Genomic DNA, 57,471 nt, shown 5'->3' with positions numbered 1-57,471 from the left:
ATGCGGGCCGATCGCCGCGGCCACCAGCGGCGCCACGATCGCGCCGACCGCCACGAAGACCCGTACGACCGCGTGGAGGTGTTCGGTGGTGCGGGCCCGCCGGTAGTCCTCGGTCTCCTGGTCGAGCAGCGCGTGCCCGGTGTTGGCGGCGACACCCGCGCCGACACCGGCGAAGGCCAGGATCAGCAGCACGGTGGTGACGTCCGGGACGAGTCCCGCGGCCAGCAGCGTGAGCCCGGTGAAGGCGATCGCGAGCGCGAGCAGCCTGCGCCGTGACAGTGACGGGAGCAGCGAGGGGGCGGTGCGGATGCCGGCGACGACGCCGCCGGTCAGGGCCAGCACGAGCAGTCCGTACAGCACCGGGCCGCCGCCGAGGTCGATGGCGTCCAGCACGGAGACGGCGACGGCGGCGGAGATCGCCCCGGCGACGGCCGCGCAGGCCGGCACCAGGAGCGGGATCGCGCCGGTGCGGCCCTTGTCGCCGCCGGTGCCCGTCTTCGGGCGGCGCAGTCCTTCGAGCGGCGACCGCGCGCGTGGGGTGCGGGTGTCGGGCAGTTCGAGGAAGGTGACCACCGAAAGGGAGGCCGCGAACAGTCCGGCGGCCACGTACGAGGCGAGCGCCGCCTGGTGCAGGTGGAACCAGTCGATCCCGGCGCCCAGCATGTTGCTGACGAGGGAGACGACGACCAGGGTCAGGGCCGCGAGCGGCAGCGCCACGAACGCGGTACGCAGGGACAGCCGCCGCAGCGCGTCCATGTGGTCCGGCAGCGGGCGCACGGTGGCGCCCTCCGGCGGCGGGACGGGCAGCAGCGCGGGCGCCGCGCTCTCCCGGCAGACCGTCCAGAACCGCTCGGCGACCCCGGACACGAACACGATGACCAGGAGCACGGCGAGCGCGTTGTCCGGGGTCCAGTCGATGAACAGCGGCGCGACGATGAGGAGCGCGGCCCGCAGGCCGTCGGCTCCGAGCATGGTCCAGCGCCGGTCGAGGGGCCCGTCGGAGGAGGTGAGCGCCGTCAGCGGCCCGAGGAGCACGGCTCCGAAGAGCAGGGTCGCAAGGACACGCGCTCCGAAGACGGCCGCCACGGCGAGGGCGGCACCACGGGCGCCGCCGCCGAAGGAGCCCTCGAAGATCGCCGCCTGGAGGGCGAGGACGACCAGGACAAGCAGGGACAGTGTGTCCGCGACACCTCCCACGAGGTGTGCGCTCCACAACCGCTTCAGCTGCGGTTGCCGCAGCAGGGCGCGGACGGCACGCTCGCGCGAATCCGCGACCAGGGCTTCGTCGGGGGCCCAGTTGTGGGCCGTTGGCTGCTCGGCTCGCGTCATCCTGCCAGCCTATCCGGACCCACTGACTCCCCGAAGGGGTGCCCGAACAAACGGACGCCCCCACACCAACTGGTGTAGGGGCTTCCGCTCTCTGATATGCGTCCCGTTCCGGTGGAAGCCACCGGAATCGCGGAATTTTCGGAAGGCTGTGAGGGTCGGGAGCCCACCGGATCCGGCCTTGTACGGGCCCTCTACGGCGCCCTTTACGACCTTGTGCAGCCTTGCCCGACCAGGTGGCTCAGTCTTCGGAGGTCGCCGTCTTCTTCGCTGCGGTCTTCTTGGCCGGCGCCTTCTTGGCCGCCGTCTTCGAAGCCGTCGTCTTCTTGGCGGCGGTCTTCTTGGCGGGTGCCTTCTTGGCCGCCGTCTTCTTCGCGGTCTTCTTGGCCGGGCCCTTGGCACGCTTCTCGGCGAGCAGTTCGTAGCCGCGCTCGGGCGTGATGTCCTCGACGCTGTCGTCGGAACGCAGGGTCGAGTTCGTCTCGCCGTCGGTCACGTACGGCCCGAAACGGCCGTCCTTGACCACGACCGGCTTCCCGCTGACCGGGTCCTCGCCCAGCTCCTTCAGCGGCGGCTTGCCGGCCGCGCGGCCCCGCTGCTTGGGCTGGGAGTAGATCTCCAGCGCCTCTTCCAGCGTGATGGTGAACAGCTGGTCCTCGGAGGTGAGCGACCTCGAGTCCGTGCCCTTCTTCAGGTACGGCCCGTAGCGCCCGTTCTGCGCGGTGATCTCGACACCCTCGGCGTCCGCGCCGACGACACGCGGCAGCGACATCAGCTGGAGGGCCTCCGCCAGGGTCACCGTGTCCACGGACATCGCCTTGAAGAGCGAGGCGGTACGCGGCTTGACGGCGTTCTTGCCCGTCTTCGGGGTGCCCTCGGGGAGCACCTCGGTGACGTACGGGCCGTAGCGGCCGTCCCTGGCGATGATCTGGTGACCCGTCTGCGGGTCGGCGCCGAGCTCGAAGTCACCGCTCGGCTTGGCGAGCAGTTCCTCGGCGAGTTCGACCGTCAGCTCGTCCGGGGCCAGGTCCTCTTGCACGTCGGCGCGCTGATGGTTCTCGGAGTCCTTCTCGCCGCGCTCGACGTACGGACCGTAACGGCCCACGCGCAGCACGATGTCGTTGCCGACAGGGAAGGAGGACACCTCGCGAGCGTCGATGGCGCCCAGGTCGGTGACGAGTTCCTTGAGGCCGCTCAGGTGGTCGCCGTCGCCGTTGCCGGCCTCGGCGGCGCCGGTCGCCTCGCCCTCACCGAAGTAGAAGCGCCGCAGCCACGGCACGGCCTGCGCCTCACCGCGCGCGATGCGGTCGAGGTCGTCCTCCATCTTGGCGGTGAAGTCGTAGTCGACGAGCCGCCCGAAGTGCTTCTCCAGAAGGTTGACCACGGCGAACGACAAGAAGGAGGGCACCAGGGCCGTCCCCTTCTTGAAGACGTAACCGCGGTCGAGGATCGTGCCGATGATCGACGCGTACGTCGACGGGCGGCCGATCTCGCGCTCTTCGAGCTCCTTGACCAGCGATGCCTCGGTGTAGCGGGCCGGCGGCTTGGTGGCGTGGCCGTCGACCGTGATCTCCTCGGCGGACAGCGGGTCGCCCTCGCCGACCTGGGGGAGGCGGCGCTCGCGGTCGTCGAGCTCGGCGTTCGGGTCGTCCGCGCCCTCGACGTACGCCTTCAGGAAGCCGTGGAAGGTGATCGTCTTGCCGGACGCGCTGAACTCGGCGTCCCGGCCGTCGGCGGACGCGCCCGCGATCTTCACGGTGACGGAGTTGCCGACCGCGTCCTTCATCTGGGAGGCGACTGTCCGCTTCCAGATCAGCTCGTACAGCCTGAACTGGTCGCCGGTCAGACCGGTCTCGGCGGGGGTGCGGAAGCGCTCACCCGAAGGGCGGATCGCCTCGTGCGCCTCCTGCGCGTTCTTGACCTTTCCGGCGTACGTACGCGGCTGCGCCGGCAGGTAGTCGGCGCCGTACAGCTGGGTGACCTGTGCGCGGGCGGCGTTGATGGCCGTGTCCGACAGCGTCGTGGAGTCCGTACGCATATAGGTGATGAAGCCGTTCTCATACAGCTTCTGCGCCACCTGCATGGTCGCCTTCGCGCCGAAGCCGAGCTTGCGCGAGGCCTCCTGCTGAAGCGTCGTCGTACGGAACGGCGCGTACGGCGAGCGGCGGTAGGGCTTGGACTCTACGGAACGGACGGCGAAGTTCGTGTCCTGGAGGGCGGCGGCGAGCGCACGGGCGTTCGTCTCGTCCAGGTGGAGCGTGTTCGCACCCTTGATCTGGCCGAGCGAGTCGAAGTCACGGCCCTGGGCGACACGCTTGCCGTCGACCGAGGTCAGACGGGCCACGAGGTTGGACGGGTCGCTCGCGTCACCGGAACGGCCGGTGCCGAAGGTGCCGGTCAGGTCCCAGTACTCGGCGGAACGGAACGCGATGCGCTCGCGCTCCCGCTCGACGACGAGCCGGGTCGCCACGGACTGTACGCGGCCCGCCGACAGTCGCGGCATGACCTTCTTCCACAGGACCGGCGAGACCTCGTAGCCGTAGAGGCGGTCGAGGATGCGGCGGGTCTCCTGGGCGTCGACCATGCGCTTGTTCAGCTCGCGCGGGTTGGCGACGGCGCTGCGGATCGCGTCCTTGGTGATCTCGTGGAAGACCATCCGGTGGACGGGAACCTTGGGCTTCAGGACCTCCAGGAGGTGCCACGCGATGGCCTCGCCCTCGCGGTCCTCATCGGTGGCGAGGAAGAGCTCGTCGGAGTCCTTCAGCAGGTCCTTGAGCTTCTTGACCTGGGCCTTCTTATCGGCGTTGACCACATAGATCGGCTGAAAGTCGTGTTCGACGTCCACACCGAGCCGACGGACCTCACCGGTGTACTTCTCCGGCACCTCGGCGGCACCGTTGGGGAGGTCGCGGATGTGCCCGACGCTCGCTTCGACGACATAGCCGGGGCCGAGATAGCCCTTGATCGTCTTCGCCTTGGCAGGCGACTCGACGATGACGAGTCGGCGGCCGCCGTGTGCGGTGTCGCTGGTCGGGGACAACTTCGCTCTTCTCTCCGGTCGACGCGGAATCTCCCCGGGGACTTGCTTCCCGGGGGATCGGGTCATGCTGACGCTGCGGAGTGTGACGGTACATCCCGCCCCCGTGTCAAACGGGAAAAGCCCGCAACGGCCACTCGAACGGTAACCCGACTACCGCCATTCCTGCCGCCCGGAGTGTCGACCTGCTCTTCGCGGCCTATCCGGAGGGTAACTTCCCAGTTACCCGGACCGCGGTCCCCCGCGCGGTCTCACACGCGCGTGAAGCACCACACGCCGAGCGCCAGCGCCCCGCTTCCGGCGACGCTCGCGAGGGTCGCCGATGCGACGCGGTTCACACCGAGGGCGACCGGCTCGCCCTGCCGCACCCGGACCACCGTCCAGGCCAGGATTCCGCCTCCGAACAGGGCGAACACCAGCCCCGCGAAGATCGCCGGCCCGCTTTCCATGGCTCTGTCCTTTCGTCCCGCATACTCAGGATCGGGACGCTGACACGCCCCGGCGGCCGACGTACGAACCCACGGTGAACGCCGGGCAACCGGCACCCCATGGGGCCCCCACGCCCCACCCGCCGCCGCAGTCCGCCCTCCCGTGCGCCACCCACCGCCGCGACCTCCCGTGCTCCCGACTGTGGCGAATCCGTCGTTCCGGTCCCCTCGGCACCGGACCACAGGCGTGCAGACGGGGACAGAACTGGCGGTGGAAGCGGTGGCGGGGCCGTGGTGGAGGTGGAAGCGGCTGTGGAGGCGGATGTACGGAGGGAGACGGATACGGAGGGAGGCGGATACGGAGGGAGGCGGATACGGACAAGAACATGGGCCATGGGGAGGGGTGCGTCCGCCGCTTCTTCGGATGTTGGCCGGTTTCCCCTCCCGGCGGGAGAACCCGATCCGGTGACCACCGGGGCGAGAACGGGAGCACCTAAAACCCACCCCGCGGCCTGAGCGGGCACCGGAGCTGCGGTGCCTTACCCATGCCTTCCGCCGCTGTCGAGGGGAGGCATGGACGGGGGAGATCGCGGAGCGCGACCGGAGGAGCGGAGGGCGTCGGCGCACGGGCCGGGACCGGAGCCATGGCCGGAGCCAGGCCCGGGAGCCGGATGCGTGCCTCCGCCCGTGCGGTCGCGAAGTGCGCGGCAACAGCGCCGGCCGCCTCAAACCCTCAGCCCTGGCCCAACCAGTCCCAGCTTGAACCCAGCCGGATCCCGGCCGAAATCCAACTCGGTCCCAGCTCGAACCCAACCCGATCCCGGCTCAATCCCGGCTCAATCCCAGAACCCGTCCCCTCCCACCGCGTCACCGGCTACTCGACCGGCTCCAGGAAGCCCTGCTCGACCAGGAGGCGGATCTGCGCGGGTGTCCGGTCTCGCAGCAACACCGGGTCCTCTCCGACCAGTTGGGCGATGGCGTCGAGGATCCGCCCCGCGCTCAGCGTGCCGTCGCACACACCGGCGAAACCCGCGCCGACCGTGTCCACCTTGGTGGCCCGGCGCATGCCCCGGTGCTGACGCAGCACCACATGCTCCGGGTCCTCGGCGCCGGGCAGGCCGACCTGCTCCTGAACGACCTCCGCCACGAGTCTGAAGTGACCGGCGAGCAGACCCGCGTCGTCGTGCCGTCTCAGGTAGTCGACCCGGTCGAAGTGCTCCCGTACGGCATCGCCGAGCGGCTGCTCGACGGAGTGCGGCCATTCCTCGACGGTGATCGAGGGCTCGGCCGCCGTCGTTCTGCGCAGTGTGATCCATCCGAAGCCGACGGCCTTCACCTTGCGGGCCTCGAACTCGTCGAGCCACGCGTCGTAGCGCGCCTGGTAGTCGGCCGGGTCGGCACGGTGGTCACCCGAGTCGCGCAGCCACAGCTCCGCGTACTGCGTGACGTCCTGCACCTCGCGCTGCACGATCCACGCGTCGCAGCCGCGCGGCACCCAGGAACGCAGCCGGTCCTGCCAGTCCTCGCCCTCCACGTGCTGCCAGTTGGCCAGGAACTGGGCGTAACCCCCTTCGTTCAGCCGGTCCCCCGCCTCCTGAACGAGCGTGCGGCACAGATCGTCCCCGCCCATTCCACCGTCCCGGTACGTCAACCGGGCGCCCGGCGAGATCACGAAGGGCGGGTTCGAGACGATCAGGTCGTACCTCTCGTCGGCGCGGACCGGCTCGAAGAGGGAGCCCTGGCGCAGGTCGACGGCCGGGGCACCGGAGAGCGCGAGGGTGAGCGCGGTGACGTGCAGGGCGCGGGGGTTCAGGTCGGTCGCCGTCACGCGCGTGGCGTGCTGCGCGACGTGCAGGGCCTGGATTCCGGAGCCGGTGCCGAGATCGAGCGCGGAATCGACGGGCTTGCGCACGGTGATGCCGGCGAGAGTCGTGGAGGCGCCTCCCACTCCGAGGACGACCCCTTCCTCCCGGCTGCCGATGCCGCCCGCACCGCCGACGGCGCACCCGAGGTCGGACACGATGAACCAGTCCTCGTCGTCGGGTCCGCCGTAGGGCCGGATGTCGACGCTCGCCGCGACCTCGTCCCCGCCCGTCCGGGTCAGCCAGCCGCTCTCCAGGGCGTCCTCGACGGGCAGCACGTCCGCCACGCGCGCGTACGGCACGGGCTGTTGCAGCAGGAACAGCCGTACGAGCGTCTCCAGCGGTGTGTCCCCGCGCGTCGCCCGGAGGGCGGGCACGATCTCGCTGCGCGCCAGAGCGGCGTACGCGGGGGCGCCGAGCAGGTCGAGGAGACCGTCCGCGGTGAAGGAGGCGTCGAGGAGGGCGCTCCGCAGCCGGGCGGCGATGTCGGCACGATCGGACGAGGGCAACGGTGACAGGCTGGTGTGACTCACGCCTCCCATTGTGTCCGCTATCGCCCACCGGCACCCACACCTGTGGACAGAGCCTCACCTGTGGACAGCCGGTGCGGCACGCGCTGCACATGCCGGAAGCCGGTCGCGTGTGCCAGCGGCACGTCCTGCACATGCCGAAAGGCGGTCTCGGGTGCCGGTGGCCCACCCTGCACACGCCGAAAGCCGGTCCTTCGTGCCGGCGGCACACCCGGCACAGGCCGAGAGCCCGGCGCGTGTGTGCCGGGCTCTCCTCAGGTCCTGCGGGCGGTCTCAGCCGTTGGCCGCCGCCGGGGACCCGGACGCCGACTTGCAGCTCGCCTGCTGCGCCATCGCCTTGCCCACGTCGCCCTCCTCCAGCTGCTTCAGGGCGTCGCTCCCGCTCTGGCTCAGTTTGCCGAGCTGGGTCGCGATGCCCTTGAGGCCCTCGGCGAACTTGGCCTGGTCCTTGGTGTCGAGCTTGGCGACCTGCGTCTTCAGGTCGGCATACGACGCGGAGATGGTGTTGAGCTCCTTGACCGCGTTCGTCTGCTTGGTCTTGCCGCCCTCGACGTCCGGCGGTCCCGCGTTGCCGACGGCGGTGCCGATCGCCTTGTACGCGTCGGACATGTCCTGGAAGGCCTGTGCATCGGTCTTCTGGACGGCGTCCGGCGTGCTGTTGTCCGAGGTCTGCTTCTGGATCGCCGCGTTCGCGTCCTCGATCTTCTGCGCCTGCGGCTTCACCGCGTCGCAGACCTGCTTGGCCCAGGAGTTCAGCTTGTCGTTGCCGCTGCCGCCGCTGCTGCCGCATCCCGACAGGGCGAGCACCAGTACCGCACCGCCGGACAGTGCGGCCGCGAGCTTCTTGTTCACCGGTTTGGTCCCTTCCATGGCTCTCGGCCCCGGAACATACACGCCATGCGGACGACACCCACATGGCGAATGTCCACTACGACATCTATTGAAGCCATTTGCACCAAGAGAGAGAAGGCTCACGAAGACGACGTGAACACACACAGGGCGGGCGCACGGCACGTCAACACGCGCCATGCGCCCGCCCGTTGGCCCACTCCCCGATCAGACCCGGAATCCCGTGCCTGATCGGGCGCGGAACCTGTGAGTTACGAAACCACCGCCGGATCGGCCGACTTGGCGACCCCTTCGTCGTCGTCCCTCTCGTCACCCATGACGATCCCGCGCCGCTTGGAGATGTACACGGAGCCGACGATCACGATGAGCGCGAGGATGGCGATGAACACCCGTACACCGACGCTCTTGTCGTTGCCGTACGAGAATTTGACGATGGCCGGAGCGATCAGCAGCGACACCAGGTTCATGACCTTCAGAAGCGGGTTGATCGCGGGGCCCGCGGTGTCCTTGAACGGGTCACCGACCGTGTCACCGATCACCGTCGCCTCGTGGGCCTCACTGCCCTTGCCGCCGTGATGGCCGTCCTCGACGAGCTTCTTGGCGTTGTCCCACGCCCCGCCGGAGTTGGCGAGGAAGACCGCCATCAGCGTGCCGGTGCCGATGGCGCCCGCGAGGAACGAACCGAGCGCGCCGACACCGAGCGTGAACCCGATCGCGATCGGCGTGAGCACCGCGAGCAGGCCCGGTGTGGCGAGTTCGCGCAGCGCGTCCTTGGTGCAGATGTCGACGACGCGCCCGTACTCGGGTTTCTCCGAGTAGTCCATGATCCCGGGGTGGTCTCTGAACTGCCGCCGCACCTCGTAGACCACGGCCCCGGCGGACCGCGCCACCGCGTTGATCGCCAGCCCCGAGAAGAGGAAGACGACCGCCGCGCCCGCGATGAGACCCACCAGGTTGTTGGGCTGCGAGATGTCCATCATCAGGTTCATCGGCGCTCCGGGGCCCGAGACCTTCTCGCCCACATCACTCGCGGCCGTGGTGATCGCGTCACGGTACGAGCCGAAGAGGGCCGAGGCCGCGAGGACGGCGGTGGCGATGGCGATGCCCTTGGTGATGGCCTTGGTGGTGTTGCCGACGGCGTCCAGGTCGGTGAGCACCTGCGCGCCCGCGCCCTCGACGTCGCCTGACATCTCGGCGATGCCTTGCGCGTTGTCGGAGACGGGACCGAAGGTGTCCATCGCGACGATGACACCGACCGTGGTGAGCAGGCCCGTTCCTGCGAGCGCCACGGCGAACAGCGCCAGCATGATCGACGTACCGCCCAGCAGGAAGGCCCCGTACACGCCGAGGCCGATCAACAGGGCGGTGTAGACGGCCGATTCGAGACCGATGGAGATGCCGGCGAGGACGACGGTGGCCGCGCCGGTGAGGGAACTCTTGCCGATGTCCCGGACGGGACGGCGGCTGGTCTCGGTGAAGTAGCCGGTCAACTGCTGGATGAGCGCGGCCAGCACGATGCCGATGCCGACGGCGACGACCGCGAGGACCCGCGGGTCACCGCCCTTGGCCTTGATCGCCGCGTCCGTGACCCCGTCCAGTTCTGCGTAGGTCCCCGGAAGGTAGATGTAGACGGCGAAGGCGACCAGGACGAGCGAGATCACCGCGGAGATGAAGAACCCACGGTTGATCGCGGACATGCCGCTGCGGTCCGAACGCCGGGGCGCCACCGCGAAGATGCCGATCATCGCGGTGAGTACGCCGATCGCGGGCACGATCAGCGGGAACGCTAGCCCGGAATCGCCGAACGCCACCTTGCCGAGGATCAGCGCGGCGACGAGCGTGACGGCGTACGACTCGAAGAGGTCGGCGGCCATACCGGCGCAGTCGCCCACGTTGTCGCCCACGTTGTCGGCGATGGTCGCGGCATTGCGCGGGTCGTCCTCCGGGATGCCCTGCTCGACCTTGCCGACCAGGTCGGCTCCGACGTCGGCGGCCTTGGTGAAGATACCGCCGCCGACACGCATGAACATGGCGATCAGTGCCGCGCCGAGACCGAAGCCTTCCAGGACTTTCGGCGCGTCGGCCGCGTACACGAGCACCACACAGGAGGCGCCCAGCAGGCCGAGCCCCACCGTGAACATGCCGACGACGCCACCGGTGCGGAAAGCGATCTTCATGGCTTTGTGCGAGACGGCGGTGAGATCCTTTTCGGGTTCACCCTCCGCCGGGGTTGCTTCCCTTGCCGCGGCGGCCACGCGGACATTGCTCCGTACGGCGAGCCACATGCCGATATAGCCGGTGGTCGCCGAGAACACCGCGCCGATCAGGAAGAAGATCGATCGTCCGGCGCGCTGGTTCCAGTCGTCCGCGGGAAGCAGCATGAGCAGGAAGAACACCACTGCGGCGAATACGCCGAGCGTGCGCATCTGACGTCCCAGATAGGCATTCGCGCCTTCCTGGATCGCCGTCGCGATCTCCTTCATGCTGTCGGTGCCCTCGCCGGCCGCGAGAACCTGGCGCACCAGGATCCCGGCGACCACGAGGGCTGCCACGGCGACGACCACGATGACCATCACGATGAGACGGTTGCCGTCCGTCAGGACCGCGGCTGCGAAGGTTGAGGGGTGGTCAAACTGATGAGGGGTAGAAAGCCCCGCCATTCGTCCTCCTTGACGCTTGGGCTGAGCTCAAGATGTGGACGGATTCTAGATACCGGAACCTGATCAAAACAGTGCGCGGTAAGCGGAATTAGCCTTCACTTGCTCTTCAGCAAATGATCGACAGGCGTCCATGGACCCAAATGCAGTAATGCCCCAGAAGCGTTGACGCTTGATCCAATTATCGCGCCGATGATCGTGAATCAATTCACGAAACGCCGTGCACGATCAACAGAGTGCATGATCACCATATGGACGAGCGCGAGTCCCCGGACACGCCGAAGGGCCCCACCGAGTAGGGCCCTTCGGGACTAAAAAAGAGAGGCTGCTGTCAGGGAAGAGCCATGGCCGGCGGCGTGGTGGGCCAGCTCATCCTGATCAGTCCGCCGTGCTCTCCGGCAATGACTTCCACGTCGTCGACGAGGCCGCTGATGACCGCGAGGCCCATCTCGTCCTCCTCGGCCTCCGCGTCCGAGACGGCGCCGGACGCCGCCCCTCCGGGCACCGAACCAGGCACCTCGTCACCGACCTCGATGGAGAACTGCTTCTCCTCCTCGATCAGCGACACGTGCACCGGCGCGGAGATACCGCCACTCTGGTGCAGTCCGACAGCACGAGTACAGGCCTCGCCGACAGCGAGCCTGACCTCGTCGAGGACGGCCTCGTCCACTCCGGCCCTGCGCGCCACCGCCGCCGCCACGAGTCGGGCGGTCCTGACGTGCTCGGGCAGCGCACTGAAGCGGAGTTCAACGGTGGCCATGCATCCCCCTCCGAACTACGGGCGTGCTGTCTGGGGGCCGGGCCGTGGGCCCGGTCCCCGATGTGTGCGATGCCGGGCCCACGACCCGGTGGACCGGCCGTCAGTCGGTCGCGTTGACCGCCTCGTCCACCGAGGTGTGAATCGGGAACACCTTGGTGAGACCGGTAATACGGAAGATCTTCAGAATGCGCTCCTGGTTGCACACCAGACGCAGCGAGCCCTCATGGGCCCGGACGCGCTTCAGGCCGCCCACCAGCACGCCGAGACCGGTGGAGTCGAGGAAGTCCACGCCCTCCATGTCTACGACGAGGTGGAAACTGCCGTCGTTCACCAGCTCGACCAGCTGCTCGCGCAGCTTGGGCGCGGTATATACATCGATTTCGCCGCCGACCTCGACGACCGTACGGTCGCCGTTGGGGCCGGACACATTGCGAGTCGACAGGGACAGGTCCACGGATCCTCCAGCACCTTGCTATCGAGCGGTCGCCCCATGGGACACCTCGGCAGAGCCCCCGGGACGGTTCGCCAGCCGCGATGGCATTCAATCACTTACCGGCAGGCGTGCACGACGCCTTGGGCCCATTGTCCGTCACGCCAGTGACACACTCGATGCCGATGGCCAAGAATCACCGATCCGATCGAACCTCGGCGGACACCGCGTCCCGCCCCTCGCCGAGCACCGTCCTGGACCGGCTCGCCTCGGGGCCGAGCCGGTCTTCGCGCATCACTCATACGGAGCACTTGCCCCCGCGAGAGGGTCGTCATGCCGTCTGGCCCGACCGGATCCGTTCGGAGGTCATCGCGGCCGTGCAGGCCGCGGGCATCGAGCACCCCTGGGCCCACCAGGCGCGCGTCGCCGAGCACGCCCTGGACGGCGAGTCGGTGATCGTCGCCACCGGCACCGCCTCCGGCAAGTCCCTGGCCTACCTCGCCCCGGTCCTGACAGCCCTCCTGGAGGGGTCCGAGGCCCCGAACGGCCGGGGTGCCACCGCCCTCTACCTGGCCCCCACCAAGGCCCTGGCGGCCGACCAGCGCCGCTCGGTGAAGGAACTTTCACAACCGCTGGGCAATGCCGTACGCCCGGCCGTGTACGACGGCGACACTCCGTTCGAGGAACGTGAATGGGTACGCCAGTACGCCAACTACGTCCTGACCAACCCCGACATGCTGCACCGCGGGATATTGCCCTCCCACCCCCGCTGGTCCTCCTTCCTGCGCGCCCTGCGCTACGTCGTCATCGACGAGTGCCACACCTACCGCGGCGTCTTCGGCTCCCACGTCGCCCAGGTACTGCGCCGTCTGCGCCGCCTCTGCGCCCGCTACGGCGCCTCGCCCGTCTTCCTGCTGGCCTCCGCGACCGCCGCCGAACCCTCGGTCGCGGCAGGCCGTCTGACGGGCCTCCCGGTCGTCGAGGTCGCCGACGACGCCTCCCCGCGAGGGGAACTCGTGTTCGCCCTGTGGGAGCCTCCGCTCACCGAACTGCACGGCGAGAAAGGTGCACCCGTACGGCGTAGCGCCACCGCCGAGACGGCCGATCTGCTGACCGACCTCACCGTCCAGGGCATGCGCTCGATCTCCTTCGTACGGTCCCGGCGTGGCGCCGAGCTGATCGCGGTCATCGCCCAGGAACGCCTCGCCGAGATCGACCGCTCACTGGCCCGGCGCGTCGCCGCCTACCGCGGCGGCTACCTCCCCGAGGAACGACGTGCCCTGGAGAGCGCGCTGCACTCCGGGGAACTCCTCGGCCTCGCCGCCACCACCGCCCTCGAACTCGGCGTCGACATCTCCGGCCTCGACGCCGTCGTCATCTCCGGTTACCCGGGCACCCGCGCCTCTCTCTGGCAGCAGGCCGGCCGCGCGGGCCGCTCCGGGGAAGGCGCACTGGCGATCCTGGTCGCCCGCGACGACCCGCTGGACACCTTCCTCGTCCATCACCCCGAGGCCCTGTTCGACCAACCGGTGGAATCCACGGTCCTCGACCCGGACAACCCGTACGTCCTCGCCCCGCACCTGTGCGCCGCCGCCTCCGAGATCCCGCTCACGGACGAGGACCTGGAGCTCTTCGGCCCCGCCGCCGCCGGGCTGCTGCCGCAGCTGGAGGCCGCGAAACTGCTGCGCCGCCGGACCACGGCCTGGCACTGGACCCGCCGAGAGCGAGCCGTCGACCTGACCGACATCCGCGGGGGCGGCGGCAGCCCGGTGCAGGTCGTCGAGGCCGGGACCGGCCGTCTGCTCGGCACCGTCGACGAGGGCGCCGCGCACACGGCGGTCCACGAGGGCGCGGTCCATCTGCACCAGGGCCGTACGTACCTGGTGCGCAAGCTGGACCTGGAGGACTCCGTCGCACTGGTCGAGGAGGCCAGCCCGCCGTATTCGACGGTCGCCCGGGACACGACCACCATCGCCGTCCTCAAGACCGACGTCGAAGTCCCTTGGGGTGACGGCCGGTTGTGCTACGGCTCCGTCGAGGTCACCAATCAGGTCGTCTCCTTCCTGCGCCGACGTGTCATCACCGGTGAAGTACTCGGCGAGACGAAGCTCGACCTCCCTCCGCGGACGCTCCGTACCCGCGCCGTCTGGTGGACGGTCACCGAGGACCAGCTGGACGCGGCCCGGATCAACCCGGAGATCCTCGGCGGCACCCTGCACGCCGCCGAGCACGCGTCGATCGGCATGCTGCCGCTGTTCGCCACCTGCGACCGCTGGGACATCGGCGGCGTCTCCGTCCCCCTCCACCCGGACACGCTCCTGCCCACCGTCTTCGTGTACGACGGCCACCCGGGCGGCGCCGGATTCGCCGAACGCGCCTTCCACACAGCCCGCTCGTGGCTCACCGCCACCCGTCAGGCCATCGCCTCGTGCGAGTGCGACACCGGCTGCCCGTCCTGCATCCAGTCCCCCAAATGCGGTAACGGCAACGATCCGCTCCACAAGCGAGGCGCCGTCCGCCTGCTCACAGAACTCCTGCGGGCAGCACCGGAGGAGCCAGGTCCGAAGGGGCCCGATCGGGAGGGGGCGGATCGGGAGGGGGCGGATCGGAACGAGCCAGGTCCGGAGAGGTCGGATCTGGAGGAGCCGGGTCGCGAGTAGTCCGGGCGGCGAGCCTGGGCCGGATGGGCAGGGGCCGCTGGCCAGTGACCGCTGGCCGATATCGGTGTCGGTGGCCCGTGTCGGTGGCCGGTCGGACGAAAGTCAGGCACCACAGAGCCGAATGGGTGAAGGTCGGCTGCGTGAGGTGCCGCGGACCGGGACCCGGCGGGGTGAGGCCTGGGAGGGCCGGGAGGCCCCGGAGATCCCGGAGCGAGCCCTGGTGACCCCGTGGACTCCGAAGGTCCTGTCGGCCCCACGGACTCAGCCGGCCCCGCCCTCGATCTGACCTCGGCGGTGATGAGACCGGTTCCGGACACCGCCGTCACGTCCGAGATCTGGCCGTCGACCTCGCACCGCACGAGCCGGGCGCTCTGCGCCCGGGCCACGCGTTCCGCGCGGGCGCAGGCCGCCGCGCCACCGTCGCTCCAGTGGTCCGCCGCGGCCAGGGCCGCCAGGTCCGCGGCCCCTGCTGCCCGGTGCCGCACCACGACGGCCTGCCCCATCGACAGCACAGCTCCGAAGACGGCACACAGGACAGCGATCGCGCCCACCGTCCACACAGTCGCCGAACCTCTGTCGGAGGACGCGCGCCACCACGTACGGCTTCTCCCTGTGAGTGACCCCGCCCATCGTCGAATCCGCCGTCGACCCCGACTCCTCATTTCCCGTCCACCCCCTCGGCCGTATCCCCCACCGTCTCTTCCGCGAGCGCCACCGCCTCGTCCTTCAGCACGAGGGACAGCGCGGCGGGTCCGGGTGTCCTCGCGCCGACCGTCACCCGGACCAGGTCGCCCTCCCGGCCCACCGTGACGTTCGCTCCGGACGGAGCCGCCTGTCGGGCCGTCGCCAGGACCGCTTCCGGCGGGTCCTGGCGCGCCGCCGACCGGGCGCCCGCCCGTGCCGCGTCCACGCACTGGATCTGCGCGGACGCGGCGAGCAGGGCCCAGACGAGCGTCATCCCGACGAGTACCAGTGACGGCAGCACCACAGCGGCCTCAGCGGTGACGAATCCCCCGTCCCGCAGCTGAGCCCGTCCGGCCCTCAACCGCGCGAGCCACAAGCCGCGTTCACATCTGGACATTGAGCGCCCGCCCCACGATGCCCTGCAGTTCCTCACCGACCTGCCCGCTCGTCACCACCTTGTAGAGCGCCGCCGCGAAGGCCACCGCCGCGATGACACCCACCGCGTACTCGGACGTGACCATCCCCGCTTCCCTCCGCGCCGCGATCGACGCGAGCACCCGTTCCTGCGTGGCCCGCATCCGCGCACGCCCTCGGCCTTGCCCCGGTTCCCGCCCCGGCCCTCGTTTTTGTCCCAGTCCGAAAACCCGCACCATCCCGTTCATTCCAACCTCCGTGAGATTCAGCCCTGTCGGCCACTTCGCCTGATCGCCGTTCACCGCTCACCACTGCCGCTGCCGCCCGTCACCCACCACCCCCTCGCAGCAATCCGGTGGCCAGGCCGATCACCACAGGCAGCACGCCGATCGCGAGGAAGGCCGGCAGGAAGCACAGCCCCACCGGGGCGGTGACCATGACTGCTGCCCGTCGCGCCCGCGCCGTCGCGGTGCGCCCCCAGTCGGCGCGGGCCTCCGCCGCGAGCCGGCCGACAGGCACGGCCGCCGGTACACCCGAGTCGCCCGCCCGCTCCAGTAGCCGTGCCAACCCCTGAGCGCCCGGCAGCGACGCCAACCTCCGCCACGCGTCTCCCGGTTCACCCCCGAGCCGCACTTCGGCGGCGCCCAGGGCCAGCCGCTCACCCACCGGTCCGCCGAGCGCCTCTCCGACGGCCTGGGCGGCCGACACCGGGCCCGCCCCGGCAGCGATGCAGGCGGCCACCAGATCGGCGGCGAGGGGCAGTTGACGGGCGGCCGCCGACACGTCGTACGCCTCGGCGGGTGCCGGATTCCGCCGTCGCAGCCACCACCGAAGCCCGATTCCGGCCGCGAGCCCGACCAGGATTCCGGCGAGGCCGCCGATCAGGACCCAGCCGGCACACACCACACCCAGCGGGGGCAGCAACCGCCGGCCGTAGCCCCGTACTTCGCGGCGCCTCGGTGGCGGCGCGGGTTCAGGGAGCAGCAACTCGGCCAGCCGACGGCGCACTCTCCTCGCCCGCCGCACCGCCCCGAGCCAGCGGGCCGGCGCGACGACCAAGAGCACTCCGCACACAAGTACCCCCAGCCTGTGGACAACTTCCGTGCTCATGCCGCCTCCGCTCCTCGTACGATCCGCAGCGCCCACCACAGCCCCACTCCCTCCAGCACCCCGCCGACCAGCAGGCAGCCAAGGCCGGGGCCGGTGTGCAGGAGCACATGCAGGGGGTCCGCGCCGAGCGCCGTGCCGAGCAGGAGACCGAGGACCGGCAAGCCCGCGAGCATCGACGCCGTCGAACGTGATCCCGCCAACTGGGCACGCATATCGGCTCTTTGATCGCGTTCGGCGCGAAGCGCGGCTTCCAGCCGATCGAGTCCCGCCGCGAGCCCCGCGCCCCGGTCGACGGCCACCCGCCAGCACGCGGCGAGCCCCACCAGTCCATCGGCGCCGGGCTGCCGCGCCGCCTCAGTGAGCGCACCCGGAACATCGCCGCCGAATCTCGCCGCAGCCAGCACCAACGGCTGCGCGGCGGCGAGTCCGTCCGAGTCACGCGCGGCCGTGAGCAGTGCCTCGCCGGGTTGACGCCCTGCCCGCACCTCACCGGCGAGAGCCTCGCACAGGGCGATCACCGCGTCGCCGCGCCGCTCCCGCTCGCGCCGAGCCTCCCCCGTCCGCCGCACCCGGCGCAGCAGGGGCATACCGGCGGCTCCCAGAAGGAGTGGCACGACCGACGTGCCGAGTACGGCGATCACCGTTCCCGCCACCAGCGACCAGGCTTCGGGCCGCAGCCGTCCGCGCAGTCGTCGCCAGTCGATACGGGCCCGCTCCCACCGGGGCGGCCCGGTCGCCACCCCACCGCCCGCGAGCAGCGCCCTCGCTCTGCGCGCAGGCGAGCCGTGCCCGCCGAGGAGCCACGCCGCGATCCCCGCACACGCCACCGCCGCCCCCGCGGGCGCGTCCGTCATCTCACCGATCCCCATCCCGCTCCCCATTCGCATCCCGCCGTCCGGCCCCTGTCAGCGCCCCGGCACCCACCCACTCCGAAGGGCTTCTCGTACTCCGACTGCCGGGAGGTACTTCCTCGCTCCCGAGCCCGACCGCTCCCCGACATCCCTGGTTCCGATCCCCCTGGCCTCCCGCCATTCCCGCCCGAAGTAGCTCCCGCAGCCGCTCCCACCCCCGCTCGTACGCGAAGGCGTCCTCGCCCCACCGCAGCGCCGGCACCGTCACCACCAGCCCCGACGGGTCGCGTTCCAACACATGGACCTCGGCGATCCGGCGCCGTCCGGTCCGGTCCCGCACGAGATGAAGGACCACGGACAGCGCCGCCGCCAGTTGGCTGTGCAGCGCGGCCCTGTCGAGCCCGGCCGCTGTGCCCAGGGCCTCCAGCCGGGCCGGAACCTGTGCCGCCGCGTTGGCGTGAAGAGTTCCCGAGCCGCCCTCATGTCCTGTATTCAGGGCGGCCAGCAGCGAGACGACCTCGGGACCGCGCACCTCGCCGACCACCAGTCGGTCCGGTCTCATCCGCAGGGCCTGGCGGACGAGATCCTGGAGCGAGACGAGGCCGACGCCTTCCTGGTTGGCGGGCCGCCCTTCCAGGCGCACCACATGGGGATGGTCGGGCCGCAGCTCGGCCGAGTCCTCGGCGAGCACGATCCGCTCCCCGGGACCCACCAGTCCGAGCAACGCGCTCAGCAAGGTCGTCTTGCCGGTGCCTGTGCCTCCGCTGATGAGGAACGACAGCCGGGCGTCCAGCAGGGCCCTGAGCACGCGGTCCCCGCCGGGTGGCACCGTCCCTGCCGCCACCAGCTCGTCGAGGGTGAACGCGCGTGGCCGTACGACGCGCAGGGACAGGCAGGTCGAGCCGACGGCGACCGGTGGCAGCACGGCGTGCAAACGGGTTCCGTCCGGCAGTCTGGCGTCCACCCAGGGGCGGGCGTCGTCGAGCCGTCTGCCGGCCACCGCCGCGAGGCGCTGCGCGAGACGTCGTACGGCCGCCGCGTCCGGGAAGGACACGGAGGTCAGTTCCAGGCCTCCGCCGCGGTCCACCCAGACCCGGTCGGGCGCCGACACGAGCACGTCGGTCACCAACGGGTCAGCGAGCAACGGTTCCAGCGGACCGCTGCCGACCAGCTCCGAGCGCAACCGTTCGGCCGCCCCGAGGACTTCGGCGTCCCCAAGCACCCGCCCTTGCTCGCGCAACGCCTGTGCCACGCGCGCGGGGGTCGGTTCGGATCCGCTCTCGGCCAGCCACCGCCGCACACTGTCCAGCAGCCCGGCGCCTCCGTCCGGACCGCCGCCGAGGCCGTCCCACGCCTCCGTTTCGGCGGGAACGGAGCCTGCCGAGCCGTCCCGTGCTCCCCTCCTCCGGGAGAGGTAGGGCGGGGGACCGTCCCGCGCACCGGCACGTACGGACGGATGCCACCCGGGCCGCCCGGGTCCGTCCCGCGTGTCCGTCTGTCCGGACGGAGATGGCCCGGATACCTCCCGAGTCTCCGCTCGCGCTCGTGAACGGCCCACGTACGCGCCCTGAGGACCGGCTTCCGATCGGCTGTCGATTCGCGTGCCGTGGTCCGTGGCTCGACTCGTTTTCCAGCTCATACGCCCCCTCCTTCGACCGGAACCCGCTTCCAGAAGGCCGAGCAGAACCGGGCCAGAGGCCCCTTCACAGCGCTCCCCGGTGGTGGCCCGCCGTCCAACGGGAAGGATTCATGAGGCAGTTCGCCCACCAGGGGCAGATCGAGGAGGCGAGCGACCTCGCGGTCATCGAGACCGGGTGCGCAGGGTCCACGGACCACGATCCGCAAATCGCGCAGGACCATGCCGGCCGCGGACGCCACCCGCCCGGCCGCCGCGATGGAGCGCAGGTCGGCGGGGACCACCAGCAGCCCCATGTCGAGCTGGGCGAGGATCTCGGCGACACCTTCGTCGATGCGGCGGGGCAGGTCGACGACCACCGCGCCTCCGCGCCGTCTGGCGGCGGCCAGCACCGCGCGCACCGCTTGCGGGGGAACGGTGACCGCGTCGCTCCGGTCCCAGCTCAGCACCCGCAGGGCGTGCACTTGGGGCAACGACTCCTCCAGGGCGCCACCGCCGACCCTGCCGCGGGATGCCGCGAACGCCGGCCAGCGCAGCCCCTCGGCCGCCTCTCCGCCCAGGAGTACGTCGAGTCCGCCGCCGAGAGGGTCCGCGTCCACGAGCAGTGTGCGTTTTCCCTCCCGCGCCGAGGTGACCGCGAGCGCGCAGGCCAGCGTGGAGGCCCCGGCCCCGCCGCGGCCGCCGAGCACGCCGACGGTGAGAGCGGGCCGGCCGACTCCTTCGGCCACGTCGGCGATGCGGTCGACCAGCCATTGCTCGCCGTCCGGCAGCACCAGGACATGGTCCGCGCCGATCTCGACGGCACGCCGCCAGACTCCGGGATCGTCCTGGTCCCGGCCGACCAGGACCACTCCCCTTCTCCGCTCGGCGCCCCTCACGCGGCGTGCCGCGTCGTCGCCGACCAGGACGAGAGGTGCCGCCTCCCAGCTTCCCCTGCGTTCCGGAATCCCGTGGTGGACCTCGGGCCGGGCGCCCGCCGCGGCGCACAGGCGCAGCAGGTCGTCGAGAAGTTCGACGTCCTCGGTGACGATCAATGGTCCGCCCTGCCGCCCTTCGGCGGTGGACGGCCGGTCATGGGTGATGGCTCCCGCCACGATCTCCAGCCCCCTTCGATGCTTCTTGCGCGGGGCCCTCCGGGACCCCGTGATTCCCGCTCGTGTGAAGTGCCGGCAGGCGGCCTCCATATGAACGGCCGATACGAACCGGCCAAACGCGTCCGACAAACGGAACCCGGCCATGAACTGGCCGCGAACGGAGCGCGTGAGAATCACGGTGCAGCGATCCCGGAAATCGTGTGGATCTTGGTCGAAAACTGTGGACAACGCCGAGGCTGTGAATATCGCCTTCACGCATACCGGTGAACGCTCAACGGCTTCCACAGAGCATCCCGATGACTACACACAGTGACGGATCATGGGTGCAGAAGAGGCGCGGAATCAACGGTGCCGGGGAGGCTCCGGGGTCGCGCAGAAGTGGAGAAAACCCATCCGGACATGCGACGACCCCCGCCGGGGGGGAGAGCGGGGGTCGTCCCCACGGCCGACTCGGGGGGGGAGGAGTCGGACCGGGTTAGCACGGTCGCGAACGATCCGTGACTTCCATGGTGTACCCGAGAGCCCTCTCAGGCAAACCCACGCGCCTCACCTTACGCCGAATGGTGGGCCCTATGCTCAACCTCGTGGAAAACCACTCCTTGCCTCGCACAGCGGCCTTCTTCGACCTGGACAAGACGGTCATTGCGAAGTCGAGCACGCTCACCTTCAGCAAGTCGTTCTACCAAGGCGGACTGATCAGCCGCAGGGCGGCCTTGCGCACCGCATACATCCAGTTCGTGTTCCTGGCGGGCGGCGCCGATCACGACCAGATGGAGCGGATGCGCAAGTACCTGTCCTCGATGTGCCGGGGCTGGAATGTCCAGCAGGTCAAGGAGATCGTCGCCGAGACACTGCACGACCTCATCGACCCGATCATCTACGACGAGGCCGCTTCACTCATCGAGCAGCACCACAAGGCCGGCCGTGACGTCGTGATCGTGTCCACGTCCGGCGCCGAGGTCGTCGAACCGATCGGAGAGCTGCTCGGCGCCGACCGCGTCGTGGCGACCCGCATGGTCGTCGGCGAGGACGGGTGCTTCACCGGGGAGGTGGAGTACTACGCCTACGGACCGACGAAGGCCGAGGCGGTCAAGGAGCTGGCCGTGTCCGAGGGGTACGACCTCGCCCGCTGTTACGCCTACAGCGACTCGGCGACCGATCTGCCGATGCTGGAGTCCGTCGGACACCCGCACGCGGTGAATCCGGACCGCGCGCTGCGCCGTGAGGCCGTCAGCCGCTCGTGGCCGATCCTGGATTTCCACCGCCCGGTCCGGCTCAAGCAGCGACTGCCCGCCCTGTCCGTACCGCCTCGCCCCGCTCTCGTCGCGGCGGCCGCCATAGGAGCGGCGGCGGCCACGGCAGGACTCGTCTGGTACGCCAGCCGACGCCGAGCGACGGCGGTGTGAGCCGTCACGCGCGTGACGGCTCCAATGAAGTCCATTTCTCACCCTTTTGAACCTAAAAGTAAAGAAGTGCGGTAAGGGGTTTCACTTCCTCCGGACCTGGAGTACAAAGGGTTTAGCGGCCCGCGAGACCAAGGACATCCGAGAGGATCACCTTCAAACGCATTCAGGCCCCACGGACCGAGCATGGACATCGAGCACCCACGCGACGTCGACCCGTCGATTACGGGCCAGCCGCACCAGGTGACGGGCAGAAGATCCCGACCTGATGGGCAACATCTCGAGGACGCTTGGTACCCCGGTGAACATGCCAGCGGCGGTACGAGAACTCGTACCGCCGCAACCCTTTTCCGGGCGAACCGACACCCTTACGCGGCGCCGCGCTGAAGCGCCTCACAGACCGCGGCGGACTCCCTGGCGCCCAGTTCGACAGCCCGGCCGCAGTGCGCGATCCAGGCGCCCATGCCGTCCGGGGTGCCGGAGACATAGCCGTCCAGTGCCGCGAGATAGGCCGCACGGCCCAGTTCCGCGTGACCGACCTCCGCCGGACAGATGGACTTCGGGTCCAGACCGCTGCCGATCAGGACGATACGTTCGGCAGCACGCGCGACCAGCCCGTTGTGAGAGGCGAAGGGACGCAGGGCGATCAGTTCGCCGTGGACGACGGCCGCCGTGACCAGAGCCGGGGCCGAACCGCCCGCGATGATCAGCTGGGACAGACCTTCGAGACGACCGGCGACCTCGTCCGCGTCCGGCAGCGGCAGTTCCACCAAGGGCTCGTCGGCCGTCTCCCCGCTCCGCCTCGGCCGGCCCACCGCGTCGCCCCGGTCGGCCGCCGCGACCAGATGGAGCCGGGCCAGGACACGCAGGGGCGACTGCCGCCAGATGGACAGAAGCTGACCCGCCTCGGCGGTCAGCCGCAGAGCGGCGCCGACCGTACGGTCCTCCTCCCCCACACTGAAGTCGGAACGCCGGCGCACCTCTTCGAGGGCCCAGTCGGCACCGGACAGCGCCGCGGAACCACGGGCCCCGCGCAGCGCCGCCTCGGACGTGATCTCGTTGCTGCGCCGTCGCATGATCCGGTGTCCGTAGACCCGGTCCACAGCCTTTCGCACGGACTCCACGGAATCGGCCACCCCGGGAAGTGAACCGAGGGCCGCGAGCGGATCGGCGGCCGCACCTGTCGTACTCATGAGTACGACACTACGCACCCCCGGCACGCGCCCCACGAATGAGTGGTCTTCTTCACGCGGTGCGAGCACGTAGGGCGACGATCGCACTACTGTTGGTGAACATGAAAATTGCTTTCGTCGGGAAGGGCGGCAGCGGGAAGACCACCCTGTCCTCGCTCTTCATCCGCCACCTCGCCGCCTCGGGGGCACCCGTCGTCGCCGTGGACGCCGACATCAACCAGCATCTGGGGGCCGCGCTCGGGCTCGAAGAGACGGAGGCCGCCGAGCTCCCCGCCATGGGTGAGCGGCTGCCGCTCATCAAGGACTACCTGCGCGGCTCCAACCCGCGCATCGCGTCCGCCGAGACGATGATCAAGACGACTCCGCCCGGAGAAGGCTCCCGACTGCTGCGGGTCGCTGAGACCAATCCGGTGTACGACGCCTGCGCCCGGCCGGTGGAACTCGACGGCGGTGTGATCCGTTTGATGGTCACCGGCCCGTTCACCGAGGCCGATGTGGGAGTGGCTTGCTACCACTCCAAGACCGGTGCTGTGGAGCTCTGCCTGAACCATCTCGTCGACGGCCGGAGCGAGTACGTCGTCGTCGACATGACGGCGGGCTCCGATTCCTTCGCGTCCGGCTTGTTCACCCGCTTCGACATCACGTTCCTCGTCGCCGAGCCGACCCGGAAGGGAGTCTCCGTCTATCGCCAGTACAAGGAGTACGCCCGTGACTTCGGCATCGCTCTGAAGGTCGTCGGCAACAAGGTGCAGAACGAGGACGACATCGACTTCCTGCGCGCGGAGGTGGGTGACGACCTCCTGGTCACGGTCGGGCACTCGGACTGGGTGCGCGCCATGGAGAAGGGCCGTCCGCCCAAGTTCGAGGCCCTGGAGGAGACCAACCGGCGCTCGCTGCACACCTTGCGGTCCGCCGTCGACGCCACGTACGAGCTGCGCGACTGGGAGCGGTACACGCGCCAGATGGTGCAGTTCCACTTGAAGAACGCGACCGGCTGGGGCAACGCCAAGACCGGGGTGGACCTCGCCGGACAGATCGACCCCGGCTTCGTGCTCGGCGAGAGCCGGATGGCCACCGCCTGAGCGGCCACTGGCTGAAGGCGCCGCTTCGGGCTGAGCGAAGAACGGCTCGAAGCGCCGCCACAGCCTGAGCGGCAGGACTGCCCTGAGCACCACTACAGGCCCGAACAGCAGGACGGCGCGCAGCACCACTACAGGCGGCCCGACCGGCAGGGCCTCCCGAAGCGCCGCTACGGCTTGACCGCCGGCGCCCCGGGAACGCCCCTCGGGGCCGGGGCAGGACGGCGGCCGGCGAGGAAGGACGCCCAGCCCCGCTTCGGCGCCTCCGCGACCTGGAGGCCGCTGAGCTTGCCGAGGGTGGCCGCGTCCTGGGCGTCGAGCCAGTCGGCCAGTTGCCGGAAGGAGACACAGCGCACCTCGGCCTTCGTGCAGACGCGCTCGACGACCTCGTCGACGGCACGCATGTAGGTGCCGCCGTTCCAGGACTCGAAGTGGTTGCCGATGATCAGTGGCGCGCGGTTGCCGTCGTAGGCGCGGCCGAAGCCCTTCAGCAGCCCGTCACGCAACTGGTCGCCCCAGAACTGCTGCTTGCCCGGGTCGACCTGAGTATGGGTGCCCGACTGGTTGACCATGAAGTTGTAGTCCATGGTGAGCTGCTCGTAGGAGTGTCCGGGGAAGGGCACGAGCTGCATGGACAGGTCCCACAGCCCCTCCTTCTTCTTCGGCCAGACCTGGTCGCCCACGCCGCTGGTGTCGTAGCGGAAACCCAGCTCACGGGCGGCCTTCATGAAGTTCTCCCGGCCCTCCAGGCAGGGTGTGCGGGCGCCGACGAGTTCCTTGTCGTAGTCGAAGGGGAGCGGCGCGGCGTCCTTCAGACCCGTGTTGGTCTTCCAGGACTTCACGAACGATTTCGCCTGGGCGATCTCGCTCTTCCAGTCCCCGACCGACCACTGGCCGACCCCGGCCTCCGCGCCGCAGAAGTGACCGTTGAAGTGCGTGCCGATCTCGTTGCCCTCCAGCCACGCGCCGCGCAGCTGGTCCACGGTGTCCTTGATGCCCTGCTCGTCGTTGAAGCCGATCTCCGAACTGCCGGGCGAGTGCAGTGGCGGACGGTACAGGTCACGTTTGGCCTCCGGGAGCATGTACACGCCGCTCAGGAAGTACGTCATCGTCGCCCTGTTGGCCTTGGCGAGCTTCCGGAAGTGGGAGAAGAGCTTCTGGCTGTCCTCGCCGGCTCCGTCCCAGGAGAAGACGACGAACTGCGCTGGCCTCTGGCCGGGCTTCAGCCGTTCGGGCCGGGGCAGATGCGGCTGCGCCCCGGTGTACGAAGTGGAACCGTCGCCGATCAGACGGCCCGCCGCCTTGGGTGCCGGGATCCCCGCCGCCTTCTTCGCGCCGTGCGCGCCTTCCCGGGGAGCCGTGCCGCCGCCCGCGCAACCGGCGAGCGCCGTGGCGCAGGCCGCGGCGATTGCCGTACCTGCGGCGATCCTCTGGGTGGCGGCCATGTTCCGCCCTCCTTCTCCTCGGTCGGGCCGCACCGGTCGGGGCCCGGTCAGGGCGCCGGAGCGGTTCGCGGTGATGCGCGGCTGCGCACCGGCAGCGCCGCCAAGGTTCCACGGGACCGAGAAAGGAATAAGTACGACAAGCCGATCAAAGGCCCACTTCACTCCCGAGGGTGAATTGATGCCCCATTTACCCCTATTTTCGACATCAACCCTTTACTCTGCATTACGATCCGTTTACCGAGCGTTGGAAAATCCCGCCGCTGCACGCCGTGACCCACGGCCGCGACCCGCCCCCCGCCACCACGGACGGGGGATCACCTGTTCCGCGACCGCGCTGCCCCGGAGGAGACGGGAACCATGTCTGCCTGCGTCCCCACCCGCGCCGCCGACCCGACTCGGCCCGCGCAGACCCACCAGCCCCACAGCCCCCCGCCGACCCCGCCCCGACGCTTCCGTGTCGCGGGCGCCGATCTGTCCGCATCGATCGCGGTCTTCCTGATCGCCCTTCCCCTGTCACTCGGCATCGCCCTCGCCACCGGCGCCCCGCTCCAGGCCGGCCTTGTCGCCGCCGCGGCCGGCGGACTGGTCGCGGGACGGCTCGGCGGCTCACCGCTCCAGGTGAGCGGGCCCGCCGCCGGGCTCACTCTCGTCACGGCCGAGCTCATCCAGCACTACGGCTGGCGCGCGACCTGTGCCATCACCGTGCTCGCGGGAATCGCCCAACTGGGCCTCGGCTGCGTACGCGTGGCCCGGACGGCCCTGGCCGTCAGCCCCGCCATCGTGCACGGCATGCTCGCCGGAATCGGGGTCACCATCGCCGTCGCCCAACTGCACATCGTGCTGGGGGGCATCCCGCAGAGCTCCGTCCTCGACAACCTCGTCGCACTGCCGGACCAAGTGGCTCGCATGCACTCGGCGGCGGTGTCGATGAGCGTGCTGACCTTGGTGCTGCTGCTCGCCTGGCCGCGTCTTCCCGGACGGACCGGGCAGGTGCTGCGCAAGGTCCCCGCCGCGCTGATCGCCGTCGCCGGAGCCACCCTGACCGCCTCTCTCGCCGGACTGACGCTGCCGAGGGTCGAGCTGCCGTCCTGGAGCAGCCACGCGCTGGCCGGGCTGCCCGAGGGCCCCGTGCTCGGGGTCGCCACCGCCGTCCTCACCGTGACGCTGGTGTGCAGCGTGCAGTCACTGCTCGGGGCCGTCGCCGTGGACAAGCTGGTCAGCGGCCGCCCGGAACTCCAGGGCCGTGTGGGCCGTTCCCGCCTCGACCGGGAACTACTGGGGCAGGGCGCAGCCAATGTCGTGTCCGGCGCGCTCGGCGGACTGCCCGTCGCGGGGGTCGCCGTGCGAAGTTCCGCGAATGTGCAAGCGGGTGCCGTCAGCCGGAACTCCACGATCCTGCATGGCGTTTTCGTAGTAATTGCCGCGCTGCTGATGGTCCCGACCCTGGAGCTGATCCCCCTCGCATCGCTCGCCGCCCTGGTGATGGCCGTCGGCATCCAGATGGTGTCCCTGCACCACATCCGCACGGTCACCCGTCACCGCGAAGTGCCGGTGTACGTAGTCACCACGCTCGGTGTCGTGTTCCTCGGAGTTCTGGAGGGCGTGGCTCTGGGGGTCTCCGTGGCCGTCGGCGTCGCCCTGCACCGTCTCACCCGCACGCGCATCACGCACGAGGAGCAGGAAGGAGTCCATCACGTCCATGTACGAGGCCAGTTGACGTTCCTCGCGGTGCCCCGACTCAGCCGCACCCTGCATCTCGTGCCCCGAGGGGCGGACGTCGTCGTGCAGTTGGACGGCTCGTTCATGGACCACGCCGCATACGAGTCGCTTCAGGACTGGCAGAGCGGCCACGTCGCCCAGGGCGGCACGGTCGATCTCGGCGGGCGGAAGGGAATGCGGATCGCCGAGCCCGCGAACTCCAGACACTGCCGCTGCCGGCCCTGGACACCCTGGCGGAACCACCAGTGCGACGCCGCCGCCGAACCGGGGCCCCCGGTCTCGGCCGCATCACCGGACCGACAGGAGGAGGTGACCGTCGAGGTCAGACCGAACGGACATCGACTGGTGCGCGGAATCAGCGCGTTCCAGCGCAACACGGCACCCCTGGTGCGCGATGAGCTGGCCCGGCTGGCTCGGGAAGGGCAACGGCCGTCCCAGCTGTTCCTGACCTGTGCCGACTCCCGGCTTGTCACCTCGATGATCACATCCAGTGGTCCGGGCGACCTCTTCGTCGTACGGAACGTCGGCAACCTCGTGCCGCTGCCCGGAAACGAGAGCGGGGACGACTCGGTGGCGGCGGCCATCGAATACGCGGTGGACGTACTGAAGGTGCGGTCCATCACGGTGTGCGGGCACTCCGGGTGCGGGGCGATGCAGGCCCTGCTGGCGGCAGATCCCGGAGGGGCGCTCACGCCGCTCAAGCGGTGGCTGCGGCACGGGCAGCCGAGCCTGGACCGGATGGCCGCCGGCGACAGGCCGTGGGCGCGGATCGCCGGACGGGCACCCGCCGACGCGGTGGAGCAGCTCTGTCTGACCAACGTGGTGCAGCAACTGGAGCACCTGCGGGCCCATGAGTCCGTGGCGAGGGCCCTGCGGGAGGGCGTGCTCGAGCTGCAAGGGATGTACTTCCACGTCGGGGAGGCCCAGGCCTATCTGCTGGCCGAGGCCGACGGGACCGAACTGTTCGATCACGTAGGCGCGTTCGATCACGTGGGCGCGGCGGAGGGGCTGCGGCATCCGGCGTGATCGGACGGTGGTGCGCGGTCCTGGTCGGCGGGGCCGCGCACCACGTACACCCTCCCCCGCTGTGGGGATCCGGCCCAGGCCGCGAGACGGGGCAGGGCGCCGACACGCCCGGCCGAGGGATGGGATGCGGAGGGGATCGCCGCACCGGATGGGCCAGCGGCCAGGGTGCGGGACGCCGGTGGTTCCGGCACAGGGAGCGGGATGGCGGGGGCGGGGCGGGGCCGTAGGGCACTGGCGGGGCCAGGAGAGGCATGACCGGAGGGGGCGGGGCAGGGGCAGGGGAGGACACAGACGGGGGCGGGGCCGGAGGGGTACCGGTGGGGACCGGAGGGCACCTGCGGGGCCGGGGAGGCATGACCGGAGGGGGGCCGGTAAGGGGTGGGGTGAACCCGGTGGCCGGTACGTGCGTGTCACAAGGGGCAGACTCGTGCGGACGCGTGTGGTCTCGTGAAGGGTGGCGGGGCAGCCGTATCGCGGGGCGTGGTTGTGCCGCGTGGGCGGTGGGCCGGGCCGACGACCGGGCATAGGTCTAAACCAATTTCAGGTCGACCCTTGTCACCGGGGCCCGGGTCTGATGAGCTGTGGCCTGGGACACAACGGACACCCTGGGAAAGGGAGATGTCGTGAGCAACGAAAGCCTGGCCAACCTGCTGAAGGAAGAGCGCAGGTTCGCGCCGCCCGCCGACCTGGCGGCGAACGCCAATGTCACCGCGGAGGCGTATGAGCAGGCCAAGGCTGACAGGCTCGGCTTCTGGGCCGAGCAGGCCCGTCGGCTGACCTGGGCCACCGAGCCGACCGAGACACTGGACTGGTCCAATCCGCCGTTCGCGAAGTGGTTCGCCGACGGCAAGCTGAACGTCGCGTACAACTGCGTGGACCGGCACGTCGAGGCCGGGAACGGCGACCGCGTCGCCATCCACTTCGAGGGCGAGCCGGGCGACAGTCGGGCCATCACCTACGCCGAACTCAAGGACGAGGTGTCGAAGGCCGCCAACGCCCTCGCCGAGCTGGGTGTCGGCAAGGGCGACCGGGTCGCCGTCTACCTGCCGATGATCCCCGAGGCCGTCGTCGCGATGCTGGCCTGTGCCCGTATCGGCGCCGCGCACTCGGTCGTCTTCGGCGGGTTCTCCGCCGAAGCGATCGCCACCCGCATCCAGGACGCCGACGCCAAACTCGTCATCACCTCCGACGGCGGATACCGGCGCGGGAAGCCGTCCGCGCTCAAGCCCGCCGTCGACGAAGCGGTGAGCCGGGTCGCCGGAGTCGACAAGGTGCTGGTGGTACGCCGTACCGGCGAGGACGTCGCCTGGACCGAGGGCCGCGATGTGTGGTGGCACGACATCGTCGGACGGCAGTCGGCCGAGCACACACCGGAGGCGTTCGACGCCGAACACCCGCTGTTCATCCTCTACACGTCCGGGACCACCGGGAAGCCGAAGGGCATCCTGCACACTTCGGGCGGCTACCTCACGCAGGCCTCGTACACCCACCACGCCGTCTTCGACCTGAAGCCGGAGACGGACGTGTACTGGTGCACGGCCGACATCGGCTGGGTCACCGGGCACTCGTACATCACGTACGGGCCGCTCTCGAACGGCGCGACGCAGGTCATGTACGAAGGGACCCCGGACACTCCCCACCAGGGCCGGTTCTGGGAGATCGTGCAGAAGTACGGGGTGACGATCCTTTACACGGCGCCCACGGCCATCCGCACGTTCATGAAGTGGGGCGACGACATCCCCGCGAAGTTCGACCTGTCCTCGCTGCGGGTGCTCGGGTCGGTCGGTGAGCCGATCAACCCCGAGGCGTGGATCTGGTATCGCAAGCACATCGGCGGGGACCGTACGCCGATCGTCGACACCTGGTGGCAGACCGAGACCGGCGCGATGATGATCTCGCCGCTGCCCGGGGTCACCGAGACGAAGCCGGGCTCGGCGCAGCGGGCACTGCCCGGTATCTCGGCCACCGTGGTCGACGACGACGCGAACGAGGTCCCCGACGGCGGTGGCGGCTACCTCGTGCTGACCGAGCCGTGGCCGTCCATGCTGCGCACCATCTGGGGCGACGACCAGCGGTTCCTCGACACGTACTGGTCGCGCTTCGAGGGCAAGTACTTCGCCGGGGACGGGGCCAAGAAGGACGACGACGGCGATGTCTGGCTGCTCGGGCGCGTCGACGACGTGATGCTCGTGTCCGGGCACAACATCTCGACGACCGAGGTCGAGTCGGCTCTTGTCTCCCACCCGGCGGTCGCCGAGGCGGCGGTCGTGGGCGCGGCGGACGAGACCACCGGGCAGGCGATCGTCGCCTTCGTCATCCTGCGCGGGACGGCTTCCGCCGAGGAAGAGGGGCTGATGGGGGAGCTGCGCAACCACGTCGGCACCACGCTCGGTCCGATCGCCAAGCCGAAGCGGGTCCTGCCGGTGGCCGAGCTGCCGAAGACCCGGTCCGGGAAGATCATGCGCCGCCTGCTGCGCGACGTGGCCGAGAACCGTGAGCTCGGTGACGTCACGACGCTCACCGACTCCACGGTCATGGACCTGATCCAGGCGAAGCTGCCGGCCGCACCCAGCGAGGACTGAGGCGGGCTCACCCTGCCGGCCCGGCCCTGAGGGGTGCGGGAGCACGCTCACCGTGCTCCCGCACCCCTCACGCATTTCCCCGCCCTCGCACCCCTCACCACTCCCGCGCGCCCCCGACCGACGCCGGGCCATTCCCCGGTCACTCCCCGAACCGCCCGGTCGCCATCCCCGTCCGCCGGCCACTCGTTTCCCCCAACCACCGACGGCCGACCGCCCTCAGCCCCACTGCCCCTCAGCCCTGCTGCCCCACTGCCCCGTCGGACCAACCAACAAGCCACGCGCCCGGTTCAGTCGTAACGTGAAGATCCCCACCGACCCGGCCGCTTCGTGGGTAAAGTAAGCAAAGCGTCCAAGACGCGACAAGATCGTTCATGGTGTGCCGGGAAGTCTGGTCGGCGAGTGCTCCGTCCTGCCTGCTCGACCGGAGGTCCTCCCCGTGGCCGCGTCCCCCGACACCACCCCGCGCAAGTTCCTGGGCCTGATGTCCCTGCCCGAGCGGAACTTCGTGGCGGACGCGCTGCGCACCGAGACGGTGGGCGGAGTACTGCTGCTGATCGCGGCGGTCGCCGCACTGATCTGGGCGAACACCCTGCCGCACAGCTATGAGACCGTCTCGCACTACCACTTCGGACCTGCCGCCCTCGGGCTCGACCTGTCCGTCGAGCACTGGGCGGCCGACGGACTGCTCGCCGTGTTCTTCTTCGTCGCCGGCATCGAGCTGAAGCGCGAACTGGTGGCCGGGGATCTGCGGGACCCGAAGGCCGCCGTACTGCCCGTGGCCGCCGCCGTCTGCGGCATGGCCGTTCCCGCGATCGTCTACGTCCTGACCAACGTGTTCGGCCAGGGCTCCCTCGAAGGCTGGGCCGTCCCCACGGCCACCGACATCGCCTTCGCACTCGCCGTGCTCGCCGTGATCGGAACGTCGCTGCCGTCCGCCCTGCGCGCCTTCCTGCTCACACTCGCCGTCGTCGACGACCTGTTCGCGATCCTGATCATCGCGGTCTTCTTCACCGACTCCATCAACCTCGCGGCGCTCGGCGGAGCCGTCGCGGGCCTCGGCGTCTTCTGGCTGCTGCTGCGCAAGGGCGTACACGGCTGGTACGTGTACGTGCCGCTCGCGCTGGTGATCTGGGCCCTCATGTACAACAGCGGCATCCACGCCACCATCGCCGGCGTCGCCATGGGCCTGATGCTGCGCTGCCATCCGCTCGAAGGCGAGGCACACTCCCCCGGCGAACACATCGAGCATCTGGTGCGCCCGGTGTCGGCGGGCCTCGCCGTGCCGCTGTTCGCCCTGTTCAGTGCCGGGGTCGCGGTCTCCGGCGGCGCGATCCACGACGTGTTCACCCGGCCCGAGACGCTCGGCGTGGTGCTCGGGCTCGTCGTCGGCAAGGCGGTCGGCATCTTCGGCGGTACGTGGCTGACGGCCCGGTTCACCAGGGCCTCGCTCAGCGAGGACCTGGAATGGGCCGACGTCGCCGCCGTCGCCACCCTCGCCGGCATCGGCTTCACCGTCTCCCTGCTCATCGGCGAGCTCGCCTTCGCGGGCAACACGAGCCTCACCGACGAGACCAAGGCCGCCGTCCTGATCGGCTCGTTCATCGCGGCCGTCCTCGCCACGGCGCTGCTGAAGATACGCAACTCCAAGTACCGCTCGCTGTGCGAGGCCGAGGAGCGCGACGAGGACCTCGACGGCATCCCCGACATCTACGAGCAGGACAAGCCCGCGTACCACCTGCGCATGGCCGCGATCCACGAACGCAAGGCCGCGGAGCACCGCAGGCTTGCCGAAGTGGCGGGTGGGGCAAGCGAGGGGAACGACGGTCCGGCATGATCTGACAGGACCGTACAAACACATGCAGAAGAGGGAGATCGCGATGAGTGCACCCGACGGGAGCCCGGTCGGTGCCGAACGCAGTATCGGCCAGTTGGTCGCCGCGGCGACGACCGAGATGTCCGCGCTGGTGCACGACGAGATCGCGCTGGCGAAGGCGCAGCTCAAGCAGGACGTCAAGCGCGGTGCGGTCAGCGGCGGCGCGTTCTCGGCGGCAGGCGCGGTCCTGATCTTCTCCATGCCGATGCTCAGCTTCGCCCTCACGTACGGCATCCGCACCTGGAGCCACTGGAATCTCGCGATCTGCTTCCTGCTGGCGTTCGCGGCGAACGTGCTGGTCGCGGCCGTGCTCGCGTTGATCGGCGTGATCTTCGCGAAGAAGGCCAAGAAGAGCAAGAGCCCGCAGAAGGTGGCCGCGTCCATGAAGGAGACGGCGGGTGTTCTGCAGAACGCCAAGCCGCACCCGCGGCCGGAACCGGTCGAGGACGCCGTCAAGGCTGTGGCACGCTCATCCTCATGACGGACCCCGCCACACCTTCGGCGCAACCCACCTCGGTCGTACGGATCGACCTTCCCGGCGACCGGAAGGTCACGCACCGGGACGTGGCGGCCAACGGCGCGCGCTTCCACATCGCCGAGCTCGGCGACGGACCGCTCGTCCTGCTGCTGCACGGCTTCCCGCAGTTCTGGTGGGCCTGGCGTCACCAGCTCGTCGCGCTGGCCGACGCCGGGTTCCGGGCCGTCGCCATGGACCTGCGGGGCGTCGGGGGCAGCGACCGCACCCCGCGCGGCTACGACCCCGCCAATCTCGCGCTCGACATCACCGGGGTCGTACGCTCCCTCGGCGAGCCCGACGCGGCGCTGGTCGGGCACGACCTCGGCGGCTATCTGGCGTGGACGGCGGCGGCCATGCGGCCCAAGCTCGTCCGCCGGCTCGCGGTGTCGTCCATGCCGCATCCGCGGCGCTGGCGTTCCGCGATGCTCTCCGACGTGAGGCAGACGACGGCGGGATCGTACATCTGGGGGTTCCAGCGTCCCTGGATCCCCGAGCGTCAACTCCTGGCCGACGACGCCGCCTTGGTGGGCCGTCTGGTGAGCGACTGGTCGGGCCCCCGGCAGCCGGACGAGGACACCCTTGAGACGTACCGACGGGCCATGAGCATCCCCTCGACCGCGCACTGTTCCATCGAGCCGTACCGGTGGATGGTGCGGTCCATGGCGCGCCCTGACGGCATCCAGTTCAATCGGCGCATGAAGCGGCCGGTGCGGGTGCCGACGCTGCATCTGCACGGCTCACTCGATCCGGTGATGCGGACGCGGAGCGCGGCCGGCTCCGGGGAGTACGTCGAAGCTCCTTACCGCTGGCGGCTGTTTGACGGGTTGGGACACTTCCCCCACGAAGAGGATCCGGTCGCCTTCTCCACCGAACTGATCAACTGGCTGAAGGACCCGGAACCCGATCGGTGACACCTCGGTCACCCTCGCCCGATCGCCCGAAAGCGCCCGGCGTCACGCCCGCGACGCGGACCGTGAACACCTGTGCTGCGAACGGCCAATTGCCCGGCGCATAGGCCAATTGAAGGGCTGGGGCGAGGTTATGGACCTTGGGGCAGGGGCAGACGTCGGGGTATGGGCTGGACGCACGACTACAGTGACGCAGCACGCAATCGCCGCTCGGCCACGGGTCTGAGCTCTCGTCAGGGGGGCGCCCCGCATTTGACGGGCACGGATCCGCGCGTGGGGATTCCGCACATCCTGCGGCGCCGGGCCCGCTGGGTCTCCATGCGGCTGCGCCATCCACGCGGCTGAAGCCCTCAGGCGCCGGCCCCACGCGAGCTGAGACCGCCCCCGCACCGCCCTCGCGGCTGAGGCCCTTCGGCACCGTCCCAGCGGCTGGGATCCTGTCCGCCGGTCAGAGCGCGCAGCTGTCGCTGTCCACCTGCTGGTCGGCCGTACGCCCCTTGGCGATGTCCTGCCGGACCTCGTCCGCGGTGAGCGCGTAGCCGGTCTCGGCGTCGTCCAGCGACTTGGCGAAGACCACGCCGTACACCTTGCCCTCGGGTGTCAGCAGCGGTCCACCGGAGTTTCCCTGACGGACCGTCGCGTACAGCGAGTAGACATCGCGGCGCACGGTCTTGCGGTGGTAGATGTCCGGGCCGTTGGCGGTGATGCGGCCCCGCACACGCGCGGGCTGGATGTTGTACGAGCCGTTCTGCGGATACCCGGCGACGATCGCGCTGTCGCCGCTGGTCGCGTCCCGGGTGCTGAACCGCAGCGCGGGCGCCTTCAGGTTCGGCACGTCGAGTACGGCGATGTCGCGCTCCCAGTCGTAGAGGACGACCTTGGCGTCGTATTTCTTGCCCTGGCCGCCTATCTGGACGGTGGGTTCGTCGACTCCGCCGACCACGTGCGCGTTGGTCATCACGCGGCGGTCGCCGAAGACGAAACCGGTGCCTTCGAGGACCTTGCCGCAGCTCTGGGCGGTGCCCATGACCTTGACGATGGAGTTCCGCGAGCGGGTGGCGACGGGGCTGGCGGCGAGCTGGGGGTCGGGCGGCTTGACCTCGGTGATGGGCTCGTTGGCGAACGGGCTGAAGACCTGCGGGAAGCCGTTCTGCGCGAGGACCGAGGAGAAGTCGGCGAACCAGGTGTTGGCCTGGTTGGGCAGCGCGCGCGAAACCCCGAGCAGCACCTTGGAGCTGCGGACCTCCTTGCCGAGCGTCGGCAGTGTGGTGCCGGCGAGGGCGGAACCGATCAGCCAGGCGACGAGCAGCATCGCCACGACGTTCACCAGGGCGCCGCCGGTCGCGTCCAGGGCTCTGGCCGGGGACCACGTGATGTACCGGCGCAGCTTGTTGCCGAGGTGGGTGGTGAGGGCCTGGCCGACGGAGGCGCAGACGATCACGACGACCACCGCGACCACGGCGGCGGTCGTACTCACCTTGCTGTCGTCGGTCGTCCAGCTCCAGATGACCGGGAGCAGGTAGACAGCGACGAGGCCACCGCCCAGGAAGCCGATCACCGACAGGATGCCGACGACGAAGCCCTGGCGATAGCCCACGATCGCGAACCACACGGCGGCGACCAGCAACAGGATGTCCAGCACATTCACGAAGGTCACCTTGTCACGCGCGCCAGTCGAGCGGGACCTGCTTCTCGCGGTCCCACGGACGCTCCCAGCCCGCGAAATGCAGAATCTTGTCGATCACTCCGGCCGTGAACCCCCAGACCAGGGCCGATTCGACCAGAAATGCCGGACCGCGGTGGCCGCTGGGGTGCACGGTGATCGCACGGTTGGCCGGGTCCGTGAGATCCACCACGGGAACGGTGAAGACCCGGGCCGTCTCTCCGGGGTCGACGACGCCGACGGGTGTCGGACGGCGCCACCAGCCGAGGACCGGGGTGACCACGAAGCGGCTGACCGGGATGTAGAGCTTGGGCAGGACGCCGAAGAGCTGGACGCCGCTCGGGTCGAGGCCGGTCTCCTCCTCGGCCTCGCGCAGGGCGGCGTTCAGCGGCCCGTCGGTCGCCGGGTCGCCGTCCTCGGAGTCGAGGGCGCCGCCGGGGAAGGCCGGCTGTCCGGCGTGGGATCTGAGAGTGCCCGCCCGTTCCATGAGCAGCAGTTCGGGGCCGCGCGGGCCCTCACCGAAGAGGACGAGCACGGCGGACTGGCGGCCCGTGCCGTTGGCCGGCGGCAGGAAGCGGCTCAGCTGGAGCGGTTCCACGGTCTCCGCGACCTGGGCCACCGGTCCGAGCCAGCCGGGCAGACCCTCCTTGCTGAGCACCGGACCGCCCTGCGTGTTGCTCGCGTCCTGTGTGCCGCCTGCGTGCTTCATCGCCACCCCCGTTCTGCTGTTCCCAACGCCCGCCGAGGCCGTGTTCGTTCCGTCATCCGGCGCCCAGTGGTGGCGCGGGCCTGCCGCCGGCGTCCAGATAGGCCTGCGGGGGGTTGAGCCGCTGTCCGGGGAAGCCGCCCTTCTCGTACTTCAGAAGCTTCTGCGCCTTCTCGGGGTCGGTCTCGCCCTCCCCGTACGCCGGGCAGAGGGGGGCGATGGGGCAGGCGCCGCAGGCGGGCTTGCGGGCGTGGCAGATACGGCGGCCATGGAAGATCACATGGTGCGACAGCATCGTCCACTCACTCTTCGGAAAGAGCTCGCCGACGGCCTTCTCGATTTTGTCGGGCTCGGTCTCGGCGGTCCACTGCCAGCGCCGCACGAGCCGCTGGAAGTGGGTGTCTACGGTGATTCCGGGCCGTCCGAAGGCGTTGCCGAGCACGACGAAGGCGGTCTTGCGGCCCACTCCAGGCAGTTTCACGAGGTCTTCGAGGCGGCCGGGCACCTCGCCCCCGAAGTCGTCCCTCAGGGCCCTGGAGAGCCCTATGACGGATTTGGTCTTGGCCCGGAAGAACCCGGTCGGGCGCAGGATCTCCTCGACCTCCTCCGGGTTGGCCTCGGCGAGGTCCTCGGGGGTCGGGTACCGGGCGAAGAGCGCCGGCGTCGTCTGGTTCACCCGCAGGTCGGTGGTCTGGGCGGACAGGACCGTGGCGACGACCAGCTGGAACGGGTTCTCGAAGTCCAGTTCCGGGTGGGCGTACGGGTACACCTCGGCGAGTTCGCGGTTGATGCGGCGGGCCCGGCGGACGAGGGCGGTGTGCGACTCGTTCCGCGGCGGGGCGGGGGCGACGGTCCGCGTGGGTGCCGTCTTCCTCCCGGAGGCCGCCTCAACGGCCGCCGCCTTCTTGGACGCCGCGCTCGCCGGGGCCGTCTTCTTGGCGGCGGTTTTCCCGGAGACCGTCTTCCTGGAGGCGGACTTGGCCGGTGTCGCCTTCTCGGCGGCTGTCTTCCTGGAGGCCGACTTGGCCGGTGTCGCGTCCTCGGCGGCCGCCTTCTTGGAACCCGACTTGGCCGGTGTCGCCTTCTCTGCGGCCGGATCCACGGGTGCCACCTTCTTGGCGGCTGATTTCGCCGCTGTCACCTTCTTGGCGGCCGGAGGTGCCGTCTTCTTCGCGTTCTTCCCACCGGCCGTCGCCGATGCCGCCTTCGACGCCGCCCTGGACACGGCCTTCACCGGCTTCGACTCTGCCTCTTTTGTCGGTTCTTTGGTTCCGTCGGGGGCCTGTTCGCCCACAGCAGAATCACGACGTACAACCACCCGCCCAGCCCCCTTGTCCTGTGCTCTCACCGGCGATTTGGACACCCGGCCAGCCTAAAGCCCGGCACCGACATCCGCCCCGGACCCTGAAGATCGGCCCCCAATTGGCCCCCTGCCGCACTCGTTGGGACGCCAGTGCGGCAGACTTGTGACTGATCACACTGTTTGGACCGTCCGGCAAGATGGGGAACACGGTCCCCTGGTACCAAGGGGGAGCACAGTCCCCTGAGCAGGTCGACAAGGAGAGAACTCGTGGACGACGTTCTGCGGCGCGCCCCGCTCTTCGCGGCGCTCGATGACGAGCAGGCCGCGGAGCTCCGCGCCTCCATGAGTGAGGTGACCCTCGCGCGAGGCGACGCCCTCTTCCATGAGGGCGACCCCGGCGACCGCCTCTATGTGGTCACCGAGGGCAAGGTGAAGCTCCACCGCACCTCGCCCGACGGGCGGGAGAACATGCTGGCCGTCCTCGGCCCCGGTGAGCTGATCGGCGAACTGTCGCTGTTCGACCCGGGCCCGCGCACGGCGACCGCCACCGCGCTCACCGAGGTCAAGCTGCTCGGCCTCGGCCACGGCGACCTCCAGCCCTGGCTGAACGCGCGGCCCGAGGTGGCCGCCGCTCTGCTGCGCGCCGTCGCCCGGCGCCTGCGCAAGACCAACGACCAGATGTCCGACCTGGTCTTCTCCGACGTGCCCGGCCGTGTCGCGCGCGCCCTGCTCGACCTGTCGCGCCGCTTCGGTGTGCAGTCCGAAGAGGGCATCCACGTCGTGCACGACCTCACGCAGGAGGAGCTGGCCCAGCTGGTCGGCGCCTCCCGCGAGACCGTCAACAAGGCGCTCGCCGACTTCGCGGGCCGCGGCTGGCTCCGCCTGGAGGCCCGCGCGGTGATCCTCCTGGACGTGGAGAGGCTCGCCAAGCGCTCGCGCTGACGCCTTCCGCCGTACGTCGACGGGGTCCCGCCTTCTTCCGAGGCGGGACCCCGTCGTCGTACGGCCCCGTCGACGCCCCCTCGTCGTAACCCTCGAACCCGGACCACGACCTCGTAGCCCGCGAAGCCGGGACGTGCCGTCTCCCGGCACGTCCCGCGCGGCCGTAAATGATCTGCGCCGGGACAGCCCATCGCGGCACAGTGGGCGCATGGCCGCACCAGGGCACCGCAGCGGGCTCGACGCCCAGGGGTACATCGAGCGCGAGGGATCACCCGCGCGCGTGCCGTCCGCCTTCAGGCCTGTCGTCGCGGCGGCCCGTGAGCGCCTCCTGGACGTCTTCGGGGCCTGGCTGGACGGCGCGTACCTCTACGGCTCGATCCCGCGCGGCACCGCGCGCGTGGGACGCTCCGACCTCGACCTGCTGCTGTCCCTGCGCGAGGAGCCGACCGACACGGACCGTGCCGACGCCCGCGCGCTCGAAGGGGCGCTCGACGAGGAGTTCGCCGAGATCGACGGCGTGGGAGCGCTGCTGTTCAGCCGTACGCGGCTGCTGAGCGACCTGGAGACCAACGACCTCGGCTGGTTCGTCGCCTGCCTCTGCACCCCTCTTCTGGGCGAGGATCTGGCCGAACACCTTCCGCGTTACCGTCCCGACGCGCTGCTGGCCCGCGAGACGAACGGCGACCTCGCGCTGCTGCTGCCGCGCTGGCGCGAGCGGATCGCCGCAGCGGACACCGACGAGGCCAGGCGCCCGCTGGTCCGTTCGATGTCCCGGCACCTCGTGCGCACCGGCTTCACGCTCGTCATGCCGCGCTGGAACGGCTGGACCAGCAGCCTCGGGGAGATGGCCGAGGCGTTCGGCACGTATTACCCGCGGCGGGCCGCCGAGATGCGGAGCGCCGCCGTACGCGGATACGAGCCGGCCGGGGGCCCGGCCGTCCTTCGCGGGGCCGTCCTTCGCGCGTACGCGGACGATCTGGGGCCGTGGCTGGCCGGGGAGTACGCGCGCGTGCACGGCATCAAGGCGCCCCGCCCCTGAGGCGCTCCTCCAGGAGCCCGGAAAACGCCGCCACGCCCCGGGACGCGTCATGTTCAGCGACAGGCAACGGCACCAGCTAGTGCCGCGACAGGCAACTAGATGAGCCCGTGCTCCCGCAGATAGTCCATCTGTGCCCGCACCGAGAGCTCGGCCGCGGGCCACAGCGACCGGTCCACGTCCGCGTAGACGTGGGCGACGACCTCCTGGGGAGCCCGGAGGCCGTTCTCGACGGCGGTCTCGACCTGGGCGAGCCGGTGGGCTCGGTGGGCGAGATAGAACTCGACCGCGCCCTGTGCGTCGTCGAGGACCGGCCCGTGACCGGGCAGGACGGTGTGGACGCCGTCGTCGACCGTCAGCGAGCGGAGCCGGCGCAGGGAGTCGAGATAGTCGCCCAGACGGCCGTCGGGGTGGGCCACCACGGTCGTACCGCGCCCCAGGACGGTGTCCCCGGTCAGCACGGCCCGATCGGCCGGGAGATGGAAGCACAGCGAGTCGGCGGTGTGCCCGGGAGTGGACACGACGCGCAGCTCGAGCCCGCCAAGGCTGATCACATCTCCCGCGGCCAGCCCCTCGTCCCCTAGCCGCAGCGCGGGGTCCAGGGCGCGCACGGCGGTCCCCGACAACTCGGCGAAGCGCGACGCGCCCTCCGCGTGGTCGGGATGCCCGTGGGTGAGCAGGGTCAGCGCGACACGCTTCCCGGCCTTCTCGGCCGTGTCCAGGACAGTGCGCAGATGTATGTCGTCCAGGGGGCCGGGATCGATGACGACGGCGAGCTCGGAGTCCGGCTCGGACACGATCCACGTGTTCGTGCCGTCCAGGGTCATCGCGGAGGCGTTGGGGGCGAGGACGTTCACCGCGCGCGCGGTGGCCGGGCCGGAGAGGACCGTGCCTCGCGGCTGGCCGGGGAGGGCTGCTGCGTCGCTCATGCGGAGGCTCCGCCGGCCGGGATGTGCTTGGTGAACTCGTCGTGTCCGGGCCAGGAGAGGACGACCTCGCCGTCCTCCAGGCGCGCCTCGGCCAGAACGGGCGCCAGATCACGGCCGGCCGCGGCCGCGAGGGCGTCGGCGGACCTCTCGTGCCCCACGATCCCGCGCAGGGTGGCGATGGTGGGCGGCATCATCAGGAGCTCGCCCTTGTCGTAGCCGGCCGCCGCGTCGGCGGGACGGATCCACACCGTGCGGTCGGCCTCCGTGGAGGCGTTGCGCGTGCGCTGGCCCTCGGGGAGGACGGCCACGAAGAACCACGTGTCGTAGCGGCGGGACTCGAACTCCGGGGTGATCCAGCGGGCCCACGCCCCAAGCAGGTCCGAGCGGAGCACGAGCCCCCTGCGGTCGAGGAACTCGGCGAAGGACAGGTCCCTGGCGACCAGGGCCGCCCGGTCCGCCTCCCAGTCGTCCCCCGTGGTGTCACCGACCACGCTGTCCGGGCTGGGTCCGGCGAGCAGGACGCCCGCCTCCTCGTACGTCTCCCGTACGGCCGCGCAGACGATGGCCTGGGCGGAGGTCTCGTCCACACCGAGCCGCTGCGCCCACCACGCGCGCGTGGGGCCCGCCCAGCGGATCTGCTGTTCGTCGTCGCGCGGGTCCACACCGCCGCCCGGATACGCGTACGCGCCTCCGGCGAAGGCCATGGAGGCACGACGGCGCAGCATGTGGACCACCGGACCGGTCTCACTGTCCTTGACCAGCATCACCGTGGCGGCGCGCCGGGGCGTGACCGGCGTCAGCGTGCCCTCGGCGAGCGCCCGAATCCGCTCCGGCCACTCCGCCGGAAACCATTGCCCATTCCCCATGGCCGGAGGCTATCCCGAGCCGGGCGGATGTTCGAGGCCCCACCGCCCCACAAGCACTCTTCGCCCCCTCCGCCCCTACCCGACCCATACCTGGGGCTCAGCCCCCAGACCCCGTTCCTCAAACGCCGGAGGGGCTGAAACTTATGTTGTCTGTCGGGATGGATCCCGCACCCGCATCCGGGAGCCGCAGCCACCACGATGTGCCCGCAGCCGGGATCCGGCTCGAGGGGACGTGCCGGTACATCGATGCCCGTCGCCACCAACGGTCACCTCTCCGTCCAACGGCGACGGGCTGATGCACCGGCACGGCCCCGACCCACCATCGGACCGGAACCGCGCCCAGGTGACACCCCGGGGGGCTACGCGTGCGTCAGCTCGACCTGGATCTCGACCTCGACCGGCGCGTCCAGCGGCAGCACCGCCACGCCGACCGCGCTCCGCGCGTGCACTCCCTTGTCGCCCAGCACGGCACCCAGCAGCTCACTCGCGCCGTTCACGACACCCGGCTGCCCGGTGAAGTCCGCCGCCGAGGCGACGAAGCCCACGACCTTCACGACGCGCGCGATGCGATCGAGGTCGCCCACGACCGACTTCACCGCAGCCAGGGCGTTCAGCGCGCACGTGGCGGCCAGCTCCTTGGCCTCCTCCGCGGTGACCTCGGCGCCCACCTTCCCGGTGACCGGAAGCTTGCCTCCCACCATCGGAAGCTGTCCCGAGGTGTACACGTACACGCCCGACTGCACGGCCGGCTGGTACGCCGCCAGCGGCGGGACGACGCCCGGAAGGGTCAGCCCGAGCTCGGCGAGCTTCGCCTCGACCGCCCCGCTCATGCGGTCTTCTCGCGCTTCAGGTAGGCCACGAGCTGCTCGGGGTTGTTCGGGCCGGGCACGACCTGGACGAGCTCCCAGCCGTCCTCGCCCCAGGTGTCCAGAATCTGCTTCGTGGCATGGACGAGCAGCGGCACGGTTGAGTATTCCCACTTGGTCATGTGGCCGACTGTAGCCGCTGGCGACCCCCGCCTCCCGCCCGAGCCACCTGCCGCAGCGCCCCCGAAAGCGCGGCTTGTCCACAGCCTCCTGCTTACTCCGGCGGCGGACTGGTTAGGCTCGAATACGTGAGCAGGCTCCAGGTCGTCAGTGGCAAGGGCGGTACCGGCAAGACCACGGTAGCCGCGGCCCTCGCGCTCGCCCTCGCGACGGAGGGCAAGCGCGCCCTCCTCGTCGAGGTCGAGGGCAGGCAGGGCATCGCGCAGCTCTTCGAGACAGAAGCGCTGCCCTACGAGGAGCGGAAGATCGCCGTCGCTCCAGGGGGCGGGGAGGTGTATGCCCTCGCCATCGACCCCGAACTGGCGCTCCTGGACTACCTCCAGATGTTCTACAAACTGGGCGGCGCCGGCCGCGCCCTGAAAAAACTCGGCGCGATCGACTTCGCGACCACCATCGCACCCGGACTGCGGGACGTGCTCCTGACCGGCAAGGCCTGCGAGGCCGTGCGGCGCAAGGAGAAGAGCGGCCGCTTCACGTACGACTACGTGGTGATGGACGCGCCCCCCACCGGCCGCATCACCCGCTTCCTGAACGTCAACGACGAGGTCGCCGGCCTCGCGAAGATCGGCCCGATACACAATCAGGCCCAGGCCGTCATGCGCGTCCTCAAGTCTCCCGAGACGGAGGTCCACTTGGTGACGCTGCTGGAGGAGATGCCCGTACAGGAGACCGCGGACGGGATCGCGGAACTGAGCGCGGCGAAGCTTCCCGTGGGCCGGATCATCGTGAACATGGTGCGTCCGGCACTCCTGGACGGCGTCGACCTGGAACTGGCGAAGGCCGCTCCCCGGTCGGCGATCGCCAAGTCGCTCTCCTCGGCCGGTCTCGGCGGCGCGCGTCGCGGCGGGCTCGCCGAACGGCTGGTGGACCCGCTTCTCCAGCAGGCCGAGGAGTACGCCGAGCGGTACACGCTGGAGACCGAGCAGCGGAGCGTGCTGGCCGAACTGGGCCTGCCGTTGCACGAACTCCCGCTGCTCGCCGAGGGCCTGGATCTGGCGGGCCTGTACGAACTGGCCGCACAGCTGCGTAAGCAAGGGATGTCATGAGTCTGGACCCCGCCCGCGTCCTCGATCTCGACCCGCTGCTCGACGACCCCGAGACCCGCATCGTGGTGTGCTGCGGCTCGGGCGGCGTCGGCAAGACGACCACGGCCGCGGCTCTCGGGCTGCGTGCCGCGGAGCGGGGCCGCAAGGTGGTCGTGCTCACCATCGACCCCGCGCGCAGGCTGGCGCAGTCCATGGGCATCGATTCCCTCGACAACACCCCGCGCCGGGTGAAGGGGGTCGAGGGGAGCGGCGAGCTGCACGCCATGATGCTCGACATGAAGCGCACGTTCGACGAGATCGTCGAGGCGCACGCGGACGGCGACCGAGCGGCGGTCATCCTCAACAACCCGTTCTACCAGTCGCTTTCGGCGGGTTTCGCGGGCACGCAGGAATACATGGCGATGGAGAAGCTGGGCCAGTTGCGGGCGCGCGACGAGTGGGACCTGATCGTGGTCGACACGCCGCCGTCCCGCTCGGCGCTGGACTTCCTCGACGCCCCGAAGCGGCTCGGTTCCTTCCTCGACGGGCGGCTGATCCGGCTGCTGACCGCACCGGCGAAGCTGGGCGGCCGGGCCGGCATGAAGTTCCTGAACGTCGGGATGTCGATGATGACGGGCACTCTGGGAAAGCTGCTCGGGGGCCAGCTCCTCAAGGACGTGCAGACGTTCGTCGCGGCCATGGACACCACCTTCGGCGGTTTCCGTACGCGGGCCGACGCCACGTACAAGCTGCTCCAGGCGCCCGGCACCGCGTTCCTGGTGGTGGCGGCGCCCGAGCGTGACGCGCTGCGCGAGGCCGCGTACTTCGTGCAGCGGCTGGCCGCGGAGGAGATGCCGTTCGCCGGGCTCGTGCTGAACCGGGTGCACGGCAGCGGGGCCGCCCAGTTGTCCGCCGAGCGGGCGCTCTCCGCCGCGGAGGATCTCGACTCCGACGCGGAGACTTCTGAACCCGTCCCCGGGGACGACCCTGAATCCGCCGGCCCGGAAAATCTTGCCGACGCCCGCATTGTGGATCAGGCGGACGGGAAAGCTGGACTTCGTAACTCTCCCGGCACGTACGGCAGTTCAGAATCACCGGCTTCCGACGCACCAGCTCCTGACGAAGGCTCCCCCGCCACCACGGACAGGACAGCCGGGACGGACCGCACCACCGCCACGGACAGGACCGCCGCCACGGACCCCGAGCGATCCATCGACCAGCTCACCGCAGACCTGCTGCGGCTCCATGCCGAGCGCATGCAACTGCTCTCCCGCGAGCAGCGCACGCGTGACCGCTTCACCGCGCGCCACCCCGAGGTGCCGGTGGCCGAAGTGGCCGCGCTGCCCGGCGACGTTCACGACCTCGCGGGGCTGCGGGACATCGGGAACCGGCTCGCGGCCCACCGGCCGGAGCTTCCCGAGAGCTGAGCGCCCCGAAACCGCCCGAAACCGAGAGTCCCGGGAGCTGAGCACGGAGCCCCCGAAGTGACGCTCGCGAAGAACCCGAGGGACGCTTCACGCCCTGCCCGGCCCCCCGCGACCGGCGGACGTGCCCCCAGAAGGGCTCGCAGGGGTGCGAGGGGCCCGAGAGCGGCGTCCTGGCCGCGATGGGCGAATCCCCCTCAGCTCACCGCCGCGTAGCGCTCGTACACCTCTTCCTCGTCGAGGGGCAGCAGCCCCGCCGCGCGCTCGTACTCCGTACGCGCGGTCTCGAGCAGGCGACGCCACGAGGTGACGGTCGGCCGTCGGCGCAGCAACGCGCGGCGCTCGCGCTCGGTCATGCCACCCCACACGCCGAATTCGACGCGGTTGTCGAGCGCATCGGCGAGGCACTCGGTGCGAACCGGACATCCGGTGCACACTGCCTTGGCCCTGTTCTGCGCTGCTCCTTGAACGAACAGTTCATCCGGATCGGTAGTGCGGCAGGCCGCCTGCGCACTCCAGTCGGTTACCCAGCCCATACCGGCGCCGTCCTCTCCCGAATCGAGGCTCCCCCACGGCGGCAGCGGCATATTCACCGCCGCCAGTTGAGGACGTTACGGAAGGTGGGCACAGCGCAACACCCCCTTCGGGCCCAATCTTGAATGGCCCGAACGGACTATGCGTAAGCGGCAGATCACCCGGGGGAGTGAGCCCGGGACATGCGCGACCATTCCGGCAAACCGGGGCAGTCGGGGCGAGTCGCAACGGACGCCATGTGACACACAAGGCTGATTCGGACACGTGCTCCACAGGAACGCGGAACCTCCGGAACGATTCGGGGTCGCCGGACGTATTGATACGTGGCCGCACTGCTGTGACAGTTGAGAGCAGCTTAGGCCAAGGCATATACGCGTGTCCGGCGAATGAGAACGTAGGCTGCCCTCATGCCAAAGAAGCGCTCGGGCGGTGGCCTGTCCCCTACGCAGCAGGCCGCCAAGTTCCTCGGTGTCAGCGTGCTCGCGGGCGCCGTCATGGCCGGAATCGCGCTGCCCGCCGCGGGCGCGCTCGGTCTGGCGGCCAAGGGCTCGGTCCAGGGGTTCGACGACATTCCGAACAATCTGAAGAGTCCGTCGCTGAGTCAGCGGACCACGATCCTGGACAGCAAGGGCGGTCAGATCGCGACCGTCTACTCGCGCGACCGCACCGTGGTCAACCTCAAGGACATCTCGCCCTACATGCAGAAGGCGATCGTCGCGATCGAGGACTCGCGCTTCTACCAGCACGGCGCGATCGACCTGAAGGGCATCCTCCGCGCGGTCAACCAGAACGCGCAGAACGGCGGCGTGGCCCAGGGTGCTTCCACTCTGACCCAGCAGCTGGTGAAGAACTACTTCGTGGAGGAGGCCGGCGACGACCCGACCAAGGTCGCGCAGGCAACCCAGCAGACCCTCGGCCGCAAGGTCCGCGAGCTCAAGTACGCGATCCAGCTGGAAGAGAAGCTGGGCAAGAAGAAGATCCTCGAGAACTACCTGAACATCACGTTCTTCGGGGAGCAGGCGTACGGCATCGAGGCCGCTTCCCAGCGCTACTTCTCCAAGCCCGCCAAGAACCTGAGCCTCCCGCAGTCGGCGCTGCTCGCGGGCATCGTCCAGTCGCCGAGCCGGTACGACCCGGTCAACGACGAGGAGGAGGCGCTCAAGCGCCGCGACACCGTGCTTCAGCGCATGGCCGAGGTGCACGACATCTCCCAGGAGCAGGCCGACGCCGCCATGGCGACGAAGCTCGGGCTGCACGTCAGCCAGCCGAAGAACGGCTGCATCACGGCGATCAAGGGCGCCAGCTTCTTCTGCAAGTACGTCGAGAACGTCTTCCTGAGCGACCCGGTCTTCGGCAAGACCAAGGAGGACCGGGCCAAGGTCTGGAATCAGGGCGGCCTGACGATCCGTACGACGCTCGACCCGCAGTCCCAGGCGTCGATCCAGACGTCGCTGAAGGAGCACGTCTACAAGTCCGACAAGGTGGCCGCGGCGGCCACCCTGGTCGAGCCCGGCACCGGGAAGATCCTCGGGATGGGCCAGACGAAGCCGTACGGCTACGGAAAGAACGAGACCGAGATCAACTACTCGGTCAACTACGGCATGGGCGGCTCGAACTACGGCTTCCCGACCGGTTCGACGTTCAAGCCGTTCGTGGCCGCGGCCGCGCTGGAGCAGGGCAAGCCGGCGACGCAGGAGTACTCCTCGCCGAACTCCATGCTGTACCCCAGCCCCGTACAGACCTGTAGCAGCAGGCCGTGGACGAACCAGGCGAACGAGCGGGTCCCGAACGAGAGCGTGTCCGAGAAGGGCCCGTATCAGCTGAAGGAGGCGATGGCCAAGTCGGTCAACACCTACTTCGTGCAGATGATCTCCGACATCGGCCTGTGCCCGGTGATGAACCAGACCGACAAGCTCGGCGTGGTCCAGGGCAACGGCGACAAGCTCCCCGAGGTGCCCGCCATCGCCCTGGGCGCCAAGGGCATCTCGCCGCTCACGATGGCCACGGCCTACGCCGCCTTCGCCTCCCGCGGCATGTACTGCACCCCGGTCGCCATCGAGTCGATCAGCCAGCAGATCGGCGAGCACGAGAAGTCCCTGGACGTGCCCAAGTCGACCTGCTCGCGGGCCATGTCCGAGACGACGGCGGACACCGTCAACAGCCTCCTGAGCGGCGTGATCGACTCCGGTACGGGCCAGCAGGCGGGTCTCACCGACCGCGCCAACGCCGGTAAGACGGGTACGACCGACGAGCGCAAGAACGCCTGGTTCGTCGGCTACACGCCGAACCTCTCGGGCGCCGTCTGGGTCGGCAGCGCCACCCAGCGGGTCCACATGGTGAACATCGAGATCGGCGGCGTCTACCAGGCGAAGGTGTACGGCGGTCAGGTCCCCGGCCCGATCTGGCGGGACCTGATGACGGGCGCTCTCGCGGGCAAGGACGCCCCGTCCTTCAACCTGATCAACATCCCCGACCCCGACAAGAGCAAGGGCCAGGGACAGGACGACGGGAACAAGGGCCGCGGCCGCCACGGCGGGGGGAACGGCAACACCACCGGCAACACCATCGTCGGCCAGACCGACGGCGGAGTGACGTTCCCGACGCCTACGTTCTCCCTCCCCGACGGATGGATCCAGGGCACCACGAACAACGGCAACGGAAACGGCGGCCAGCGCTGACCTCGTAGACCGGAAGCCGGCGCGCGAACGCGCGAACGCCCCGTGGGCCAGGAGCCGATCCTGATCCATGGGGCGTTCTGCGTAAGGGGGGTTGCGTACCTGGAGCTACGTAACCGGGTGTTGCGTACCTGTCCCGGGTGGGCCGCCGGGAACGAACGTCCGCGGGATGGACCTCCGCAGGACAGCCATCCGCAGGAGGCCCTCCGTGGGGCGGGCGGACCGGACGGATGTCCTTGGGGCGGACGCCGTTGCGGACGGTACGTGGCCGAGGTGGCCGTCGCGGTGGGGCGTACGAGCGGGAGGCAGCAGCCACCTGGAACAGGCGGTGCCAACCTCCGCTCCCGGAAAGGCCGATGCCGTCACCCGGCGCGGGCACCAGTACCGGCACCGGACCAGGCGATGACGTCATCCGGTGCGGGCAACGGGGTCGCCCAGGCACCGGCCGGGCGCCGGTATCACCACCGGCACCGGTGATCGCGTCAGCCCGCGAGCAACTGCTTCACGACGGCGGCGACACGGCCACCCTCGGCCTGCCCGGCCACCTTCGGGTTCACGATCTTCATGACGGCGCCCATCGCTCGCGGCCCCTCTGCACCCGCAGCCTTCGCCTCTTCGACGGCCTGGGCGACGATCTGCCGAAGTTCCTCGTCCGACAGCTGCTTGGGCAGGTACGCGGCGAGCACCACGCCCTCCGCGCGCTCACGCTCGGCCGACTCGGCGCGCCCTCCCAGCGTGAAGGCCTCGGCGGCCTCACGCCGCTTCTTCGCCTCGCGCGCGATCACCTTCTGCACTTCGTCGTCGGAGAGTTCGCGCTTGGTCTTGCCCGCGACCTCCTCATTGGTGATCGCGGAAAGGGTGAGCCGGATCGTCGAGGAGCGGAGCTCGTCGCGCCCCTTGATCGCGGCGTTGAGGTCTTCCTTCAACTTCGACTTGAGCGTGGTCATGGCGTCAAGTGTCGCAGGTGCGGTGACGCGGACGCCTGTTGATTTCGCAGCGCGCCCGGCCGGCGGCGGGAGAACGTCCGTGACGCCCTCTGCCTCGTGGACCCGGGCCGGACCTCCGGGTTGTCCACAGGCGGGTGAGAGCGCTCGACGGAGTCTGACACGATGGACGTATGCGCGCGCTATACGGAGTACCCCTGGGAATCACGGCGGTGGGCGCCGCCGGTCTGCTGTACTCGGCGGGGTTCGAGGCCCGTTCCTTCCGCCTGCGGCGGGTGACCGTCCCGGTCCTGCCCCCGGGCATGCGGCCGCTGCGCATTCTCCAGGTGTCGGACATCCACATGGTGAGCGGACAGCGCAAGAAGCAGCGCTGGCTGCGCTCACTGGCCGGTCTGCGCCCCGACTTCGTGATCAACACGGGGGACAACCTCTCGGACCCGGAGGGCGTGCCCGAGGTGCTCGACGCGCTCGGCCCCCTGATGGAGTTCCCCGGCGCCTATGTCTTCGGTTCGAACGACTACTACGGCCCCACACTCCGCAACCCGGCCCGGTACCTGTTCGAGAAGGCGGCGGGCCGTCACGGGCTGAACGGCAACAAGCCCGTCGTGGGCGCCGTCCACAACCCGTGGGAGGACCTGCGCGACGGCTTCGACACCGGGGGCTGGCTGAACCTGACGAACACCCGGGGGACGCTGAAGATAGAGGGTGCGGAGATCGAGCTGACCGGCATCGACGACCCCCACATCAAGCGCGACCGCTACGCCCGCGTGGCCGGCGGCCCGTCCACGTCTGCCGACTTCTCGATGGGTGTGGTGCACGCTCCGTACCTGCGCTGCCTGGACGCCTTCACCGCCGACGGATACCCCCTGATCCTGGCGGGCCACACTCACGGCGGCCAGATCTGCCTCCCCTTCTACGGCGCCTTCGTCACCAACTGCGACCTGGACACGGACCGCGTGAAGGGCCTCTCCCGGCACACGGCCGAGGGCCATACCTCGTACATGCACGTCTCGGCGGGCTGTGGCGCGAGCCGCTACACCCCGGTCCGCTTCGCCTGCCCGCCGGAGGCGTCACTGCTGACGCTGGTGGAGCGGGGATAGGGCTTCGCGAGCCGGCGGGGCGCTGCCCGGGCGCCCCGCCGCCCGGAAACGGGGCGAACTCCGGCGGCCCAGACCGGCCCGTGACGCACGAGGGATGCCGCACGACGACACGGCCCCGGCCGACGCAGCTCGAAAACGCCAGAGAGTCCCACCGACACGGATCGTGAGCGACTGGTGTACCCGAACGCCACGCCACGCCCGAACGACGCACCCACAGAGCACCGCCGGACAGCACGCCGGACAGCACCGACGGGATGATCTGGCGGGAGGGCATCACGGGACGCCGTGGCGGGAGGGCATCACGGGGTGACGCAGCGGGAGGGCATCCCATGCTCACATCGCGGAATGGCGCCACGGGATGGTCCCGTAACCCACCCAGTCGACCCACATCGCCCAAATGCCCTGATCCGCTTAGCGTGAGGGCATGATCAACCCCATGCCGAGGGACATACCCGATCTCCCCGCGATACCGGGCATCCTCCCGTCGACCCACCCCTTCGTCCCCCCGACGGCGGTGATGGCTCCCGCCCGCCGCCCGGCCACGGCGGCCTACCGTGCCCTCGTGGCCCTGGCGGCGGCGACAGGCGTGGCCATCGAGATGAAGCTGGGCACCCCGGTCCGGGTGCTGAGCTACTTCACGATCCAGACCAATCTGCTCGTCGCCGTGGTCTTCGCGGCGTCGGCCCGCCGGGCCTGGTCGGCACGCAGGCCCCTGCCCGGAGTCCTGACCGGCGGCACATTGATCTACATCTCGATCACCGGCCTGGTCTATCACCTGATCCTGGCGAACGAGTCGACCCCGTTCTCCATGACCGGAGGCAACGACACGCTCTCCGGCTGGCACGCGGCCGCCAATCAGCTGCTCCACACGGTCACGCCGATCGCCGTGGTCCTCGACTGGCTGCTGCTGACCCGGCCGACCCCGCAGCCACTGCGCAACGCGGCGGCCTGGCTGATCTACCCCCTCGCCTACCTGGCCCTCTGCCTGGCCCGCGGCGCGATGCTGACGCCCGGCACCCCGGCGCGCTATCTCTACCCCTTCGTCGACGTGGACCGGCACGGCTACGGGGGCGTTCTCGGCAACACAGCCATCCTCGGCCTCGCCTTCTACGCCCTGGGCCTCCTCATCGTCACCCTCGACCACGTACGCCCGGACCCGGTCCGACGCCGCGTCCGACGCCCAGAAAACCGGATTTCGTCTCAGGCCGACGGTGGGCTAAAGTAAACGACGTCGCCGCGAGAGCAGCGACAATCGGGGTGTAGCGCAGCTTGGCAGCGCGCTTCGTTCGGGACGAAGAGGTCGTGGGTTCAAATCCCGCCACCCCGACAGATACATAGCAGTTCAGAGGGCCCTTACCGGATCGGTAAGGGCCCTCTGGTGTTGCTGCGTGTCTAACTGCGTGACTATCGATTCCTGAGTGCCTACGGCCCTCGTCAGTCGGTGCCGAAGATGCCGTCCATGACCACGGCACCGGTCTGGATCACGGGCCGGATCTGCTTCCGATAGACCTCCTCGGTGACGGCCGTCCCCGAGTGGCCGACGAGACGGGAGATCTCCTCTAGGGGGACTCCGCGGTCGGAGAGCAGCGAGACGAAGCTGTGCCGGAGCTCCCGGGGCGTCCACTCGTCAGCGTCCACCCCGTTTCCTCGTCGGCTGCGAGCCGGTCCCAGCCCTGGTCTTCGAACTGCCGCCAGAGGGCTTCAACGCAGCGCGCGGGCAGGGCGAGCGTGCGTCGGGATTTCCGGGTCTTGGTGTCCCCGCTCCGCCGGACCGAACGCCACACAGCGATGTGCGGAGGCTGTGGCGGTTCGTAGTCCGGCCGTCCCTTGAGGAAGACGTGATCCCAGGTGAGAGCCCGCAGCTCCTCGGTCCGGGCCCCGGTCAGCAGGGCCACGCCGATGTACGCGTACATCGAGGTCCCTTCTGCCCCTTTCAGCACCACCTCAGCCGAACGTGAGCGCCTTGGACGGACGCCCCGCCTGCCCATGCGGCACCGCGCACAGCTCGACGACGTTCCGCTTCACCTTGTCCCGCGCCATGGCCCGCTTGACGGCGCGGTTCAGGCACGAGTGAAGCGACTGGAGGGTGGGGGTGCTGAGGGTCTTCGCCTTGGTGGAGAGCCAGCGGTCCACATCCTCCGCGCTGAGGTCGCGGAGCTTACGGGCGCCGAGCGACGGGATGATGTGCTTCTCGCTCAGGAGCGTCGGGTCTGCCGCACGAGCGGGTGACATCTTGACCTGCCCCATCTCTGAGGTTTCAGTTCTGGTGACTAACTGACAGCCCTTCACGGAAGGCTGGCAGTCATGCCTCGTCCCTATCCTCCGGAGTTCCGGGCGCGTGCCATCGCGCTGATCCGCGCCGGCAAACAGGCCAGACAGACAGCGGTGGAGCTCGGCATCCATCCCGTCACGTTGTCGAAGTGGTTGCGGCAGGACGACATCGACAACGGGCGGCGACCGGGAACGCCGTCGAGCGAGTCTGCTGAGTTGCGGGCCGCTCGCCGGCGGATCCGTGAGCTGGAAACCGAGCTGGCGATCGTCCGGCAGACGGCGAAGTTCCTCGGCGAGGACAAGCCCCGCCCAAAAGGCTCTACCCGGGGATCGGAAACAGGCACGGAGGGATCGCTGTTACTCCACGTCAGCGCAATAGCAGCCGATTCGGCGGCGTGATGCCCGACCGCGACATGCGCAAAGGACGACCTTGGTGGAGGCTGGCCGCAAGACCTTGGAGGCGACCGTGGAAGCAACTGCACTCACGTCCGACATGCTGGCCACCCTGCGTGCGAAGAAGTCCTATCCGGCTGTCTCACTCACCATGTCCGTCCACCGCAGAGCTCCTGACAACGCCCAGGACCCCGTGCGGCTGCGGAACCTGATCTCGGAAGCCGAAACCCGGCTGACCGCTGACGAAGCCGTTGACACACGAACCCGTGATGCCGTCATGGAACAGCTGCGCCAGGCCCAGGCCGAGGTCGACCTGCGCAGCGGCATGGACGGCCTCGTCGCCTTCGCCACTGCGGACGAACACCAGCTATGGGCGCTGCCTCGCAGCGCTCCCGAACGCGTCGTACTGAGCGACAGCTACCTGACCCGCAATCTTGTCGCGGCCAAGGCACAGCAGGCCCCTTACTGGGTCCTCTCCCTTTCCGCGGACCAGGCCTCCCTGTGGAGCGGGGAAGGCGACCACATTATTGAACACCGGGAAGACGGCTTCCCCCGGGTTGCGGCCGCCGTCGAGGACGACCCGCAATGGCAGCAGCGCCAGGGCGATACTGCCAGCACCTTTACCGACGAACGCACCCGCCAGTTCATGCGCGAAACTGACGCGGCCGTCCAGCAGGTCCTGGCCCGCGAGAACCGACCCCTATACCTCGTCGGTCTCGCACCGGCCCTTGCTCTGTTGGGCGAAGCGGGCAGCGTCGGTGCCAGGGCGCAGGCCACGTGTATCCAGGGCGGCCTACACAGCGGCCCAGGACACGCCCTGCACCAGGCCCTCGCGCCCCAACTCGCTGAGGCACGGCAGCAGACCGGTGAAAGCACCGCTGCCAGGCTCGAAGAGGCACACGGTCAGCGAACCATCGCCGGTGGACTCGCCGAGGTCTGGACAGCCGTACACGAAGGTAGGGCAGCCATGATCGCTGTCGAAGAGCACTACCAGCCCGAGTCCGCAACCGAGATCGGCCACCTCACTCCCGCGGCTTCCGGCACTCCCACGAGAACGACGGGAGTACGTGAAGACATCGTCGACGAACTCGTCGAAACCGCACTGGACAAAGGCACCGAGGTCGTCTTCCTCAACGACGGAACCCTGACTGACAGCAACCACATTGCAGCCGTCCTGCGCTACTGAACGGCAGCCTCTGACCTGAGCGGGGCTGGCTGACCGGCATTCGGCCCCGGATCTTCTTCAGCACCGGGAGGAACCACGACTGTCTGCGGCCTACCCGGCGGTCAGGACGAACGACAGCGGCCTTGGCAGCATGGATCGACGACTCAGACGGTTGGTACAGCAGCGCCTGCCGCGAGGTGCCGGCCGGCGGCGACTGGAGGTCCTTCGCACGAGCCCGGCGAGCGGCGACGATCTACGAGTGATCTGGGCCGTGTCGAATGCGTGTCGAAGTCGAGTGGCAGGCTGTCCTCGGCGCGAGTGATTGCCCAGGCCAGGGCCCGATTCCAGGTGAACGCGCCAAGCGCGTTCTAAGCACATGCCCACTTCGCTGGGCCGTGTCAGCTGTGCGCCAGAGACCAAGCTCAGAAGGCTAGCGCGAGGCTGCTTCGGCGTCGGCTCACGAGATCACGCAAAGCCACCGCGTGGGCCGAGACTCAGCGACATGATGATGAGTCGTCGGCCGCCAGCCGAACCCAGCCTGCTCGTCGCGCTCTGGTGGCTGTTGCTTGCCGCCGTCGCTCTCGTCATGTTCCTCGGCGGCATCAACTTCCTGTTCAGCCTGAACGATGAACCCACTCCATTGCCGACCGTGACTGTCACTGAGACGCAGGACGCGGCACCCGACCTATCCGACGACATGCCGAGCAGTGTCACGGATGACGACCTGGCCGGTGGTCCCACGCCAAGCGTTTGTGTCAACGCACGGGATCAGGGCGTAGTACCGCTGGACCCCTTGCGGCCAGTTGCTCGGGTACTTTGACGACGAAACGCCTACCCCATAGCGGTACGAGGCCGCCAGCGTGGACTAAATGTGGACGACCAACCTTTCCAGGGGACACCAAAGCCCGAATGACCTGCTGAAACAGTCAAGACCGAAGCGCCCTCCGGATCCGGGTGCGAAACGGTGGTGGTTTCCGTCGCAGGCGATGCCCCTATTCGAAGAGGGGCGCGGCTGCCACCAGCATGCCGCTGATTGAGCCCGTTTCGGCGGCGGCTGCGGTGGGGTCGATGCTGGACTCCTCTGCGACCGTCGCCGCCCAGTCGCCGGCCAGGTCGCCTTTGGGATCGAGATCCTCGGGCTTGCCCGCGATGCCGTAGGCGTCGAGGAGTCGTCGCTCAACTCCGAAGGGTTCGCCCGCGGCGAGCTCCGGGTACTCACTGATCCAACGCCTGATGATCCGTCCGCGTTCGGCGATCAGCCATGCTTCCCCGTCGTTCTGCTCGCTGTGGAAGAAGAGCTGGGCCTTGCCGAAGTGCGCGCTCAGCTCTCTGCACAGTTCGGTGACGTGCATGGTCTGCTGCGCATACGGCAGACCGAAGTACGGCCCGACGACCAGGGTCCACCCCTGTATGGATGGGGTGACGACGACTGTGGAGAACGGCTCCTCCTCGTCGTGTGCGACCTCGTCGATGAGTTCCGTCCCGTCGGCCTAGGTGGTCTCCCGTACATCCGTCAAGCCGAGGGCCTTCACCACCTCCGCCTGATCGACGGTCTCGACTGCGAGCCATGAGAGCCAACAGGCGCGTATGAATGGTCGCCGAACTCCACGACGAATGGATCGCCTTCCCCCGCCGCTACCTCTCCAACGAGAGCATGGACACCCTCTACACCAACACCCCGACTGTCCTACCGGCCACGTCAGACAACTGATCGCCTACACCACGAGAAGGGACACCACCGCCTTCGGCCTCCCGCAGTGCACGACGCAGCCATCTCCTGGCCTCAGCTATGGCATCGACAGTGCCGGACCACGCGTGCGGGAAATGAATCATGGAAATCTCACCTGTCCAGTTGTTTAGGCCAGAATCTGACCTCTATGGCCCCTAGCGTCTTCCTTGCCCGGCGGAACACGAACCACGGAAGGCAGCGACCATGAGCGAGACCGTGACTGTCAAAGAACTGGCCGCCCAGGACCCGGCCCATGAGCCAGCGACCGGCGAGCGCGCCGACTTGCTGGAGACGCTGGCCCAGCATCGGCAGTTCCTGCGATTCACCACCCGCGACCTCACCGACGAGCAGGCCGGGCGCCGGACCACCGCCAGCCAGCTGTGCCTGGGCGGCCTGATCAAACATGTCACTGCGGTCGAGCGAACCTGGGTGCAGTTCATCCTGGACGGCCCGTCGGCGATGCCCGACTTCACCGCCATGACCGAGGCCGACTGGGCCCGGCGGGCCGACGAGTTCCGGATGCTGCCCGGCGAGACGCTGACCGGCGTGCTTGCCGACTACGCCGAAGTAGCCCGTCGGACCGACGAACTGGTCGTCACCCTGCCCGACCTGGGCGCCGCACAACCGCTACCAAAGGCCCCGTGGTCCGAGTCGGGCGCGCGATGGTCGGCCCGCCGGGTGCTGATGCACATCATCGCCGAGACCGCCCACCACGCCGGCCACGCCGACATCATCCGCGAGTCCCTGGATGGCGCCAAGACCATGGGTTAGCCAGCGGCGCGGCAGGGCTTATCGCTCCCACACGGTCGGTGGCAATAAGACGCCATTTCGTTTGGTGTGATCTTGCGGCAGTCTGGAGCGGTGACTGCTTCGCTTGCTGAGCGGATGGTGCCGGACAGTTTGTGGGATCTGTTCGAGCGAGTGGTGCCGCCGGCGCCGGAACGCCCGCAGGGCGGTGGCAGGCGTCGGCGTGGAGACCGGGAGGTTATGGCCGCGATCATCTTCGTGGCCACGTCGGGATGCACATGGAATCAACTGCCGCCCGGCTTCGGCCTGTCAGGCGTGACCGCGTTCCGCCGTTTCACCGAGTGGTCCGAGGCCAGGGTGTGGGCCAAGTTCCACCGCCTGGTCCTGGACGAGCTCGGCTCGCGCGGCGAGCTCGACTGGTCGCGGTGCGCGATCGACTCCGTCAGCGTCCGCGCCCTCAAAGGGGGCCTCTGACGGGACCGAATCCGACCGACCGCGGCAAAAGCGGATCGAAAATCCACCTGATCGTCGACCGCAACGGGCTGCCCCTGTCGATCGGCATCTCGGCAGCCAACCTGCACGACAGCCAGGCCCTGATCCCTCTGGTCCAAGGCATCCCGCCCATCCGTTCCCGCCGCGGACGCCGACGCCGCAAGCCCGCCAAACTTCACGGAGACAAGGGCTACGACTCTCGTCACCTGCGGCGATGGCTTGCCGCCCGTGGGATCAGGCACCGCCTCGCCCGCAAGGGCATTGAGTCCTCACAGCGGCTGGGCCGACACCGTTGGGTAGTCGAACGCACCGTGTGCGCCACGAGGCGCTCTGTTTGTATCCCCGGCTGAGCCGGGAGGAACTCGGAAGGAGGTTCCTGGGCCGGATGACTTACCTGGATCCGAAAGG

Annotated in this window: 45 protein-coding genes, 1 tRNA gene and 4 pseudogenes (1 of these 50 only partly in view); 22 read left to right on the top strand and 28 right to left on the bottom strand. The window is 69.6% G+C overall.

The genetic code is table 11. The annotated features are described in order from the left end of the window. The 8 genes from tmk to bldG all read right to left on the bottom strand — a co-directional run. Positions 1-1,329, bottom strand: partial view of a dTMP kinase gene (gene tmk, locus ABZV42_RS30600; RefSeq protein ID WP_355986932.1) — the 5' portion only. The gene continues 2,040 nt to the left of window position 1, outside the view; the window shows 1,329 of its 3,369 coding nt (coding positions 1-1,329); the start codon lies at positions 1,327-1,329; its stop codon lies beyond the left edge, outside the window. A 238-nt stretch (positions 1,330-1,567) separates the two neighbouring features. Beyond that, a complete protein-coding gene (topA, locus tag ABZV42_RS30595) occupies positions 1,568-4,366 on the bottom strand; it encodes a type I DNA topoisomerase (protein WP_355986929.1) in 2,799 nt (932 codons plus the stop codon). A 248-nt stretch (positions 4,367-4,614) separates the two neighbouring features. After that, positions 4,615-4,812 (bottom strand): hypothetical protein, encoded by a 198-nt coding sequence (locus ABZV42_RS30590; RefSeq protein WP_355986926.1) that lies wholly within the window; start codon positions 4,810-4,812, stop codon positions 4,615-4,617. An 853-nt stretch (positions 4,813-5,665) separates the two neighbouring features. Next, positions 5,666-7,195: a class I SAM-dependent methyltransferase gene (locus ABZV42_RS30585; protein WP_355986923.1), complete on the bottom strand. Its 1,530-nt coding sequence runs from the start codon at positions 7,193-7,195 to the stop codon at positions 5,666-5,668. Between the two features lie 261 nt (positions 7,196-7,456). After that, positions 7,457-8,053 (bottom strand): small secreted protein, encoded by a 597-nt coding sequence (locus tag ABZV42_RS30580; protein WP_355986920.1) that lies wholly within the window; start codon positions 8,051-8,053, stop codon positions 7,457-7,459. Positions 8,054-8,283: 230 nt separating this feature from the next. Further along, entirely contained in the window at positions 8,284-10,692 is a 2,409-nt protein-coding gene (locus ABZV42_RS30575) for a sodium-translocating pyrophosphatase (RefSeq protein WP_356054619.1), read from the bottom strand. Between the two features lie 328 nt (positions 10,693-11,020). After that, positions 11,021-11,449 carry an ATP-binding protein gene (locus tag ABZV42_RS30570; RefSeq protein ID WP_355986914.1) on the bottom strand — a complete coding sequence of 143 codons (429 nt, stop codon included), beginning with the start codon at positions 11,447-11,449 and terminating at the stop codon, positions 11,021-11,023. Positions 11,450-11,549: 100 nt separating this feature from the next. Further along, positions 11,550-11,903: an anti-sigma factor antagonist BldG gene (gene bldG / locus ABZV42_RS30565; RefSeq protein ID WP_037625427.1), complete on the bottom strand. Its 354-nt coding sequence runs from the start codon at positions 11,901-11,903 to the stop codon at positions 11,550-11,552. A gap of 80 nt (positions 11,904-11,983) precedes the next feature. Here bldG and ABZV42_RS30560 point away from each other — a divergent pair, with 80 nt between their 5' ends. Next, a complete protein-coding gene (locus ABZV42_RS30560) occupies positions 11,984-14,539 on the top strand; it encodes a DEAD/DEAH box helicase (RefSeq protein ID WP_356054617.1) in 2,556 nt (851 codons plus the stop codon). 266 nt (positions 14,540-14,805) lie between these two features. On the opposite strand, the pseudogene ABZV42_RS30555 reads toward ABZV42_RS30560, so the two are convergent. The 7 genes and pseudogenes from ABZV42_RS30555 to ssd form a co-directional block, all read right to left on the bottom strand. Beyond that, positions 14,806-15,177 (bottom strand): annotated as a pseudogene (locus ABZV42_RS30555) (Rv3654c family TadE-like protein); the annotation flags it as partial. Between the two features lie 20 nt (positions 15,178-15,197). Beyond that, positions 15,198-15,620 carry a TadE family type IV pilus minor pilin gene (locus ABZV42_RS30550; protein ID WP_356054615.1) on the bottom strand — a complete coding sequence of 141 codons (423 nt, stop codon included), beginning with the start codon at positions 15,618-15,620 and terminating at the stop codon, positions 15,198-15,200. Next, positions 15,607-15,801 (bottom strand): DUF4244 domain-containing protein, encoded by a 195-nt coding sequence (locus ABZV42_RS30545; RefSeq protein ID WP_356054613.1) that lies wholly within the window; start codon positions 15,799-15,801, stop codon positions 15,607-15,609. The genes ABZV42_RS30550 and ABZV42_RS30545 overlap by 14 nt, the downstream gene beginning before the upstream one ends. A 163-nt stretch (positions 15,802-15,964) precedes the next feature. Continuing rightward, the gene (locus ABZV42_RS30540) at positions 15,965-16,747 is read right to left on the bottom strand and encodes a type II secretion system F family protein (protein WP_356054611.1); all 783 of its coding nucleotides are present in this window, start codon (positions 16,745-16,747) and stop codon (positions 15,965-15,967) included. Next, positions 16,744-17,601, bottom strand: a complete 858-nt coding sequence (locus ABZV42_RS30535) for a type II secretion system F family protein (RefSeq protein WP_356054609.1) — start codon at positions 17,599-17,601, stop codon at positions 16,744-16,746. Before ABZV42_RS30535 ends, ABZV42_RS30540 begins: the two co-directional genes overlap by 4 nt. A 1-nt stretch (position 17,602) precedes the next feature. Next, a complete protein-coding gene (locus ABZV42_RS30530) occupies positions 17,603-18,910 on the bottom strand; it encodes a TadA family conjugal transfer-associated ATPase (RefSeq protein WP_356054663.1) in 1,308 nt (435 codons plus the stop codon). Between the two features lie 323 nt (positions 18,911-19,233). After that, positions 19,234-20,328, bottom strand: coding sequence for a septum site-determining protein Ssd (gene ssd / locus ABZV42_RS30525; RefSeq protein ID WP_355986896.1), 1,095 nt, complete (start codon positions 20,326-20,328; stop codon positions 19,234-19,236). Positions 20,329-20,900: 572 nt separating this feature from the next. Here ssd and ABZV42_RS30520 point away from each other — a divergent pair. Next, a complete protein-coding gene (locus tag ABZV42_RS30520; protein ID WP_355986893.1) occupies positions 20,901-21,734 on the top strand; it encodes an HAD family hydrolase in 834 nt (277 codons plus the stop codon). A 365-nt stretch (positions 21,735-22,099) separates the two neighbouring features. Here ABZV42_RS30520 and ABZV42_RS30515 read toward each other — a convergent pair whose 3' ends face one another. Further along, a complete protein-coding gene (locus tag ABZV42_RS30515; RefSeq protein ID WP_355986890.1) occupies positions 22,100-22,924 on the bottom strand; it encodes an oxidoreductase in 825 nt (274 codons plus the stop codon). Between the two features lie 101 nt (positions 22,925-23,025). On the opposite strand from ABZV42_RS30515, the gene ABZV42_RS30510 reads away from it, so the two are divergent. Next, positions 23,026-24,006 carry an ATP-binding protein gene (locus ABZV42_RS30510; protein WP_356054607.1) on the top strand — a complete coding sequence of 327 codons (981 nt, stop codon included), beginning with the start codon at positions 23,026-23,028 and terminating at the stop codon, positions 24,004-24,006. A gap of 167 nt (positions 24,007-24,173) precedes the next feature. Here the strand turns inward: ABZV42_RS30510 and ABZV42_RS30505 are convergent, their stop codons facing one another. Next, positions 24,174-25,448, bottom strand: a complete 1,275-nt coding sequence (locus tag ABZV42_RS30505) for a hypothetical protein (protein ID WP_356054605.1) — start codon at positions 25,446-25,448, stop codon at positions 24,174-24,176. A gap of 357 nt (positions 25,449-25,805) precedes the next feature. Between ABZV42_RS30505 and ABZV42_RS30500 the strand changes: the two genes are divergently transcribed. The 6 genes from ABZV42_RS30500 to ABZV42_RS30475 all read left to right on the top strand — a co-directional run bounded on the left by ABZV42_RS30500 (position 25,806) and on the right by ABZV42_RS30475 (position 34,418). Continuing rightward, positions 25,806-28,193, top strand: coding sequence for a SulP family inorganic anion transporter (locus ABZV42_RS30500; RefSeq protein ID WP_356054603.1), 2,388 nt, complete (start codon positions 25,806-25,808; stop codon positions 28,191-28,193). A gap of 581 nt (positions 28,194-28,774) precedes the next feature. Continuing rightward, a complete protein-coding gene (acs, locus tag ABZV42_RS30495) occupies positions 28,775-30,775 on the top strand; it encodes an acetate--CoA ligase (RefSeq protein ID WP_355986878.1) in 2,001 nt (666 codons plus the stop codon). Positions 30,776-31,256: 481 nt separating this feature from the next. Beyond that, the gene (gene nhaA, locus ABZV42_RS30490) at positions 31,257-32,609 is read left to right on the top strand and encodes a Na+/H+ antiporter NhaA (RefSeq protein WP_355986959.1); all 1,353 of its coding nucleotides are present in this window, start codon (positions 31,257-31,259) and stop codon (positions 32,607-32,609) included. A 43-nt stretch (positions 32,610-32,652) separates the two neighbouring features. After that, on the top strand, positions 32,653-33,129 hold the full coding sequence (locus ABZV42_RS30485) for a phage holin family protein (RefSeq protein ID WP_355986875.1): 477 nt from the start codon (positions 32,653-32,655) through the stop codon (positions 33,127-33,129). Next, on the top strand, positions 33,126-34,076 hold the full coding sequence (locus tag ABZV42_RS30480) for an alpha/beta hydrolase (RefSeq protein ID WP_355986872.1): 951 nt from the start codon (positions 33,126-33,128) through the stop codon (positions 34,074-34,076). Before ABZV42_RS30485 ends, ABZV42_RS30480 begins: the two co-directional genes overlap by 4 nt. A 162-nt stretch (positions 34,077-34,238) precedes the next feature. Beyond that, on the top strand, positions 34,239-34,418 hold the full coding sequence (locus ABZV42_RS30475) for a hypothetical protein (RefSeq protein WP_355986869.1): 180 nt from the start codon (positions 34,239-34,241) through the stop codon (positions 34,416-34,418). A gap of 103 nt (positions 34,419-34,521) precedes the next feature. Here ABZV42_RS30475 and ABZV42_RS30470 read toward each other — a convergent pair whose 3' ends face one another. The 3 genes from ABZV42_RS30470 to nth are packed head-to-tail and all read right to left on the bottom strand — an operon-like array spanning position 34,522 to position 37,583. Beyond that, positions 34,522-35,721, bottom strand: a complete 1,200-nt coding sequence (locus ABZV42_RS30470) for a MarP family serine protease (protein ID WP_355986866.1) — start codon at positions 35,719-35,721, stop codon at positions 34,522-34,524. A gap of 13 nt (positions 35,722-35,734) precedes the next feature. Beyond that, complete coding sequence (locus tag ABZV42_RS30465) at positions 35,735-36,445, bottom strand: CoA pyrophosphatase (protein ID WP_355986863.1); 711 nt, start codon at positions 36,443-36,445, stop codon at positions 35,735-35,737. Positions 36,446-36,497: 52 nt separating this feature from the next. Then, complete coding sequence (gene nth / locus ABZV42_RS30460; protein WP_356054661.1) at positions 36,498-37,583, bottom strand: endonuclease III; 1,086 nt, start codon at positions 37,581-37,583, stop codon at positions 36,498-36,500. A gap of 429 nt (positions 37,584-38,012) precedes the next feature. On the opposite strand from nth, the gene ABZV42_RS30455 reads away from it, so the two are divergent. After that, positions 38,013-38,687, top strand: a complete 675-nt coding sequence (locus ABZV42_RS30455) for a Crp/Fnr family transcriptional regulator (protein ID WP_006382668.1) — start codon at positions 38,013-38,015, stop codon at positions 38,685-38,687. 208 nt (positions 38,688-38,895) lie between these two features. After that, a complete protein-coding gene (locus ABZV42_RS30450; protein WP_356054602.1) occupies positions 38,896-39,726 on the top strand; it encodes a nucleotidyltransferase in 831 nt (276 codons plus the stop codon). Positions 39,727-39,821: 95 nt separating this feature from the next. Here the strand turns inward: ABZV42_RS30450 and ABZV42_RS30445 are convergent, their stop codons facing one another. The 4 genes from ABZV42_RS30445 to ABZV42_RS30430 all read right to left on the bottom strand — a co-directional run bounded on the left by ABZV42_RS30445 (position 39,822) and on the right by ABZV42_RS30430 (position 42,506). Next, the gene (locus tag ABZV42_RS30445) at positions 39,822-40,652 is read right to left on the bottom strand and encodes an MBL fold metallo-hydrolase (RefSeq protein ID WP_355986857.1); all 831 of its coding nucleotides are present in this window, start codon (positions 40,650-40,652) and stop codon (positions 39,822-39,824) included. Further along, entirely contained in the window at positions 40,649-41,518 is an 870-nt protein-coding gene (locus ABZV42_RS30440; protein ID WP_355986854.1) for an NUDIX hydrolase, read from the bottom strand. Before ABZV42_RS30440 ends, ABZV42_RS30445 begins: the two co-directional genes overlap by 4 nt. 359 nt (positions 41,519-41,877) lie before the next feature. Continuing rightward, a complete protein-coding gene (locus ABZV42_RS30435) occupies positions 41,878-42,348 on the bottom strand; it encodes a RidA family protein (protein WP_355986851.1) in 471 nt (156 codons plus the stop codon). Further along, positions 42,345-42,506, bottom strand: a complete 162-nt coding sequence (locus tag ABZV42_RS30430; protein ID WP_356054600.1) for a DUF4177 domain-containing protein — start codon at positions 42,504-42,506, stop codon at positions 42,345-42,347. Before ABZV42_RS30430 ends, ABZV42_RS30435 begins: the two co-directional genes overlap by 4 nt. A gap of 126 nt (positions 42,507-42,632) precedes the next feature. On the opposite strand from ABZV42_RS30430, the gene ABZV42_RS30425 reads away from it, so the two are divergent. After that, positions 42,633-43,610 (top strand): ArsA-related P-loop ATPase, encoded by a 978-nt coding sequence (locus ABZV42_RS30425; protein ID WP_355986848.1) that lies wholly within the window; start codon positions 42,633-42,635, stop codon positions 43,608-43,610. Further along, complete coding sequence (locus ABZV42_RS30420) at positions 43,607-45,016, top strand: ArsA family ATPase (protein ID WP_356054599.1); 1,410 nt, start codon at positions 43,607-43,609, stop codon at positions 45,014-45,016. Before ABZV42_RS30425 ends, ABZV42_RS30420 begins: the two co-directional genes overlap by 4 nt. Positions 45,017-45,210: 194 nt before the next feature. Here ABZV42_RS30420 and ABZV42_RS30415 read toward each other — a convergent pair whose 3' ends face one another. Continuing rightward, positions 45,211-45,549: a WhiB family transcriptional regulator gene (locus tag ABZV42_RS30415; RefSeq protein WP_355986953.1), complete on the bottom strand. Its 339-nt coding sequence runs from the start codon at positions 45,547-45,549 to the stop codon at positions 45,211-45,213. Between the two features lie 405 nt (positions 45,550-45,954). On the opposite strand from ABZV42_RS30415, the gene ABZV42_RS30410 reads away from it, so the two are divergent. Next, complete coding sequence (locus ABZV42_RS30410; RefSeq protein WP_356054598.1) at positions 45,955-48,225, top strand: transglycosylase domain-containing protein; 2,271 nt, start codon at positions 45,955-45,957, stop codon at positions 48,223-48,225. A gap of 479 nt (positions 48,226-48,704) precedes the next feature. On the opposite strand, the gene ABZV42_RS30405 is transcribed toward ABZV42_RS30410, so the two are convergent. Continuing rightward, positions 48,705-49,169 (bottom strand): GatB/YqeY domain-containing protein, encoded by a 465-nt coding sequence (locus ABZV42_RS30405; RefSeq protein ID WP_355986839.1) that lies wholly within the window; start codon positions 49,167-49,169, stop codon positions 48,705-48,707. Between the two features lie 170 nt (positions 49,170-49,339). Between ABZV42_RS30405 and ABZV42_RS30400 the strand changes: the two genes are divergently transcribed. The 3 genes from ABZV42_RS30400 (at position 49,340) to ABZV42_RS30390 (ending at position 51,593) form a co-directional block, all read left to right on the top strand. Further along, positions 49,340-50,266 carry a metallophosphoesterase gene (locus tag ABZV42_RS30400; protein ID WP_355986837.1) on the top strand — a complete coding sequence of 309 codons (927 nt, stop codon included), beginning with the start codon at positions 49,340-49,342 and terminating at the stop codon, positions 50,264-50,266. Positions 50,267-50,690: 424 nt separating this feature from the next. Next, a complete protein-coding gene (locus tag ABZV42_RS30395) occupies positions 50,691-51,491 on the top strand; it encodes a Pr6Pr family membrane protein (protein WP_355986834.1) in 801 nt (266 codons plus the stop codon). A 28-nt stretch (positions 51,492-51,519) separates the two neighbouring features. After that, positions 51,520-51,593: transfer RNA gene (locus ABZV42_RS30390), tRNA-Pro, on the top strand. Positions 51,594-51,700: 107 nt separating this feature from the next. Here the strand turns inward: ABZV42_RS30390 and ABZV42_RS30385 are convergent. After that, positions 51,701-52,471 (bottom strand): annotated as a pseudogene (locus ABZV42_RS30385) (site-specific integrase); the annotation flags it as partial. A gap of 99 nt (positions 52,472-52,570) precedes the next feature. Here ABZV42_RS30385 and ABZV42_RS30380 point away from each other — a divergent pair. From ABZV42_RS30380 to ABZV42_RS30370, 3 genes and pseudogenes are all read left to right on the top strand, one after another. Continuing rightward, positions 52,571-52,869: pseudogene (locus ABZV42_RS30380) on the top strand (transposase); the annotation flags it as partial. Positions 52,870-53,003: 134 nt separating this feature from the next. Continuing rightward, positions 53,004-54,116 (top strand): chemotaxis protein, encoded by a 1,113-nt coding sequence (locus ABZV42_RS30375; RefSeq protein WP_356054659.1) that lies wholly within the window; start codon positions 53,004-53,006, stop codon positions 54,114-54,116. A gap of 481 nt (positions 54,117-54,597) precedes the next feature. Further along, the gene (locus ABZV42_RS30370) at positions 54,598-54,915 is read left to right on the top strand and encodes a hypothetical protein (RefSeq protein WP_355986758.1); all 318 of its coding nucleotides are present in this window, start codon (positions 54,598-54,600) and stop codon (positions 54,913-54,915) included. Positions 54,916-55,087: 172 nt separating this feature from the next. Here the strand turns inward: ABZV42_RS30370 and ABZV42_RS30365 are convergent, their stop codons facing one another. After that, on the bottom strand, positions 55,088-55,447 hold the full coding sequence (locus ABZV42_RS30365; protein WP_356054596.1) for a hypothetical protein: 360 nt from the start codon (positions 55,445-55,447) through the stop codon (positions 55,088-55,090). Between the two features lie 581 nt (positions 55,448-56,028). Here ABZV42_RS30365 and ABZV42_RS30360 point away from each other — a divergent pair. Both ABZV42_RS30360 and ABZV42_RS30355 read left to right on the top strand, forming a co-directional pair. Further along, positions 56,029-56,595, top strand: a complete 567-nt coding sequence (locus ABZV42_RS30360; protein WP_355992020.1) for a DinB family protein — start codon at positions 56,029-56,031, stop codon at positions 56,593-56,595. Positions 56,596-56,685: 90 nt separating this feature from the next. Beyond that, positions 56,686-57,377: pseudogene (locus ABZV42_RS30355) on the top strand (IS5 family transposase); the annotation flags it as partial. Positions 57,378-57,471 lie beyond the last annotated feature (94 nt).

The organism is Streptomyces sp. NPDC005281, from assembly GCF_040607495.1.
Classification (GTDB): domain Bacteria; phylum Actinomycetota; class Actinomycetes; order Streptomycetales; family Streptomycetaceae; genus Streptomyces.
Note: the sequence above shows the minus strand (reverse complement) of the source record. Positions and strands in the feature narration are given on the sequence as shown.

What these genes read in the sequence shown, in the direction of transcription:
- ABZV42_RS30585 (WP_355986923.1), bottom strand. Translation starts at nt 7,195, where the DNA reads ATGGGAGGCGTGAGTCACACCAGCCTGTCACCGTTGCCCTCGTCCGAT.
- ABZV42_RS30450 (WP_356054602.1), top strand. Translation starts at nt 38,896, where the DNA reads ATGGCCGCACCAGGGCACCGCAGCGGGCTCGACGCCCAGGGGTACATC.
- ABZV42_RS30550 (WP_356054615.1), bottom strand. Translation starts at nt 15,620, where the DNA reads ATGTCCAGATGTGAACGCGGCTTGTGGCTCGCGCGGTTGAGGGCCGGA.
- ABZV42_RS30415 (WP_355986953.1), bottom strand. Translation starts at nt 45,549, where the DNA reads ATGGGCTGGGTAACCGACTGGAGTGCGCAGGCGGCCTGCCGCACTACC.
- ABZV42_RS30360 (WP_355992020.1), top strand. Translation starts at nt 56,029, where the DNA reads ATGAGCGAGACCGTGACTGTCAAAGAACTGGCCGCCCAGGACCCGGCC.
- ABZV42_RS30510 (WP_356054607.1), top strand. Translation starts at nt 23,026, where the DNA reads ATGAAAATTGCTTTCGTCGGGAAGGGCGGCAGCGGGAAGACCACCCTG.
- ABZV42_RS30500 (WP_356054603.1), top strand. Translation starts at nt 25,806, where the DNA reads ATGTCTGCCTGCGTCCCCACCCGCGCCGCCGACCCGACTCGGCCCGCG.
- ABZV42_RS30540 (WP_356054611.1), bottom strand. Translation starts at nt 16,747, where the DNA reads ATGAGCACGGAAGTTGTCCACAGGCTGGGGGTACTTGTGTGCGGAGTG.
- ABZV42_RS30475 (WP_355986869.1), top strand. Translation starts at nt 34,239, where the DNA reads ATGGGCTGGACGCACGACTACAGTGACGCAGCACGCAATCGCCGCTCG.
- ABZV42_RS30365 (WP_356054596.1), bottom strand. Translation starts at nt 55,447, where the DNA reads ATGCACGTCACCGAACTGTGCAGAGAGCTGAGCGCGCACTTCGGCAAG.
- ABZV42_RS30480 (WP_355986872.1), top strand. Translation starts at nt 33,126, where the DNA reads ATGACGGACCCCGCCACACCTTCGGCGCAACCCACCTCGGTCGTACGG.
- nhaA (WP_355986959.1), top strand. Translation starts at nt 31,257, where the DNA reads ATGTCCCTGCCCGAGCGGAACTTCGTGGCGGACGCGCTGCGCACCGAG.
- ABZV42_RS30430 (WP_356054600.1), bottom strand. Translation starts at nt 42,506, where the DNA reads ATGACCAAGTGGGAATACTCAACCGTGCCGCTGCTCGTCCATGCCACG.
- ABZV42_RS30520 (WP_355986893.1), top strand. Translation starts at nt 20,901, where the DNA reads ATGCTCAACCTCGTGGAAAACCACTCCTTGCCTCGCACAGCGGCCTTC.
- ABZV42_RS30420 (WP_356054599.1), top strand. Translation starts at nt 43,607, where the DNA reads ATGAGTCTGGACCCCGCCCGCGTCCTCGATCTCGACCCGCTGCTCGAC.
- ABZV42_RS30400 (WP_355986837.1), top strand. Translation starts at nt 49,340, where the DNA reads ATGCGCGCGCTATACGGAGTACCCCTGGGAATCACGGCGGTGGGCGCC.
- ABZV42_RS30445 (WP_355986857.1), bottom strand. Translation starts at nt 40,652, where the DNA reads ATGAGCGACGCAGCAGCCCTCCCCGGCCAGCCGCGAGGCACGGTCCTC.
- ABZV42_RS30575 (WP_356054619.1), bottom strand. Translation starts at nt 10,692, where the DNA reads ATGGCGGGGCTTTCTACCCCTCATCAGTTTGACCACCCCTCAACCTTC.
- ABZV42_RS30560 (WP_356054617.1), top strand. Translation starts at nt 11,984, where the DNA reads ATGGCATTCAATCACTTACCGGCAGGCGTGCACGACGCCTTGGGCCCA.
- ABZV42_RS30545 (WP_356054613.1), bottom strand. Translation starts at nt 15,801, where the DNA reads ATGCGGGCCACGCAGGAACGGGTGCTCGCGTCGATCGCGGCGCGGAGG.
- ABZV42_RS30590 (WP_355986926.1), bottom strand. Translation starts at nt 4,812, where the DNA reads ATGGAAAGCGGGCCGGCGATCTTCGCGGGGCTGGTGTTCGCCCTGTTC.
- ABZV42_RS30515 (WP_355986890.1), bottom strand. Translation starts at nt 22,924, where the DNA reads ATGAGTACGACAGGTGCGGCCGCCGATCCGCTCGCGGCCCTCGGTTCA.
- ABZV42_RS30395 (WP_355986834.1), top strand. Translation starts at nt 50,691, where the DNA reads ATGATCAACCCCATGCCGAGGGACATACCCGATCTCCCCGCGATACCG.
- ABZV42_RS30405 (WP_355986839.1), bottom strand. Translation starts at nt 49,169, where the DNA reads ATGACCACGCTCAAGTCGAAGTTGAAGGAAGACCTCAACGCCGCGATC.
- ABZV42_RS30435 (WP_355986851.1), bottom strand. Translation starts at nt 42,348, where the DNA reads ATGAGCGGGGCGGTCGAGGCGAAGCTCGCCGAGCTCGGGCTGACCCTT.
- ABZV42_RS30485 (WP_355986875.1), top strand. Translation starts at nt 32,653, where the DNA reads ATGAGTGCACCCGACGGGAGCCCGGTCGGTGCCGAACGCAGTATCGGC.
- ABZV42_RS30570 (WP_355986914.1), bottom strand. Translation starts at nt 11,449, where the DNA reads ATGGCCACCGTTGAACTCCGCTTCAGTGCGCTGCCCGAGCACGTCAGG.
- ABZV42_RS30370 (WP_355986758.1), top strand. Translation starts at nt 54,598, where the DNA reads ATGATGATGAGTCGTCGGCCGCCAGCCGAACCCAGCCTGCTCGTCGCG.
- ABZV42_RS30535 (WP_356054609.1), bottom strand. Translation starts at nt 17,601, where the DNA reads ATGACGGACGCGCCCGCGGGGGCGGCGGTGGCGTGTGCGGGGATCGCG.
- ABZV42_RS30410 (WP_356054598.1), top strand. Translation starts at nt 45,955, where the DNA reads ATGCCAAAGAAGCGCTCGGGCGGTGGCCTGTCCCCTACGCAGCAGGCC.
- ABZV42_RS30580 (WP_355986920.1), bottom strand. Translation starts at nt 8,053, where the DNA reads ATGGAAGGGACCAAACCGGTGAACAAGAAGCTCGCGGCCGCACTGTCC.
- ABZV42_RS30465 (WP_355986863.1), bottom strand. Translation starts at nt 36,445, where the DNA reads ATGAAGCACGCAGGCGGCACACAGGACGCGAGCAACACGCAGGGCGGT.
- ABZV42_RS30505 (WP_356054605.1), bottom strand. Translation starts at nt 25,448, where the DNA reads ATGGCCGCCACCCAGAGGATCGCCGCAGGTACGGCAATCGCCGCGGCC.
- ABZV42_RS30440 (WP_355986854.1), bottom strand. Translation starts at nt 41,518, where the DNA reads ATGGGGAATGGGCAATGGTTTCCGGCGGAGTGGCCGGAGCGGATTCGG.